Origin of the sequence: Methylobacterium sp. Leaf399 (assembly GCF_001424525.1) — a bacterium.
Classification (GTDB): Bacteria; Pseudomonadota; Alphaproteobacteria; order Rhizobiales; family Beijerinckiaceae; genus Methylobacterium.
Genome location: NZ_LMQK01000001.1, coordinates 557204 through 613779, shown reverse-complemented (window position 1 = coordinate 613779; position 56576 = coordinate 557204). Strand labels below are relative to the sequence as shown.

Here is a 56576-nt window from a genome sequence, read left to right as displayed (position 1 = left end):
GGGTTCGCCAAGCTCGGCGGCCTCGGATCGATCCAGGCCGGTGCCCTCGAGCAGTCGAGCGTCGACGTCAGCACCGAGCTCACCAGCATGATCGAATCGCAGACGATCTACACCGCCAACTCGAAGGTCTTCATGACCGGCGACGAGATGCTCGACACCCTGATGAACCTCAAGCGCTGACGGGATCGCCGCCCGCCAGGCGGCGCCCGCCTCGCACCGTCACGGGACGCGCCGGCCGGCGCGTCCCGCACCATCCGTGCCCCAGGATACCGACGATGGGCCTGTCCCTCGCCCTCAACAACGCCCGCGCCTCGCTCTCCGCGACCTCGAGCCAGATCGCGGCGGCCTCCCGCAACACCACGGGGGCCGACGACCCGAACTATTCGCGCAAGATCGCCACCCTCGTCACCGGCGGCGGCACCACCGCCGTGGTGATCCAGCGGGCCACCGACGACGCCCTGTTCGCGAGGAAGCTCCTGAGCACCTCCGATGCGGCCGCCGCCGGAGCGGTGAGCGCCGGGCTCGACAGCCTGAGCCGGACGGTGGGCGACACCGACGACCCGACCTCCCCGGCCGCGCGCCTGGGCAGCCTCAACGCCGCCCTCCAGGCCGCGGCCAACCGGCCCGACGACGGCCAGCTCGCCCGCGAGGCGGTGGAGAGCGCCCGCGACCTCGCCCTCAGCCTCAACGCCGCGGCGGATGCGGTCCATACGGTGCGCGCCGACGCCGACACGGCGCTCGGCGCCTCCGTGACGCGGATCAACGACCTGCTCTCCCAGTTCGCCGTGGCCAACGGCGCGGTGACCCGCGGCAGCGCCAACGGCGCCGACGTCACCGACGCCCTCGACGACCGCGACCGCATCCTCGGTGCCCTGTCCGAGGAGATCGGCATCACCACGGTGTCGCGCCCGGGCGACGACATGGCGATCTACACCGACAGCGGCGTGCCGCTGTTCGACCGCACCGCCCGGCGCGTCACCTTCGCCGAGACGGTGGGATTCACCGCCGGCACCGTGGGCAACAGCGTCATGGCGGACGGGGTGCCGGTGACGGGCGCCAACTCGCCGATGCCGGTGCAGTCCGGGCGCATCGCCGGCCTGGCGGCCCTGCGCGACACCGTGGCGGTGCGCTACGAGAGCCAGCTCGACGCCATGGCCGGCGCCCTGGTCGACGCCTTCGCGGAGACCGGCGACCTCGGCGCCGGCCCGGTCCGTCGCGCGGGCCTGTTCTCGGACGGAACCAGCGGCCTCGTCCCGGGCGGGGCTGCCTCGGCCACCCTGGGCCTCGCCGCCGCGATCCGCATCAACGCGGCGGTGGACCCCAGGACCGGCGGCAGCCTCGACACCCTGCGCGACGGCGGCATGAACGGGCCGGCCTTCCGCGCCAACCCGGGGACCGAGGCCGGCTTCGACGGGCGCCTGCGCGACCTCGCATCGGCGCTGGGCACCGCCCGCGCCTTCGATCCCGGCACCCAGATCACCGGCGTGCTCACCCTGCAGTCCTTCGCCGCGGCGTCGGCGGGCTGGCTGTCCAACGAGCGCAAGCTCGCCACCTCGGAAGCCGACTACCAGTCGACCCTGCTGTCGCGGGCGGGCGAGGCCTATTCGAACGCGGTGGGCGTCAACGTCGACGACGAGACCGCCCGCATCCTGCAGCTCGAACAATCCTACACCGCCTCGGCCCGCCTGATCTCGGTGGTGGACCAACTCCTGAAGACCCTGATGGACGTGGTGCGATAGACCCCATGAGAACCAACGCCATCTCCACCGCCAGCCTCTGGAACACCCCGCGCACGGGGGTCGCCCGCATGCAGTCCGAGATCGCGAGCGCCAACAAGGAGCTCGTCACCGGCCGGCACGCCGACATGGGCCTGACGCTCGGCAGCCGCACCGGCGTCGCCCTGAGCCTGCGCCAGACCTCGGCCGAGCTCACGGCGCTGCGCGACGGCAACGACATCACCGGCCTGCGCCTCAGCTCGACCCAGACCATCCTGCAGCAGATCCAGGCCGACACCGACACGGCGCTCGCCGCCATCACCGGCGCGCCGCCCGACCAGCGCGCCAGGGTGATCGCCGACACCGCCGCCTCGCGGCTGGCCTCCCTCACCGCCGCCCTCAACACCACCGCCGGCGGCCAGTCGATCTTCGGGGGCACCAACACCCTCGAGACGCCGATGAAGGCCTACGGCGGAACCGCCAAGGCCGCGGTCGATCTGGCCTTCACGAGCACGTTCGGTGCACGCGGCAGCGCCGGCCTCGCCACGGCCACGGGCGCGCAGATGGCCGCCTTCCTCGCCCCCGGGGGCGCCTTCGACGCCCTGTTCGACGATGCGTCCTGGGGGGCGAACTGGTCGGCGGCCTCCGACGGCACCATCCAGAGCCGGATCTCCCGCAACGAGACCGTGGAGACCTCGACGAGCGCCAACGCCGCCGCGTTCCGCGATCTGGCCAAGGCCCATGTCCTCGCCTCCGACCTCGACCTGTCGCACTTCTCCGCGGAGGTGCAGGACGTGATGGCCGGGCGGATCGCCGGGCTGCTCGGCTCGGCCAGCGCCAGCCTCGTGACGCTGCAGGCCAACCTCGGCCGCTCGCAGGCGGCGATCGCCGACGCCAACGGCCGGCTCGAGGCGCAGCAGACCCTCCTGGCCAAGCAGATCCGCGACATGGAGAGCGTGGACACCGCCGAGGCCAAGACGCGGATCGACCAGCTCACCACCCAGGTCCAGATCTCCTATTCCCTGACCTCCGAGCTACGGCAGCTCAGCCTGGTCAACTACCTCTGATCGTTCCCCGACCATCGCCCTACCGACATCGCGTCCCCCAGCCGCCGTCCGCGGCGGCCGGCCAAGGACAGGACACACGAGGCGTCCCCGACCATGTATCAATTCTCCTACGCCGAGATCCTGGACGACGCCCCCGAGATCGGGCGCCAGCGCGAACTCGCCGCCTTCGACCGGGCCCTCGACCTCCTGCACATCGCCGGGCGCCCCGACGCGGCCCAGAAGGACCGGCAGGCGGCGGCGAGCTTCCTGCAGAACCTCTGGGCCGTCCTGATCGACGACCTGTGCAGCCCCGACAACGCCCTGCCCGAGGCCCTGCGCGGCGACCTCGTCTCGGTGGGCCTGTGGAGCATGCGCGAGAGCGGCGCGGTGTTGAGCACCCCCGACCGCAGCCTCGCCGCCCTGATCGAGGTGAACACCTCGGTGCGGGACGGCCTGCGGTGAGCAAGGCGATGCATCTCTCGCTGCGCGCGGGCGAGCGCGTCTACATCAACGGCGCCGTGCTGCGGGTCGACCGCAAGGTCTCGATCGAGCTCCTCAACGACGCCACCTTCCTCCTGGAGAACCACGTCCTCCACGCGGACGAGGCGACCACGCCCCTGCGCCAGCTCTATTTCTCGGTTCAGACGATCCTGATCGAGCCGGCCGAGGCCGCCCGGGCGCGGGAGGTGTTCCACGGCCTCCACGCCGGCCTCCTCGGCGCGGTGACGCAGGCCGAGATCCGCGAGGGCATTGTCGCGGCGCACGCCCTCGTGGAAGCCGGTCGCCTGATCGAGGCGCTCAAGCTGATCCGCGGGCTCTACCGGACCGAGGCCGCGATCATCGCCGCGCCCAACACCGCCGCCGTGCCCAATACCGCCGCGGCCCCCGCCTCCGCCCGCCGGCCAAGCCGGGGGAGCGCCACTCTCCAGGACCAGCCGGCCTGACCGCCGGCACCCGAAACGAAGGCACCACGACCCATGGACGTCACCAGCGCCACCTCCGCCCAGCCGGCGACGAGCACCGCCACGGCCGCCAAGACCGGTGCGGCCGCCAAGACCGCCAGCGGCTTTGCCGCCTCGCTCAACGCGGACACGTTCCTGACGCTGCTGGTCACGCAGCTGAAGAACCAGGACCCGACCAAGCCGATGGATTCCACCGAATACATCGGCCAGATCGCGACGCTGTCGCAGGTCGAGCAGACCGCCGCCACCAACAAGAAGCTCGACGACCTACTCGCCTCGAGCTTCCTCTCCCAGGCCGACCAGATCATCGGCCGCACCGTGACCTCGGCCGACGGCACCGTCTCCGGTCAGGTCAACTCGGTGGTGGTCACCAGCGAGGGCGCGCTCGCCAAGTTCACCGACGGGCGCAGCCTGCTCCTGTCCGAGGGCATCACCGTCTCCTGAGGGGATGGGGAGGGGAGGCCCGCGGTTTCCTTCTCCCGCGCCCCGTGACAAGGACGGAGGGCGACATCGGCCGCCGGCCGCGAAAGGACGGGCCATCATGAACGAGGTCGACGCCCTCGAACTCGTGCGCGGCGCGATCTGGACCGTGATCATCGGCGCCGGCCCCGCCATCGGCGCGGCGATGCTGGTGGGCATCCTGGTGGCCCTGCTCCAGGCGCTGACCCAGATCCAGGAGGTGACGCTCACCTTCGTGCCCAAGATCGTGGTGATTCTGCTGATGCTCCTGATCACCAGCTCGTTCATCGGCGCCCAGATCTACGCCTTCGCCGAGACCACCTACGGCCGGATCGTCACGGGGTTCTGAGGGCGGGGGCCGGTGCTCGAACCGCGGCCCGCATGCGGCGGGCGCTCGCACCGTGACCGCCATGCAGCAAAGGCCGCGCGACCCGAAGAGTCGCGGCGGCCTAAGGCGTCGTGGAACGCGATGGACCGCCCGCCGTGTGGGGCGGGCGGCGGTCGGGATGGGAGGCCACCTTAGAAAGCCTGCGCGGCGGCGCTGACCTTCGCGATGGGGGTCTTCACGATGGCGGACTCGGCGATGGGAGCCTGGATCCACTGGACGGCGCCGGCGCTGGCGAAGCCGCCCTGGCGGGCGACCTGGGTGCCGTTGGTGGCCCGGCCCAGGGTCGCCAGCGTCATTGCACCGGTGGTCTTGGCGCCGGTGGTCTTCTCGCCGACGGTGGGCTCGGCGGCGACGGCGGCGCTGGCGAAGGTGGTCAGCGCGATGGCGGCGGCGGTGAAGAGAGAGACCTGACGGTTGGACATGTGCTTTATCCTCGAGCGGTGCGGCGGGCGTCCCGTCGCTTCGTGAGGCTGAATGTGCATCGCACCATTTCATGAATCAAATGGATCGATTTCATAATGCGCATCGACCATGTGCATCTTGCCAAACTCGATCTCAATCTCCTGGTCGCCCTCGACGCCCTGCTGGCGGAGCGGAGCGTCACGCGGGCCGCGGCGCGGATCGGAATCAGCCAGTCGGCGATGAGCCATGCTCTCGGGCGCCTGCGCACGACCTTCTCGGACGAACTCCTGACGCGGGCACCGGACGGCATGCGGCCGACGCCGCGCGCGCTGGCCCTCGTCGGCCCGATGCAGGCGGCGCTCGCCCAGATCCAGGCGATCACCGCGCCGCCGTCCGCCTTCGACCCGGCCACCGCCGACGTCACCTTCTCCCTCGGCATTCCCGACTCGACGGAGGTGCTGCTCATGCCCCACCTCGTCGCCCACCTGCGCGCCGTCGCGCCGGGCGTGAAGCTCCTGCTGCGCACGGTCGACCGCAACCGCATCCTCGATGACCTCGACAGCGGGCGGGTCGACCTGGGGATCGGCATCTTCGAGCAGGGGCAGACCCACCACAAGCGGCGCATCCTCAACAAGGAGACGTACCTGTGCGTCTTCAACGCCGAGCTGGTGGGGGTGACGCCGCCGATCTCCCTCGAGGACTACCTGCGGCTGCCCCACGTGCTGACGAGCCTCGTGGAGAGCGCCCACGGCGTCGTGGACGACGCGCTGGCCAAGATCGGCCGGACGCGGGTGATCGCGATGACCTCGCCGCGCTTCACGGTCATGCCCTTCGTCGTCCGGGAGGCGCCGGTCATCGCCACCATGCACTCGCGGCTGGCGCGCTTCTTCGGCGACGCCATGGGACTGGCCGTGAGCCCCGCGCCGATCGCCCTGCCGGACGTGGCGATCTCGATGATCTGGCACGCCTCGAACGACGAGGTGCCCGGGCAACGCTGGCTGCGCGAGACCATCGTCGCGCTGCGCCGCATCGACCGTCACGGCTGACCCCGCACCGGGGCCACGACCGTTAGGGACCGTTCAACCATCCTCGCACCGAGACGCCGCGGCGGGACGACAGACGTTTCCCGCCCCCCGGAATCGGTGTATGCCGACCGCATGCGCGTCGATCGGCACATCGTCTGCCTGATAGCCGCGATGATCCTCGCGATCGTCGCCAGCGCACTGCCGTCCGCGGCGCAGGCCCATGCAGGCCACGATCACGGGGTCACGGTCTCGGCGCGGATCGCCGAACCGGCGCCGGATGTTTTCCTTGCCGTGGCGACCCAGCCCGGCATGGCGGCGGCGATCGCCTCGCGGGGAACACAGGACGCCGACGGCCAAAAACGTCCGGGCTGCGACGGCTCCTGCTGTGGCCGTCTCGCCTGCTGCGTGCCCTGCATCCTGCCGGCCCAGGTGACGCTCCCCTATCGGGTCGCGCGCCCCGTCGCCGTATGGCCACCGGATTGCGCCGCCTTGCGGGGCGTTGGGCCGGAATCCCTGCGCAAACCACCCAGAACGCTCGCGTAACGCGCACGCAGACGCTGCGTGCTGTCTGACGGCCGGCCTTCGCCTCGGCGGATGCCCGGCCGGCGTTGCAACGCGAGGGATTTCCCATGTCCACCCGTTCGGCCGCCGCCCTTGGCGCGGCGATGCTGCTTGCCGTCCTCGTCCCCAGCCCCGCGCCGGCGCACGAGGGGCACGACCATGCGGCCCCGCCCCCGCCGGTCACCCGGACGATGGGCCCCCGCGCCGAGGCCGCCTCGGACACGGTGGAACTCGTGGCGATGCCCCGCGACGGCCGCCTCGTGATCTTCCTCGACGGGTTCCGCACGAACCGGCCGGTCTCCGGCGCCACCGTCGAGATCGAGACGCCGGACGGCCCCGGTGTCGCCGAACCGGCGGGACCGGGCGTCTACACCCTGTCTGCCCAATGGCTGGCCAAGCCCGGACGCCACGACCTGATCGCCACGGTCGCCACCGAGGCCGGGCTCGACGTGCTCACCCTGAGCCTCGACATTCCGGGTGCCGGGCCGGGGGAGGGGGCGGCGCCCGCCCCGACGCCCCCGCGGCGGTTCCTGGCCGCCGTCGAGGACCTGAGGGAGCGCCTCGCGCTCAAGGATCCGGCGGTGGTGACGGCCGCCGCCGCCGGTTTCCTCCTCGGCGTCCTGCTCCTGCTCGTGGCCGGCGGGCGGCGATCGGCCCCGGCGGTGGTGGCGGTGGCCGTGGCGGTCACGGTCCTCGTCGGCACGGCGGCCTTGGCGGCCGGGAGCGACGAGGGCGCGGGCCTCGCCCGGGGGGCGGCGCTGAGCCCACCCCGGCAGGCCGCTACCGACCTCGCCCAGCGCCTGCCCGACGGCAGCGTCTTCGTGCCCAAGCCGACGCAGCACCTCCTGGGGGTGGAGACCGCCATGACCGAATCGGCGCGCTTCCGGCGTACCGTCGAGCTGCCCGGGCGCGTCATCCCCGATCCCGACGCCAGCGGCGTCGTGCAATCGTCCATCGGCGGGCGCATCGCTCCGCCGCCCTCCGGCCTGTTCCCGCGGCTGGGGTCGCCGGTGAGGAAGGGCGACGTCCTCGCCCTCGTCGCGCCGCCGGTGCAGGCGATCGACGTCTCCGACATGCGCCAGCGCCAGGGCGAGCTCGACCAGCAGATCGCCATCGTGGCCCGTCGCGTGGACCGGTTCGGGCGGCTCGCCGCCACCGGTGCGGTGGCGCAGACGCAGCTCGACGACGCCCGCGCCGAGCTCGCCGGCCTGCGCGACCGCCGCGCGGCCCTCGACACGGCCCGGCGCGAGCCGGAGGCCCTGGTGGCGCCGGTGGACGGCGTCGTGGCCCAGGCCGCGGCGGTCGCCGGGCAGATGGCGACCCCCGGGGCGATGGTGTTCCAGATCGTCGATCCGACCCGCCTGTGGGTGGAGGCCCTCAGCTTCGACGCCTTGACCACCGCACAGGATGCCAGCGCCCGCCTGGCGGATGGCCGCAGCCTCGCACTGGCCTACCGTGGCTCGGGCCTCTCGGACCGCAACCAGGCCATCCCGGTGCAGTTCGCGGTCCGGGGCGACACCGCCGGCCTGCGGATCGGGCAGTTCGTGACGGTGCTGGCGGCCACCGACGCCGAGCAGGGCGGCGTGGCCCTGCCCCGCGCCAGCGTCGTTCGCGCGGGCAACGGCCAGGACATCGTCTACGAGCACACCACCGCCGAGCGGTTCACCGCCCGCCCCGTGCGCGTCGCGCCGCTGGACGCCGCCCGCGTGCTGGTGGCCGAGGGGATCGGGCCCGGCCGGCGCGTGGTGACGCTCGGCGCCGAACTCCTCGATCAGGTGCGTTAAGCGATGTTCGCGTTCCTCGTCGCGCAGTCCCTGCGCAACCGCCTCCTGGTGCTCGCCATCGCCGCGGTGCTCGTCGCCTACGGCGCGGTGACGGTGACGCGACTGCCGGTGGACGTCTTCCCCGACCTCAACAAGCCGACCGTCACGGTCATGACCGAGGCCGAGGGCCTGGCGCCGCCGGACGTGGAGCAGCGCGTCACCTACCCCATCGAGACCCGGATGAACGGCCTGCCGGGCGTGGGCCGGGTGCGCTCGGTCTCCGGCGTCGGGCTGTCGATCGTCACGATCGAGTTCGACTGGGGCACCGACATCTTCCGCAACCGCCAGCAGGTCGCCGAACGGCTGGCCCTGGTGCGCGACCAGCTTCCCCCCGGCACCACCCCGCAGATGGGGCCGGTCTCCTCGATCATGGGCCAGATCCTCCTCGTCGCGATGACGAGCGAGACCGCCTCGCCGATGGAGGTGCGCGAGGCCGCCGACTTCGTGCTGCGGCCCCGCCTCCTGTCCATTCCCGGCGTGGCGCAGGTGATCCCCATGGGCGGCGAGGTCCGCCAGTTCCGGGTCGGCCCGAACCCGGCCGCGATGCGCGCCCTCGGCGTGACCAACGCGCAACTCGAGGCGGCGCTGGCGCAGTTCGGCACCAATGCCGGCGGCGGCTTCACCGACCAGTCTTCCCGCGAGTACCTGATCCGCACCATCGCCAGGACCATGAGCCTGGACGACCTTCGCAGCCTCGTCGTGGCGACGGCGGGCGGCGTGCCGGTCCACCTGCGCCAGGTGGCGGAGGTGTCCTTCGCCGCCAAGGTCAAGCGCGGCGACAGCGGCTACCAGGGCCGGCCGGCGGTGGTCGTCTCGGTGGAAAAGCAGCCCGACGTCGACACGGTGGCGCTCACCCGCGCCATCGAGGCGGCGCTCACCGAGGTGACGGCCACCCTGCCCGGCGGAATCAGGGCCGACCGGATCGTGTTCCGCCAGGCCGATTTCATCGCCGCCTCCATCGCCAACGTCGAGGCGGTGCTCCTGGAGGCCGTGGCCGTGGTGGGACTCGTCCTGTTCGCCTTCCTCCTCAACCTGCGCACCACCGCGATCTCGCTCACCGCGATTCCCGTCTCGATCCTGACCACGGCGGTGGTGTTCCATCTCCTCGGGCTGTCGATCAACACGATGACGCTGGGCGGGCTCGCCATCGCCGTCGGCGAACTCGTCGACGATGCCGTCGTCGACGTGGAGAACATCTTTCGCCGGCTGCGCGAGAACCGTGCGGCCGGATCCCCGCACTCGGTCTTCGACGTGGTCGTCTCCGCCTCCAACGAGGTCCGCTCCGGCATCGTCTACGCCACCGCGATCATCGTCCTGGTGTTCGTGCCGCTGTTCGCCCTGTCGGGCATCGAAGGTCGCCTGTTCGCGCCCCTGGGGCAGGCCTACATCGTCTCGATCCTGGCGAGCCTGTGCGTATCGGTGACCCTGACGCCGGTGATGGCCTCCTACCTGCTGCCGTCCCTGAAGAGCCTCGGCCACCGCGAGAGCGGGCTCATCCGGGGGCTCAAGCGCGCCAACGCGGCCCTGCTCGGGCTCGCCTTCCGGCACCAGGGCGCGCTGGTCGGCGCCGTCCTGGCGGCGGTGGCGGCGGCCGGCCTGACCGCCTGGCACCTCCCGCGCACCTTCCTGCCGCCGTTCAACGAGGGCTCGTTCACCGTCACCATGACGTTCAGGCCGGGGATCTCGCTGGCCGAGAGCAACCGGGTCGGACTGATCGCGGAGAAGCTGCTCCTGGAGATGCCGGACGTCGCCACCGTGGGACGCCGCACCGGCCGGGCCGAACTCGACGAGCACGCCGAGGGCGTCCATTCCTCCGACATCGAGATCGCGCTCAAGGACGCGCGGCGTCCCAAGGAGGCGCTGGTCGCCGACATCCGCGCCCGTCTGGCCGCCCTGCCGGTGACCACCAACGTCGGCCAGCCGATCTCGCACCGGCTCGACCACATGCTGTCGGGGGTCCGCGCCGAGCTCGCCCTCAAGGTCTTCGGCGAGGACCTCGACGCCCTGCGCCGGATCGCCGAGGACCTGCGCGCGCGCATGGCCGCCATCCCGGGCCTCGTCGACCTCCAGGTCGAGCGCCAGGTGCTGATCCCGCAGCTCGAGATCCGCGTCGACTACACCCGTGCCGCCCTCTACGGCGTCCAGCCGGCGGCGGTGGTCGAGCAGCTGAGCCGGCTCTCGAACGGCCGCGTGGTCTCGACGGTGGCGGACGGCGTCCGCCGTTTCGACGTGGTCCTGCGCCTGCCCGAGCGCGTGCGCACGACGCAGGGGCTCGGCGACCTCCTGATCGAGACGCCCTCGGGCTGGGTTCCGGCCCACCAGGTGGCCGACGTCCGCGAGACCGACGGCCCCAACCAGATCCTTCGCGAGAACGGGCGCCGGCGGCTGGTGGTCCAGGCCAACACCGACGGCCGGAGCGACATGGCGAGCGTGGTCGCCGCCATCCGGAGGGCGGTGGCCGAGGCGGGCCTGCCCCCCGGCATCGAGGCCCGGCTGGAGGGGACCTTCCAGGCGCAGGAGGAGGCGAGCCGCACCATCGGCCTCCTGTCGCTCCTGTCCCTGGGGCTGGTCTTCGCCGTTCTCTACAGCCGTTACCGCTCGGGCGTCCTGGCGCTCATCATCATGGGCAACGTGCCGCTCGCGCTCATCGGCAGCGTCGCCGCCCTGTGGCTCGCCGGCCAGCCGCTCTCGGTGGCCTCGATGATCGGGTTCGTCACCCTGACGGGGATCGCCGCGCGCAACGGCATCCTCAAGATCAGCCACATCCTCAACCTCGCCCTCCTCGAAGGGATGCCGTTCGGGCGCGAGCTCGTGGTGCGCGCCAGCCTGGAGCGGATGACGCCGGTGCTGATGACGGCGCTCTCGGCCGGGGTCGCCCTGGTGCCGCTGCTGGTGGATGCGGGCGCGCCCGGCAAGGAGATCCTGCACCCGGTGGCGGTGACGATCGTGGGCGGCCTCCTCAGCGCCACCCTCCTCGACACCGTCCTGACCCCGGTGCTGTTCCTGCGCTACGGCGCCGGGCCCCTCGAACGCCTGCGTGCGAGCCGGGCCCCGGCGACGCCCGGCCCGCAGGACGCGACCGCGCGCGCCGCGGAAGCGTTCTGAAGGCTTGCTGCTTCCACCCTCATTTTTCCTGCGGAGACCGACCATGAAACCCCGGACGATCGCCCTCGCGGCAAACCTTCTCGCCGCAAGTCTCCTCGCCGCAAGCCTCCTCGCCGCCACCCCGGCGCTCGCGCACGAGGCGAAGGGCGTCCACGGCGGGCGCGTCGCCGATGCCGGGCGCTACCACGTCGAGCTCGTGACCGGGGAGGGGTTCGTCGACGTCTACGTCTCCGACGACGGCGCCAGGCCGGTCCCGGCCAAGGGCTTCAAGGCGACCGCGATCCTGGTGGTGGACGGCAAGGCGGCCCGCATCGCCCTCGAACCCGTCGCCGCCAACCGCCTGTCGGGATCGACCGCCGTGCCGCTGTCCAAGAGCCCGAAGGGCGCGGTGCAGCTCACCGCCCCGGACGGATCGACCGCGAGCGGCCGGTTCGACTGACGCTTCCTCTCGACCCCCACCAAGGACAGACCGCATGACCCCGACGACCCGATTCCTCGCCGCCCTCGCCCTCGCCGCCGGCCTTTCGGGCACCGCCCTGGCCGGCGGCACGGGCCACCACCACCACGGCGGCCACGCTCCGGCCGGCGGCGTGCCGGCCACGCACGATGCCGACCACGACGCCGACATGGCGAAGATGATCGACGCCATGAAGCCTTCGCCGGGGGATGCCGCCTCGACGCTGGCGTACAAGGCCGCCGATATGGCGATGATGCACGACATGCACGTGCCCTACACCGGCGACCCCGACGTCGACTTTCGCACCCACATGATCCCGCACCACCAGGGCGCCATCGCCATGGCGAAGGTCGCGCTCCAGCACGCCAAGGATCCGCAGACCAGGCGGCTGGCCGAGCAGATCATCGCCGATCAGGACAAGGAGATCGCGCAGATGCGGGACTGGCTGGCCAAGAACCGGAAATAGAACCGGAAATAGACCGGCCGCGCCGGCGACGGGCGGGCCCTTCGCGCGCAGGCGGGCGGCCGCCTCTATTCGGCCGCCGCCGGAAGGGGGCCGGCGGCCGTCCCGGGGCTTTCTGCGACCCGGGACGGTCTGGCGAAGCGGGCGTAGAGGGCCGGCAGGGCGACGAGGGTGAGGAGGGTCGCGCTGATCAGCCCGCCGATGACCACGGTGGCCAGCGGCCGCTGCACCTCCGCGCCGGTGCCCGTGGCCAGCGCCATCGGCACGAACCCGAGCGAGGCCACCAGCGCCGTCATCGCCACGGGGCGCAGCCGGGTCACGGCGCCCTCCAGGATCGCCTCGTGCAGGGACCGGCCCTCCTGCATCAGCTGCTTGATGAAGATCAGCATAACGAGGCCGTTGAGCACGGCGATGCCGGACAGGGCGATGAAGCCCACCGCGGCGGGCACCGAGAACGGCATGTCGCGCAGCCACAGGGCGCAGACGCCCCCCGTCAGCGCCAGCGGCACGGCGCTGAAGACCAGGAGCGCGTCCCGGGGCGATCCCAGCGCCGAGTACAGCAGCAGGAAGATCAGGAAGAAGCAGCCCGGCACCACCACCGTCAGGCGCTGGCGGGCGGCGGCCAGGTTCTCGAACTGGCCGCCCCAGGTGATCCAGGATCCGGCCGGCAGCGGGACGGCGGAGGCCACCTTGGCCTGCGCCTCGGCCACCACCGCGCCGATGTCGCGCCCGCGCACGTTGGCGGTGACCACGATGCGGCGCTTGCCGTTCTCCCGCGAGATCTGGTTGGGCCCCTCGGAGAACACGAAGGACGCCACCTGCTTGAGCGGCACCGAGGCGACGCGGCCGTCCCTGCCCGGCGGCAGCGGGACCGGCAGGGTCTTGAGCGCCTCGATGTCGTCGCGGATCGCATCGGGCAGCCTCACCACGATGGGGAAGCGCCGGTCGCCCTCGAAGACGAGGCCCGCCTCGCGCCCGCCGATGGCCGCCCCGACCACGTCCTGCACCGCCGCATGGGTCAGGCCGAGCCTCGCGATCTCGCCCTTGTCGGCCCTGATCTCCAGGGACGGCAGGCCGGTGACCTGCTCGACCCGGACGTCCTGCGCGCCCTCGACCCCGCGCAGCACCGTGGCGACGCGGTTGGCCGCCGGCAGCATCGTCTCGAAGCTCTCGCCGAACACCTTCACCGCGAGGTCGCCGCGGGTTCCGGCCAAGAGCTCGTTGAAGCGCATCTGGATCGGCTGGGTGAACTCGTAGGCGTTGCCGGTGACCTTGCCCACCGCCGCCTGGATGGCGGCGATGAGGGCGTCCTTGGCCATGTCCGGGTCGGGCCATTCGGCCTGGGCTTTTAGGATGATGAAGGTGTCCGATACGTTGGGCGGCATCGGGTCGGAGGCGACCTCGGCGGTGCCGGTCTTCGAGAACACGAAGGCCACCTGCGGGAAGCCGCGCACCGCCGTCTCGACGGCGGTCTGCATGGCCTGCGACTGCGTCAGCGAGGTCGAGGGGATGCGCATCGCGTGCATGGCGATGTTCTTCTCGTCGAGCTGGGGGATGAACTCCTGGCCGAGCCGCTGGAACAGCAGGCCGCTGGCCAGGAACAGCACCACCGCCCCGCCGATCACCGGCAGGGGGTGGCGCACGGCCCCCGCCAGCAGCGGGCGGTAGACCGCCTTGAGCCCGCGGATGAGGACGTTCTCCGTCTCCCGGACCCTGCCGGTGATCGCGATGGCGATGAGGGCGGGCACGAAGGTGAGCGAGAGCACGAAGGCGCAGGCGAGCGCGACGATCACGGTCAGCGCCATCGGCGCGAACATCTTGCCCTCGACGCCCGTGAAGGTGAGGAGCGGCACGTAGACGAGCATGATGATCGCCTGCCCGTAGACCGAGGGCTTGATCATCTCCTCGGCCGAGCGCCGCACCGTGGCGAGGCGCTCCTCGCGGTCGAGGGTGCGCCCGAGCGCGTGCTGCCTCTCGGCCAGGTGCCGCAGGGAGTTCTCGGCGATGATGACGGCGCCGTCGACGATCAGCCCGAAATCGAGCGCGCCCAGGCTCATCAGGTTGGCGCTGATCCGTCCCTGGACCATGCCGGTGACGGTCATCAGCATCGCCACCGGGATGACGAGCGCGGTGATGACGGCGGCGCGGACGTTGCCCAGCAGCAGGAACAGCACCGCGACGACCAGCAGCGCGCCCTCGGCGAGGTTCTTGGCCACCGTCCTCACCGTGGCGTCGACCAGCAGCGTCCGGTCGAGGACGGTACGGACCTCGATGCCGGGGGGGAGGTTGCGGGCGATCTCCTTCAGGCGCACGTCGACGGCGGCCGAGACCGTGCGGCTGTTGGCGCCGATCAGCATCAGGGCGGTGCCGACCACGGCCTCCTCGCCGTTCTCGCTGGCCGAGCCGGTGCGCAATTCGCGCCCGATCCGGACCTCGGCGACGTCGGAGACCCGCACCGGCACGCCGCCGCGGGTGGCGACCACCGTCCGGCCGATCTCCTCCATGCTCTCGATGCGGCCGCCCGAGCGGACGACGTAGCCCTCGCCGTTGCGCTCGAGGTAGCCGGCGCCGCGGTTCTGGTTGTTCTGCTCCACCGCCTCGGCGACGTCCTTGAACGACAGGTTCAGGCCGATCAGCTTCGCCGGGTCCGGCTGGATGTGGTACTGCTTCTTGTAGCCGCCGATGGCGTCGACGCCGGCCACGCCGGGCACCGTCTTGAGCTGCGGCCCGATCACCCAGTCCTGGATCGTGCGCAGGTAGGCGGCGCGCTCGAACGGCTTGTCGAGGCGCTGGCCTTCCTGCGTCAGGTAGCTGCCGTCCGCCTGCCAGCCGGGCTGGCCGGCCTGTGCCGTCTCGCGATCCTCGGGCCGGCCGTAGTGGACCGTCCACATGTAGATCTCGCCGAGCCCGGTGGAGATCGGGCCCATGTGGACCTCCGCTCCCGGCGGCAGCGCGGCCTTGGCCTCGCCCAGGCGCTCGTTGACCTGCTGGCGGGCGAAGTACAGGTCGGTCGCCTCGGCGAACACGGCGGTGACCTGGGCGAACCCGTTGCGCGAGAGCGAGCGGGTGTATTCGAGCCCCGGAATGCCGGCCAGCGCGGTCTCGATGGGGTAGGTGACCTGCTTCTCGACGTCGAAGGGCGAGAGCTGCGGCACCACCGCGTTCACCTGGACCTGGTTGTTGGTGATGTCGGGGACCGCGTCGATGGGAAGCCGGCTCAGCGAGACGACGCCGAAGGCGGCCGCGGCCAGGGACAGCAGCACCACGAGCCAGCGCTGCCGGACGGAGAAGCCCAGGATGGAGTTGATCACGCTCGGCGCCTTCAATGCACGTGTTTGGCTTCAGTGGACGTGTTCGGCTTCGGCCTTGCCGAGCTCGGCCTTGAGGATGAAGGAGTTGGCCACCGCCACCTCCTCCCCGGGGTCGAGGCCGAACACGACCTCGACGGCCTCGTCGTCGCCCTTGCCCAGCACCACCTCGCGCTTCTCGAATCCGGTCTGCGTGCGCACGAAGACGACCTGTTCGCCCGCGATGGTCTGGAGGGCGCCGCGCGGCAGCCGCAGCGCCACCGGCATCTCCTCCACCGCGACCTTGACGGTGGCGTAGGAGCCCGGCCGCCAGGCCAGACCCTCGTTGGCCACCGAGGCGATGACCTTGGCCGAGCGCGTCTCGGGGTTCAGCATCGGGCTCACGAACACGATCCGCCCCGCCGTCGCCGGCCCGCCGCCGGCACCGGTGAGGGCGACGGGCAGGTCCTGGCGGATCGCGCCGAGGTCGGCGGTGGGCACGGCGAGCTCGACCCAGACCCGGGACAGGTCGGCGATGGTGTAGATCTCCTTGATCTGGCCCTCGCCGTTGACCGGGGCGCCGACGTCCACCTGCCGCTCCACCACCTGCCCGGCGATGGGCGAGCGGATCTCGTAGCGCTGCAGGCCGAGCTTCGGCGCACGGTCGAGGCCTATCAGATGATCCTCGTGGCCGCCGGCGGTGGCCTTGGCCACGGGCGCCGAGGATTCGGAGAGCGCGGCGACCTCCCGGTCGGGCACGCCCAGGGCCGAGAGCTTCTGGCGGGCGAGGTCGACCTTCAAACGCGCCTCGATCAACGTGGTGCGCGCCCGCAGGAAGACCTGCTCGGCCGAGATGCCCTTGTCGCGCAGGGCATGGTCGCGCTCGAACAGGTTCTCCTGCAGCTCCCGGCCGACGAAGGCCGCGATGAACTCATTCTTGGCCTCCGCGACCTCGCGGCTGTCGAGGACGGCGACGACCTCGCCCTTGGCGACGGTGTCGCCAAGGCGCTTGTGCAGTTCGGCCACGGTGCCCACGACCCGGGCCGCCACCCGTGCGACCCGGTCCGCATCCGGCATGACGACGCCGGGCACGGTGAGACGCCGCGACAGGACGCCCCCGTCGACGGCCGCGACCTCGATCCTCGCCGTCGCGACCTGCTCGGGCGTCATCGGGACGATGCCCTCGGGGGCCTCCTCGCCCGCCCCGTGCCCGTGACCGGCATGGCCGGACGCGGCGGCCTTCTCCGGGGCGCGCTCGACGCCGGCCGCCGGAACCGCGATGCCGGCCGAGGCCGCCCACGACCGGAGGGTCCGGGGCACCTCCGGCACGAAGGTGGCGAGCGCGAGGCCGGCGCCGAGGGCGGCCGGAATCACCAGGAGACGGGACATCGAGCGGGTTTTCCCTGCGGTCGTCAGCGGCCTTGGCTCAAGCAGGATGAAGCGTTGGCGAGCCAGCGCTTCATCCTGCTTGAGCCTTTGATGTGTCGCAGGTTTTGACGCAAAACCGGCGGCCGCTTTTGCGAAGCCTGCTCAGCGCGCGGCGTCGAGGCTGAAGCGGCCCTTGCCGGCCTCGCCGGACGGCGCGGTTAGCGTCACCGTCGCGCGCAGCTTGCCCTCGACCGTAAAATCCATCCGGCCCGACAGGCGGTTGTCCCCCGCGGGCGCCAGGGCGACGGTCTTCTGCTCGTTGCCCTTGGCCAGCACCACGGCCTTGGCCGAGAAGCCGGCGGCATCGACCTTCTTCTCCTGCGCGTCCACGAGGTAGAGCACCAGGTCGGCGCCCTTCGCCACCAGTTCCACCTCGTAGGCGCCGATGTCCCTGATCTGGCCGCCGTTGGGGGCGGCATGGGAATGGCCCGTCCCGGCCACGGCCGCGCCCGTCGACACCAGCACGCCGGCCGCGCCGATCCATCCGATCACCCTGCGCCGTGACGAAAGACCCATCGCGTTCCGCTCCCCGTTGCATACGGCGTCCTGCCGGCTCGACCGTCGGGGCCAAGATGGACGTTCCGGATGCCCGGCGCGTGACGCGTCTGTATCAAAGTGTGTCCTGCGAAATCCGGTCGATGGCTCCGCCATGCGGATGCCGGCGTGGGCCCGGGCGCCGCGCCGCGCCGACCGACCGGATCGGGGGGCGGCCCCGACGCGCCCGAGACGGATCGCAGCGCCGGGGCCGGCGCTCGGCTCATGCCATTTCCGGTTGATCACTTCGTGATGCGGAAATGGGCTTCGCTCAAGCGCCGCGCGGGCTCGGTGATACGGATCCCGCTTGATCCAAGCGGAAACCGTATCAGGGCGAGGCGATGAGATCCTTGATGCGAGAGGCCAGCGTCTCGATCGGGAAGGGTTTGGTGAGCACCTCCATGCCGGGCGCCAGGTGCCCGTCGCCGAGGATCGCCTTCTCGGCGTAGCCGGTGATGAACAGGACCTTCAGGTCGCGCCGGCGCACGCGGGCGGCGTCCGCCATCTGGCGGCCGTTCATGCCGCCGGGCAGCCCGACATCGGTGACGAGGAGGTCGATCCGCACGTCCGATTCCAGCACGGTCAGTCCCGCGACGCCGTCGGCGGCTTCGATGGCCGTATACCCGAGGTCTTCCAGCACCTCCGTCACCAGCATGCGCACGGACGGCTCGTCGTCCACGATCAGCACCGTCTCCCCCTGCTCGGCGCGGGCGACGCCGGTCGGCCTCGGTGCCGGGTCGTCGCCATCGGCCTCGCCGTGGTGGCGCGGCATGTACAGGCAGACCGTCGTACCCCGGCCGACTTCGGACGAGATCCGCACCTGCCCGCCCGACTGCTGCGCGAACCCGTGGATCATCGACAGACCGAGCCCCGTCCCCTCGCCGATCGGCTTGGTCGTGAAGAAGGGCTCGAACACCCGGGCGATCACGTCCGGCGGCATGCCCGTGCCGGTGTCGGTCACGCACAGCGAGAGGTACTGGCCCTCCGGGATGTCGTGGTCGCTGGCCGCGGGCCGGTCCAGGCACCGGTTGGCGGTCTCGATGGTGATGCGGCCGCCGTCCGGCATGGCGTCGCGGGCGTTGATGCACAGGTTCAGGAGCGCGTTCTCGAGCTGGCCCGGATCGACCAGCGCCGGCCACAGGCCGGGCGCCCCGACGAGCTCCAGGGTGATCTGCGGCCCGATGGTCCGGCGCACCAGCTCCTCCATCCCGCCGATGAGCTGGTTCACGTTCGTCGGCTTGGGAGACAGGGTCTGCCGACGCGAGAACGCGAGCAGGCGGTGCGTCAGGGCGGCGGCGCGCCGGGCCGCGCCCTGGGCCACGGTCATGTAGCGGTCGAGGTCGCCGAACCGGCCCTGGCTCATCCGCGACTGCATCAGCTCCAGCGCGCCGGAGATGCCCGCCAGGAGGTTGTTGAAGTCGTGGGCCAACCCGCCGGTGAGCTGGCCCACCGCCTCCATCTTCTGGGCCTGCCGCAACTGCTCCTCGGCCCGCATCAGCTCGGCCGTGCGCTCGGCCACGTGCTGTTCGAGCGTCTCGTTGAGGGTGCGCAGCGCGGCCGCGGCCCGGTCGCGCTCCGCCTCGACGGCGCGCCGCTCCTCCACGTCGATGAGGACGCCGGGGAAGCTCGACGGCGTGCCGTCGTCCGCGTGATCGACGCGCCCGTTCGCCTCGATCCAGTAGTACCGCCCGTCCGAGCGTCGCACGCGGTACTGGTGCGCGTAGGCGCCGCCGCGCGCGATGACCTCGTCGATCGCCGCGGCCAGTCCCGCCTGGTCGTCGGGGTGGACGGTCGCGACGATCTGGGCGAGCGGGATGCCGTTCCGGCCGAGCGCCGGGTCGAGCCCGAAGCTGCGAGCGAAGGCCTCGTCGACGGTGAAGCGGTCGGTGGGCAGGTCCCAGTGCCAGGTGCCGATGATCGCGCCGGCCGCGAGGGCGAGCTGGATCCGCTGCGCGTTCTCCCGGGCGAGGGTCTCGCTGGCGCGCAGGCGCTCCTCCGCGACCCGCCTTTGCGTGATGTCGTGGAAGAAGATGGCGATCTGGCGCTCGGCCGGATCACCGACCCGGATGGCCCGCACCTCGAACCAGCGGCCGAACGCCTCCGCGTAGCTCTCGAAACTCGCCGGCTCCCCGGTCCATGCGACACGGCCGTAGGTCTCGAACCAGAAGCGCTCCAGGTCCGGTGCGAACTCCGTGACCCATTTCCCGCGGAGGTTGACCCCGGCCTGGCGCTCGAAGGCGGGGTTGGCCTCGATGAAGCGGTAGTCCACCGGGCGGTCGTCGGCGTCGAACTTCACTTCGACGATGGCGAAGGCGGTCTCGATCGTCTCGAGGAGCGTCCTGAACCGGTTCTCGGTCTCGCGCAGGCGCTCGCCGGTCTCGTGCCGGTCGGTGCGGTCGCGGACGATCTTGACGTAGCCGCGATGCGTGCCGTCCTCGTCGTGCAGGGGCATGATCTCGCCCGATGCCCAGAACCGGGTGTCGTCGCTGCGCAGATGCCATCGCTCGTCGCTCGCCCGGCCCTCGGCGAGGGCGGTGCGCATCTCGCGGCCGGGCTGCCCGGTCGCCCGGTCGGCGCGGGTGAAGATGCGGTCGGCCGTCGTGCCGACGACCTCCTCGCGCCGCCAGCCGAAGATGGCCTCCGCCCCGGAATTCCAGTCCGTGACGATGCCGTCGAGATCGGTCACGACGACCGCGAAATCGATCGCGCTCTCGATGATCTGCTGGAAGTGACGCGGTGCGAGCATGGCCTCGTGTAACCGTATCCGCGACAAAAGGTGTGTCGCCTTTGGGTCACGCCCGCGGGCCGACATCGGTCCGTCCGGGCGCGGAGCGTCGCGAACCGCGCTCACCCGTGGCCATCGCCGGCCCTTACGGGTTCGGGCCCCCGAGGCCCTCCGTCGCCCGCGGCAGGACGATGCGGGCCACCAGCCCTCCGTCCTCAGCGTTGGTCAGGTCGATGCTTCCGCCTTCGGCCTCGATCAGGGTCTTGGCGATGGTGAGCCCGAGGCCACTGCCGCCGCTGCGGCGGTTGCGCGAGGTCTCCAGGCGCTCGAAGGCCTGGAACACCCGCTCGACGTCGTCGGGCGGGATGCCCGGGCCGCGATCGTGGATGGCGATGGCCAGGGTGCCCTCGGTCTCCCGGAGGCGCACGGTGCCGCCCGCGCCGTATTTGACCGCGTTGTCGAGAAGGTTGGCGATGGCGCGCTTGATCGCCAGGGGGCGGGCGGTGATCAGGCTGCGGCGCGGGCCCTCGAAGGCGACGTCGTGGCCCTCGTCCACCGCGGCGTCGATCAGCGTGAGGACGATGGCGACGACGTCGACGAGGCGCGGGCGCTCGGGATCGGCCTCGTTGCGCAGGTAGGAGAGGGTGGAGGCGACCATGGCCTCCATGTCCGCCAGGTCCTGGGTCATCGCCGCGCGATCCTCGGCGTCGGGCAGCGCCTCGGCCCGCAGGCGCAGGCGGGTGATGGGCGTGCGCAGGTCGTGCGAGACGGCGCCCAGGGCCTGGGTGCGGTCGGCCAGCACCCGCTGCACCCGGTCCTGCATGGCGTTCAACGCCGCCCCGATCCGCCGCGTCTCGTCGGGGCCGGTCTCCTCGACCCGCACGGGAAGGCCGCGGCCGATGGCGTCCGTCGCCTGCGCCAGCCGGCGCAAGGGAGCGGCGATGCGGTGCACCACCAGGATCGCGGCCCCGCTCACCACCAGCGCCATGACGACGGAGAGCAGGGCCTCGTCGCCGATGCGCACCAGGGCGGGGGCGTGGGCCGACTGGAAGGTGAGGAACGACCCGTCCGGCAGGCGCATCTCGCCGTGCAGGTCGGTGGCGCCGGCCGCATCGTCGTGCTGGGACAGGCTGAGGCGCAGCTGGGCGTCGGCGAGGCTCGGATCGAACGCCACCAGACGCCCGACCCAGGTCCAGAGCAGCGGGCCCGCGCGTCCCTCCGGCCGGGCCGTGGCGGCCTCGGCCCAGCCGATCTCGAAATGGGGTTTGGACAGGGCGCGGGCCTCGGCGGTCCGCTCGGTCACGGGCCGGCGCATGAGGGCGTCGCGGGCCAGCACGAGCTGTGCCGCGGTGCGCCCGGCGAAGGCGTCGTCCTCGGCCGCGATGGCCGAGCCGCGGTAGAGGGCGAACGCCCCGGCCTGGACCACGAGGATGGTGACGAGCAGGATCAGCGAGGTCAGTCCCTCGATCGATCCGAACACGCGCTTCATGTCGGCGCCCTTCGGCCGCGACCGGGCAAGACGGCATCGGCCGCACCGGCGGCGGCGCGCGGGTGCATCGTCACGCCTCCCTTCTGCCGACGAAGATGTAGCCGGCGCCGCGCACGGTCTTGATCATCCCCTGTTCGTTGGCGGAATGGTCGATCTTGCGGCGCAGGCGGCTGACGAGGACGTCGACGCTGCGGTCGGCCGCCCCGGCGAGCCGGCCGCGCGACATCTCGAGGATCCGGTCGCGCGACAGGACGCGGCCGGGATGCTCGAGGAAGGTCAGGAGGAGTTCGTACTCCGCCCCCGAGAGGTCCACCGCCGCCCCCGACGGGTCGACGAGCTCGCGGCTCGCGGTGCGCAGTTCCCAGCCGGAGAACCGCAGCACGTCCGCCTGCCGCTCCCGGCGGCCGACGGGATGCGCGCCGCGCCGCAGCACCGCCCGGATGCGCGCCAGCAGCTCCGCCCGGCCGAAGGGCTTGGTGACGTAGTCGTCGGCCCCGATCTCGAGCCCGACGACCCGGTCGACCTCGTCGGCGCGGGCGGTGACCATGATGATCGGGACGCCGCTGATCTCGCGCAGCATCCGGCACAGGTCGAGGCCGGAGCCGCCGGGCAGCATCACGTCGAGGATGACGAGGTCGTAGGTCACCTCGCGGGTGAGGTGGCGCATCTCGTGGCCGTTCCGGCAGCCGGTCACCCGGAAGCCGTTCTCGCGCAACAGCGTCGAGATCAGGGTGCGGATGCCGTCGTCGTCCTCGACGATCAGGACGTGCTGGCCCGGCGTGGTCAGGGTTGCATCCACCTCACGATCCCCTTGCCGCCTCGACAACCCCGAGGGGTGGTCCCTCGCCCTAACCCGTGTGGCGGCCGCGATCCAGGCCGGAGCCAAGCCGGTGCCAAGCCGGAGCCAAGCCGGTGGTGGGGATACGCGAAGGGCCCTGGAATTCGCCGCCCCGCTCTGCCACACCTTGGCCGGGTGATCGGAGATCCACGGGCATGGCGCATCGCGATCGGGTTCGGTGGCTCGCCGGCGGCCTCGTGGCCCTCTCCGGTGCTTCGGCCGAGGCGCAGGTGCCCCCAGCTCCGCAGAAACCCGCCGCCGTGCAGAAACCCGCCGCGCCGGACCCGGTCTACGATGCCGCCAGGGCCGCCTACGAGGCGTTGCCCGAGGCCGAGCGCAAGGGCCTGCAGGACGCCCTGGTCTGGACAGGCGACTACAACAGCGTCGTCACCGGCACCTACGGCCGGCGCACCCACGACGCGCTCCTGGCCTATGCCGCCCGCACCGGCGCCCGCGAGGCGGCGTTCCCCGGCCCGGCGACCCGGGCCACCCTGCTCGCGGCGGGGGCGGCGGCGCGCAAGGCCGGGCAGTTCGCGGTCCGGCGCGACGGGCCGAGCGGGGTCACCCTGGGCGTGCCCGAGCGCCTGCTGCCCAAGCGCTCGGGCACGCCCGGCGGCACCCGCTGGCAGAGCGCGGACGGGGCGATCACCCTTGAGACCAAGTCCTTCCCGCCCGGCGAGACCGACCTCGACGCGATCTTCGCGCGCATCACCGCGCCCACGCCGGACCGCAAGGTCACCTACAAGCTCAAGCGGCCGGATTTCCTGGTGGTCACCGCCGAGACCGCGCAGGGCAAGTCCTACATCCGCTACGCGGCCGGCGCGCCGGGCATCCGCGGCTTCACCATCGGCTACGGCAAGGGTGCCGCGGCGGAGGTCGATCGCCTCGTCATCGCCATCGCCAACAGTTTCGTGCCGTTCGAGGAGGCCGCCCCCGCATCCGAGCGCGGCCCGGCGGTGGCCGTCGCGCCAGCGCCCGCGCCGCCGGTCCGGCGCCCGCCGGCGGCGACCGGGCTGGTGATCGGGCCCGGCCGCGTCCTTACCAGCGCGCAGGCCCTCGCCGCCTGCACCGAGCCGACCATCGCCGGCAGGCCGGCGCGGGTCGTGGCCACCGACCGCATCCTGACGCTGCTGGACTGGACGCCCCCGGCGCCCGGCGGGCCGCCGCCCGTGCCGCGGGACACGCCCGTCAAGCAGGCCGAGGCGGTGGTGGTGTTGGGAGCGGAGGAAGGGGGCACGGTCGCGGTCGCCCCCGGTGAGACCGTGGGCGAGGGCATCGCGGCGCCGCTGCAGCCGGGGTCCGGTGGCGCGCCGGTCCTCGACCGGTCGGGCAACCTGGTGGGGCTGGTCTCGTCGTATCCGACCGCCCCGCGCCTCGTCGCCGGAGTGGTGCCGACGACGCGCTACGCCCTGGTTCCGGGCGCCCGCATCGCGGCTTTCCTGGCCGAGAACCGCATTCCTGCGGGGTCACGGCCGGCCGATCCGGCGCCGGCATCGCTCGGGGCCGTCACGGGCCGGCTCGCCGGGCTCGTCGTGGGCATCGCCTGCGGGCGCTGACGCAGTTGGGCGGACCAGCGACGTCCGATCGCCCGACGACGTCATGCGGTCAGGCAAGAAGATCGAGCGAGCCGCCGGCGTCCGTGACGCGGCGGCTCGCTCGCATCGGCCGTTCAGATCCGACCGGTCACCAGCAACACGATCAGGATGATGATCAGGATGCCGCCGAGGCCGAAGCTCTGGCCACGGTAGGCGCCGCCGCCGAGGAAGTTGCCGCCGCCGAGCACCGCCAGGATGAGGATGATGAGGAGAATCGTGGTCAAGGTCATGGGGGTACTCCGAAACGGCCGAGCTTGAGCGCCCGAGCTTGACCATGCAACGCCCCCTGGATCGATTTCGTTCAACGCCTTTTCAAGGACTTGTGACGAATCGCGCGACCGGGGCGACGCTCAGGCCCGCCAGTCCGGCAGAGGGGCTCCGGCGGCGGTCAGCCACTCCGGCACCGGCAGGCCGCGCTCGGTGAGGAAAGCGGGGTTGAACAGCTTCGAGGCGTAGCGCGCCGCCCCGTCGCACAGGATGGTCACGACGGTGTGGCCGGGCCCCAGTTCCCGCGCGAGCCGGATCGCTCCGGCGACGTTGATGCCGGACGATCCGCCCAGGCTCAGGCCCTCCTCGCGCATCAGCGCGAACACGATGTCGAGCGCCTCCCGGTCGGGAACGCGGAAGGACAGGTCTGGCCGGAAGCCCTCCAGGTTCTTCGTCACCCGGCCCTGGCCGATGCCCTCCGTGATCGAGGAGCCCTCGGCCTTGAGCGTCCCGGTCTCGTAATAGGCGTGGAGCGCCGAGCCCTCCGGGTCGCTGAGCGCGATCCGGACGCCGGGTTTCAGGGCGCGCAGGGCCTGGGCGGTGCCGGCGAGCGTGCCGCCGGTGCCCGCCGCGCAGACGAAGCCGTCGACGGCGCCCGCGGTGGCGGAAAAGATCTCCGGGCCGGTGGTGTCGACATGGGCCTGGCGGTTGGCGACGTTGTCGAACTGGTCGGCGAAGAAGGCGCCGGCCGGCTCGGTGGCGGCGAGTTTGTCGGCCATCCGCCGGGCGACGTGGACGTAGTTGTCGGGGTTCGAGAACGGCACCGCCGGCACCTCGACGAGGCGCGCCCCGGCCAGCCGCAGGGTCTCCTTCTTCTCGGCCGACTGGGTTTCGGGAATGACGATGACGGTGCGGTAGCCGCGCACCGAGGCCACCAGCGCCAAGCCGATGCCGGTGTTGCCCGCCGTGCCCTCGACGATGGTGCCGCCCGGCCGGATCAGCCCGCGCGCCTCCGCGTCGCACACTATGGAGAGGGCGGCGCGGTCCTTCACCGAGAGGCCGGGGTTCAGGAACTCGGCCTTGCCCAGGATGGTGCAGCCGGTCTCCCGCGAGGCCCGGGCCAGGCGGATCAGCGGCGTCCCGCCGATGCAGGACAGGACGTCGGGGCTCGCGGAATGGGTCGCGGTCATGGTGGTCCGTCTCAGGTCGGGTGCCGAGGATAGATGATGATCGAGAGGTAGGTGATCGGCCAGGACACCAGGGTCTCGGGGCCGTGGACGCCGCCCGAGTCGAACAGCAGCGCGTCGCCGGCCTTGAGCGTGTAGGAGCGGTCGGCGTGCCGGTACACGACCTCGCCGCTCAGCATGTACAGGAACTCGATGCCGGCATGGCGAAAGCCGGTGTAGGGCTCGGCGTCGGGCTCGAGGGTGATGAGGTAGGGCTCCACCACCACGTCGCCGCCGAGTGCGGCCCCGAGCAATTCGTAGAGGTGGCCGACCTTGGTGCCGCGCCGCTCGATCATCACGCCCTGGCCGGCGCGCACGTGCGAGCAGTCGCGCTTCTCCTCGAAGGCGGCGAACAGGGCGGTGAGCGGCACGTTCAGCGCCCCGGCGATGGCGTTGATGGTGGAGAGCGAGGGCGAGATCTGGCCGTTCTCGATCTTCGAGACCATGCCGAGCGAGACCCCGGCGGCGGCCGCGAGATCCGAGACCGAGAGGTCGCGCTCGCGCCGCAGGCTGCGGATCTGGTGGCCGAGCGCCCGCTCCAGGGTGCGCGGCGTCTCCGGGGGGGCACTGGAGCCGGTCGCCAGGTCGGCGACGGGGGGATCGGGAACGGCCATCGGCGGCGACCTTAGAGCATCGGACCGAAAAGGGGACCCGCTTTTTGAGAAAAATCCGATGCAAAACCAAGGCGCTAGAGCGCCGGACCGGACATCTTGGCCGATCCGGCGCTCTAGCTCGCGCGGCCCGCGGCGGCCATGGCGGTCAGGTGTTGTCCGGGGCGTCCTGCGCCGCGTCCATCAGCGGGTGCAGGTCGCGGACCATGCCCTTCAGCCGCGCGTCGAGGACGTGGGTGTAGATCTGCGTGGTGGCGATGTCGGCGTGGCCGAGCAGCTCCTGCACGATGCGCAGATCGGCGCCGTTCTGGAGGAGATGGCTGGCGAAGGCGTGGCGCAGCACGTGCGGGCTCACCCTGTCCTCGCGCAGGTCGGCGGCGGCGGCGGCGAGCTTGAGGTCGCGGCCGAAGGCCTGCCGGGTGAGGTGGCCGCTGGCGCTGTCGGCGGGAAACAGCCAGGGGCCCTCGCCCCGCAACCGGGCGAGATGCAGGCGCATCGCCGCCCGCGCCATCTCGGTGAGGGGCACCAGCCGGTCGCGCCCGCCCTTGCCGCGCACCATCAGGAAGCGGTCCCGCGTGGTCGCGGCCCGGCGGGGCAGGGCGATCAGCTCGGAGACGCGCAGGCCCGTGGCGTAGAGGAGTTCGAGAAGGCAGTGCATGCGGATCGCCCGCGCCTGCACCCCGCCCTCGCCGGCGGCGGCGGCCTCGCGGGCGACCCCGAGCAGCCGGTCGACCTCGGCCACCGAGAGCACCTTGGGCAGGCCCCGGCCCCGGCGCGGGCCGGTGAGCGCCACGGTGGGATCGCCCGTGGCCAGCCCCTCGGCGTAGAGGAAGCGGTGGAAGCCGCGGATGCAGGAGAGGCGCCGGGCCGCGGAGGCCGCCGAGAGGCCCCGGGGCTCGAGATCGGCGAGATAGGCCCGCACCTGGGCCGGCTCGGCGGCGGCGGGCGCGATCCCTCTCGCGTCGAGGGCGCCGAGGTAGTCGGTGAGGTCGCGGCGGTAGGCCTCCAGGGTGTTGGCGGCGGCGCCGCGCTCGGCCGCCAGCATCTCGAGGTAGCCCTCGCCGGGCCAGGGCTGCGGGGCCGCCTCCGCGCTCGTCACCTCGACACCCGTCACTTGGACACCCGTCACCTCGACACCGGTCACCTGGGCGGCGGCTGCAGCTTCGAGGCGGGGATCGTGACGCTCATCTCGCGCGGCGTCGGCACCACCAGGGTCGCGAGGGCGACCATTCCGGCAAAGGCCAGCCCCCCGAGGATGGCGATGGTGGCGAGGAAGCGGAACAGGGTCGGCACGTCGGGCGAACCTCGATCGGGCGGGGGGCGGGGGCGATATCGCGCTGCGGTGGAAGGGGTTTCTCCCAGGGGTCGGCGGAAGGCAAGGACTTCCGGGCCACAGCGAGCCGGCGAAACGGTGCGGCGGGCCCGCCCCCCTCCCGCTTCGCCCTCATCCCGAAACACGGTAAGGGTTTGCGAAAGAGCCCCGCCGAGACCGGACCCGCAAGCCGCCACGAAGCCTGAGCCCGAGCAGCCTGAGCCCACGCAGTCTTAGCCCATGAAGCCTGAGCCCCCGAAGCCTTGAGCCGATGAACGACCTTCCCCCCGAGCCCGAGAGCGATCCGATCGAGCTGCGCCTGCGCCGGGCGCTGGGCAGCCGCTCGATCGTCCTCGTCGGCCTGATGGGGGCGGGCAAGAGCACCGTCGGGCGCCGCCTGGCCGGGCGCCTCGGCCTGATGTTCAAGGACGCCGACACCGAGATCGAGCACGCGGCGCACCTCAGCATCCCCGACATCTTCGCCATCTACGGCGAGCCGAGCTTTCGCGAGGGCGAGGAGCGGGTGATCGCCCGCCTCCTGCGCGAGGGGCCGCTGGTGCTCGCCACCGGCGGGGGCGCCTTCATGCGCGACACCACCCGGCTGCGCATCGCCGAGCACGGGGTCTCCGTCTGGCTCAAGGCGGAGCTCGACGTGCTGATGCGCCGGGTGCGCAAGCGCGGCGGCCGGCCGCTGCTGCAGACCGAGGATCCCGAGGGCACGATGCGCGCGTTGATGGCGGTGCGCCATCCCGTCTATGAGGTCGCCGACGTGGTGGTGCCCTCCCGCGACGTCTCCCACGACCGCGTGGTGCAGGACGTGATGGAGGCCCTCGACGCCCGCCTCAACGGCCCCTCGAACCAAGGCGTCGCCGCGCAGTGACCGCTCCCCTCACCGTCCAAGTTCCTCTCACCGTCCAAGTTCCTCTCACTGTTCACGTTCCCCTCGACGCGGGCCGCGACTACGACATCCGCATCGGCCGCGGCCTCCTCGATACGATCGGCGAGGCGGTGGCCGGCCTCGGCGCCAGGGCGGCCGCGATCGTCACCGACGAGACCGTGGCCGGGCTGTACGGGGAGCGCGTCCGCGCGAGCCTGGAGGCCGCCGGCCTGCGCACGGGAACCGTCGTCGTGGCGCCGGGCGAGGGCTCGAAGAGCTATGCCACCTACGCGCAGGTCTGCGACGGCCTGCTCGCCCACAGGATCGAGCGCAACGACGTCGTGGTGGCCCTGGGCGGCGGCGTGGTGGGCGATCTGGCGGGCTTTGCCGCCGCCACCCTGCGCCGGGGCGTGCGTTTCGTGCAGGCGCCCACCACCCTGCTCGCCCAGGTCGATTCCTCGGTGGGCGGCAAGACCGGCATCAACTCGCCCCACGGCAAGAACCTGATCGGCGCCTTCCACCAGCCGCGCCTCGTCGTCGCCGACACCGCCACCCTCGACACCCTGTCGAGCCGCGAGATGCGGGCCGGCTACGCCGAGGTCGCCAAATACGGCCTCATCGCCGATGCCGGGTTCTTCGACTGGTGCGAGGCCAACTGGGCCGGCATCTTCGCCGGCGGCCCCGAGCGCGACGAGGCGGTGGCGATCTGCTGCCGGGCCAAGGCCGGGGTGGTGGTGCGCGACGAGCGCGAGGACGGCGAACGGGCGCTGCTCAACCTCGGCCACACCTTCGCCCATGCCCTGGAGCGGCTGACGGGCTACGATTCGGCCCGCCTCGTCCACGGCGAGGCGGTGGGCATCGGTCTCGCCCTGGCGTTCCGGTTCTCGGCCAGCCTCGGCCTCTGCCCCGGCCAGGAGGCGGGCCGCGTCGCCAACCACCTGGCGCTCGCCGGCCTGCCGACCCGCCTGCAGGCGGTGCCCGGCGGCTGCGGCGACGCTGGGGCCATCCTGGCGGCGATGGCCCAGGACAAGAAGGTCCGCGACGGCGCCCTGACCTTCATCCTCGCCCGCGGCATCGGCAGGAGTTTCATCGCCCCGGGCATCGACCGGGCCGAAGTGGAGGCGTTCCTGGCAAGCGAGTTCGCCGCCGCGTGATACGGTTCCGCTCGGGTCGTGCGGAAACCGAATCACGTGGGGATGGGACTGGTCGATGCAGCTCGATGCGCCGACGTTGCTGGTGGCGACGGCCCTGCTGACGGGGATGGTCGGCAGCCTGTTCCTTTTGTCGTGGAGCCAGGCCCGCACCGTCCGCGCCCTGGCGATCTGGGGCATCGCCCATGTCGTCGGCGCCTTCGCCTCCTGCCTGCTCGCCCTGCGCGGCACGATCCCGGACTGGACCTCGATCGGAATCGGCAATGCCGTGATGATCGGCGCCTACGGCCTCATCCGTAGCGGCACCCTCGCCTTCGAGGGGCGCCCGCTCCGGTTCTGGCAGGCCGGCACCGGGGTCGGCGTCTGGCTGGCGGCCTGCCTCGTCCCGCCGTTCTACGAGAGCGCCCCGGCACGGGTGATGCTGGCCTCGCTGCTGGCCGGCGGCTTCTGCTGGCTTTCGGCCGTGGACGTCTGGCGTGGCCGGGCCGAACCGCTGGTCTCGCGCTACCCGGCCGTCGTCATCCTCGGGGCCTATGCCGCCCTGTACTGGCTGCGCATCCCCCTCGCGATGATCCAGCCCGCGCCTCCGCCGGGGTTCAACCCGCTGCAGTCGCCCTGGCTCGCCTGGGTGTGCCTGGCCGCCATGCTGTTCAGCCTGGCCCTGGCCTTCGTCTTCATGGCCCTGACCAAGGAGCGGGCCGAACTGCTGCAGCGGCGGGCGGCCGACACCGATCCGCTGACGGGGATCGCCAGCCGCCGGGCCTTCGTCACCCGCGCCGAGGCGGTCCTGGCGGGAACGGACCGGCCGGCTGCCCTGCTCCTGTTCGACCTCGACCACTTCAAGCGGATCAACGACGCCGACGGCCACGCGGTCGGCGACGGCGTCCTCGTCGGGTTCTGCCACACGGTGCAGGCGTTGCTGCCGGGCGAGGCGGTGTTCGGGCGGATGGGCGGCGAGGAGTTCGCCTGCCTGCTGCGCGACCGGGAGGCCGCGGCCGCGCTGGACACGGCCGACCTGATCCGGAGGGCGGTGGAACGGCTCAGCCCCGAGTCCCTGCCCCACCTCTCCGTCACCGTGAGCATCGGCGTGGCGACGACCCGCACGCAGGGCCGGGCCCTCGAGCGCGACCTCGACGCGCTGCTGCGCCGGGCCGACCAGGCGCTCTACGAGGCCAAGCGCCGGGGCCGCAACCGGGTCGAACCGGCGCTGCCCGACCGCACGCCCCAGCCGCGGGCCGCCGCATTCCCCGAGCGCGGGACGGTGCGGCCCGACGTGCCCGGGCTGAGGCTGAACGGGCAGGGCCACCGCACCTGAACGCCGGCCGTGGGCGGGTCGGTGCGCGGGGGCCTTCCGGTCGTCTGCGACGGCGGCGTCACGCCTTGGCGGCGTGGTCCCGCGTCACGAAGGCGATGCGCACGAGGTTGGTGGCGCCCGGTGTCCCGAACGGCACGCCGGCCACCACGATGATGCGGTCGCCGATCTCGGCGAAGCGCTCGCGCACCGCGAACTTGGCCGCCCGGAAGGCCATGTCGTCGACGTCGCTGGCGTCGTTGGTGACGATGGGGTGCGTGCCCCAGCACATGGCCAGGCGCCGGGCGGTCTCGCGCTTCGGCGTCAGGGCGATGATGGTGGCGTTGGGGCGCGAGCGTGCCAGGCGCATGGCGGTGGAGCCCGAATGGGTCCAGGCCATGATCGCGGTCAGGCCGAGGGCGTCCACCATCTGGTGGGCCGCCGCGGCGATGGCGTCGGAGGCGGTGGCGTCGGGCTCGGAGCGCTGGGCGGTGAGGATCGTCCAGTAGAGGGCGTCGCGCTCCACCTGCTCGGCGATGCGGCTCATCATGCTGATGGCCTCGATCGGGAAGCCGCCGGATGCGCTCTCGGCCGAGAGCATCACGGCGTCCGCGCCCTCGTAGACGGCGGTGGCGACATCCGAGACCTCGGCGCGGGTGGGCACCGGCGCCGTGATCATCGATTCGAGCATCTGGGTGGCCACCACCACGGGCTTGCCCAGGCGCCGCGAGGAGCGGGTAATGCGCTTCTGCACGCCCGGCACCTGCTCCAGGGGCATCTCCACCCCGAGGTCGCCGCGGGCGACCATGATGCCGTCGGAGATCTCGATGATCTCGTCGAGGCGGGTGAGCGCCTGCGGCTTCTCGATCTTGGCCATCACCAGGGCGCGCCCGGCGCAGACCTTCTTGACCTCGGCGACGTCCTCGGGGCGCTGCACGAAGGAGACGGCGATCCAGTCGGCGCCGGCGTTGAGGCCGGCCTCGAGGTCGCCGCGGTCCTTCTCGGTCATCGCGGCCACGGGGATCACCGTGTCGGGCAGGGAGACGCCCTTGCGGTTGGAGATCTTGCCGCCGACCTCGACCCGCGTGACGGCGCGCCCCTCGGAGACCTCGGTGACGGTCAGGCGCAGCTTGCCGTCGTCGATGATGACGACGTGGCCGGGCTCCAGCGCCGAGAGGATCTCGGGGTGGGGGAGGAAGACGCGGGTGACGTTGCCCGGGGTCGGGTCGCTGTCGAGGACGAAGCTGTCGCCGTTCCGGAGCATCGCGCTGCCCTCGGCGAAGGCCGCGACCCGGAGCTTGGGGCCCTGCAGGTCGACGAGGATCGCGATGGGACGCCGCAATTCGCGCTCGATGGTGCGGATGACCTCGATCTTCTCGGGAAGCTTCTCCCGCGGCAGGTGGCTCATGTTGAGCCGGAACACGTCCGCGCCGGCGCGAAACAGCCTCTCGATCATCTCCGGGGTGTCGGAGGCGGGACCGAGGGTGGCGATGATCTTCGTACGACGGGCGCGTTTCACGGCGGCCTCCAACCTGTGCGAGCGGGGCCGTCGTGTCAGACCGGCCGAACGGAGCGAGCGGCCACAAGCACCGACACCGCCATCCCGTCAAGCGCGGCGGCCCCATCGCCTCGCGTCCCGGGTCGCCCGCGGCGGGACCGTCCGCGGCGGATCGACGACGGGCCGCCGGTCTTTCGGCAGACGAGCGGCGGAGGAATACTTCTGTTTCACTGTCGTCGAGAGGGTGGGTGGTCGGTTAAAGCTTGTCTGCCTCAACCCGAAGAGGCGAATAGGGTCACGGCCGGCATCCGGATCGACACATCGTCGGTGCTGCCACGAAAATCGTGTTGTCGGGGCGACCGCCCTGCCGGCACGTAAAACGATCCCAGTAAAATGAGATTGTAGAATTCAAGAGCGGGCGTGCACGACGCGAGCAGTGGTGATCCGCTATTCGGTGCGCGTGCTCGCACGCTTCGTCCTGCGAAAACGTGCTGTCGCCAAAGCAAAGACTTTTCGGCCGGCGGGAGCCATCGGGTGTGACATGGGTTATGAAATTCATAACGTGAGTGAGTGTGCGGGCGTGACATCCGCCTCATGGCATCAACCGCGTCGGCCACGCGAAAACGGGTTTCGATACCCGGACGCAGCGTGAGCATCCGTCTGTCATGCAGGGGCGAAGCGACAAGAATGGTCTCGAACGTTGAGCATCCCCTCTCGCCGCTCATCCGCCAGTTGGAAAGCATCGATGCGCTGTCGGACGAGGAGCGCAGGGCGATCAAGGGCCTGCCCGTCACGCTCAAGACCTTGCGGCCGAACCAGGACATCGTGCGCGACGGCGACACGGCCTCCCAGTGCTGCCTCATCCTCGAAGGCTGGGCCTGCCGCTACAAGATCATCAGCGAAGGCAAGCGCCAGATCTTCTCGTTCCACATCGCCGGCGACATCCCCGACCTGCAGAGCCTCCACATCCCGTCGATGGATCACAGCCTCGCCACTCTCACGACCGCCACCGTCGCCTTCGTCCCGCACGAGGCCCTGCACGACCTCACGGCGCGCTGTCCCGGCATCGCCGCCACGCTCTGGCGCGACACCCTCGTGGACGCGGCCATCTTCCGCGAGTGGATGCTCTGCATGGGGCGGCGCTCGGCCTTCGACCACATGGCCCACCTGTTCTGCGAGTTGTACCTCAAGCAGGAGGCGGTGGGGCTGGCCGGCGACCATCGCTGTCCGCTCCCGGTCACGCAGGTCGATCTCGCCGATGCGACCGGCCTGTCGAGCGTCCACGTCAACCGCGTGCTTCAGGAGATGCGCGGCAGGGGCATGATCACCCTGCGCGGCAGCGTCCTGGTCATCCGGGCCTGGGACGAGCTCCTGCGGACGGCGGAGTTCGACGCGACCTATCTCCACCAGCGCAAGCGCGCCGCGAGATAAGTTCCTGTCTGAGACGGTTCCCGCTTGAATCAAGCGGGAACCGTCTCACCGAGCCCGGGCGGCGCCTGAGCGAAGCCCATGTCCGCATCACGACGTGATCAACCGGGAATGGTAGCAAGACCGATATTCCAGAACCGATCGCCCATCGCCACGGGGCGCCCCCGACGATCCGCTCAGCCGGAGAGCAACGATGCCCCTGTTCTACTTCGACGTCCGCGAAGGTCCGCTCTTCATCCAGGACGAGGACGGACTGGCGTTCCCGGATCTCGAACGGGCCGAGCAGGAGGCGATCCACGCCGTGGTCTCGATCGGCAAGGATCGCATTCCGCGCAGCGATACCCGCGACGTGACGGTCGAGGTGCGGGACGCGGACGGGAAGCGGGTGCTGACGGTCACGGTCGCCCTGATCGTCCAGCGGGTCGACCTCTCCCAGGACGCGGAGGGGTAGGCCCCCGGCCGGCAGCGCGGGACCGGAGCGTCCCGGGGAGGGGGAGCGTGTGGTGTCCTCGGCGCCCGCCGTTCGCGGCGCCGAGGATGGCGGTCGTCAGGCGGCCTTCACGTTGGCGAGGAAGCTGCCGACCTCCCGCGTCAGGCTCTCGGAGTGGCGCGAGAGCTCCTGGGCCGCGCTGAGCACCTGGGACGCCGCCGCGCCGGTCTGGCCGGCCCCCTGGCGCACGTCGGAGATGTTGATCGTCACCTGCTCGGTGCCCTTGGCGGCCTCCTGCACGTTGCGGGTGATCTCCTGGGTGGCGGCACCCTGCTCCTCCATCGCGGCCGCGATGGACGCGGCGTAGCTCGACATCTCGCCGATGATCCGGCCGATCGCCTCGATGTCGGCGACCGCTTCCTGGGTCGCCGCCTGGATCTCGGTGATCCGCTCGCCGATCTCGCCGGTCGCCTTGGCGGTCTGGCCGGCGAGCTCCTTCACCTCGGAGGCGACGACGGCGAATCCCCGCCCGGCCTCGCCGGCCCGCGCCGCCTCGATGGTCGCGTTCAGCGCCAGCAGGTTCGTCTGCGAGGCGATGTTGGCGATCACCGACACGAAGGCGCTGATGCGCTCGGCCGTGGTGGCCAGGCGCCGCACGGTGGCGTCGGTGCGCTGGGCGTTCTCCACCGCGCGGCCGGCGATCTGCGAGGACTGGCTCACCTGGTGCACGATCTCCTGCACCGAGGCCGACATCTCCTCGCTGGCCGCGGCCACCGTCTGGACGTTGGCGGAGGTCTCCTCGGCGGCGCCGGCCACAATCATGGTCTGCTGCGTGGTCTGCTCGGCGATGCCGGCCATGGACTTGGCCGTCGCCTCCATCTCGGTGGAGGCTCCGGCCAGGCCGTGCGTGAGGGCGGCGACGTTGTGTTCGAAGCTCTTGGTGATCTGGTCGAGGCGATCGGCCCGGCGCATCTTGGCCTCGTCCTCGATGGCCTGTTCGGCGGCGAGGCGGCGGACGGTGACCGCGTTGTCCTTGAACACCTGCAGCGCGCGCGCCAGCGTGCCGATCTCGTCCTTGCGCCCGGCGCCCTGGACCTCGACGGCCAGATCTCCCGCGGCGAGGCCTCCCATGGCGGCGGTCATCGCTGCGAGCGGACGGGTGACGCCGAGGACGACGATGGCGGCGAGAAGGCCGACGGCGACCGAAAGGCCGACCGCCGCGGCCACCACGAGCGTCTGCACGGCCGAACCGGCGACCTCGGAAGCTTTGGCTTTTGCGAGGTTGAGGTCGTTCATGTTGGTGTCGACCCGCTTCTTCACGGCCTCGACGAGCTTGGCGCGGGCCTCGCGGACCGGGCCGTTCGAAACCTTCGTCGCGGCCTCGGTCTCGCTCTTCAATCCATGCGCGATCGACCGGTCGGCCGCGGCGAAGAACTCCGTCAGCAGGGCCTTGATGCCCTCGTTGCCGGTGCGGCGCTCGGGCGTGTCGGCCAGGGCGATCAGGCGGTCGACGGCGGCCAGGGCGTTCGTCCGCGCCTCGGCGTAATGCCGCTGCTGCTCCTGCATCGCGGCACCGTCGGTCTCGATGATGACGTTCTTCTCGCGGATCGTCGCCTCGTCCATGGCGAAGGCCATCTGGAGGGCCGTCACCGCGCGCGTGGCCGTGACATCGACGATCCTCTGCGTGCTTCGGTCGAGGCTGTTCAGGCTCGACCACGACAGCATCATCAAGCCGAGCGCGACCGTAACCAACAGAACCGTGGGGATGGCGAGTTTGCTCAAAAGTTTAAGATTATTCAGGATCTTCACGTCATCCACCTTGGCGTATCTGTTTTCGAAACCGTTGCAACCTCTAATGAGGCCGGGCTACATTCTCGTGCAGAAGGGTTAAATTTCGTTAAATTGGCGATGAAAACATTCCGGCTACGTGAGCGAGGAAAGCAATCCCTTCGAATACTCGCGGATTTGTCCGGACGATCGGATCGATGGTGTTGGGCGTGTCTCGCCATCGTCGCTCGAACCCGGGCCGCTTCGTCGTCGGTGCCCCCGATGCGCCGGCTTGGAAACCCGTCCCCCACAGCCCGTGAAACTGCTAAGCCGTCGCCCTGGACCGCCCCCGGTCCGGTCCCCCGGAGTCAGTCGTGTCCTCCTCTCCCGAACCGAGCCTCCCCGCCGCGAGGATCGAAGCCGTCATCGCGATTCCCGTGCGCAACGAGGCCGAGCGGATCGGCGCCTGCCTGCGGGCGATCGACGCCCAGGCCGGGTTGGCGCCGGGCAGCCTCGGCCTCGTCCTGTTCCTCAACAATTGCACCGACGCCACCCCCGCCATCGTGGCCGGCATGCTGGCGGGGATGTCGCTGCCGGTGCGGGTGGTCGAGGTGACGTTCTCCGGCGCCAACGCCGGCTGGGCGCGGCGCGAGGCGATGAATGCCGCCGCCGACTGGCTCGAGGCGGAAGGGGAGGGCGGCACGATCCTGTCGACGGATGCCGACAGCCGGGTCCCGCCGGACTGGGTGGAGCGCAACCTCGCGGCCATGGCCGCCGGGGCCGATGCCGTCGCCGGCCGGGTCGAGCTCGACGCCGACGAGGCCGCGCTGCTGCCGCCCTCCCTGCCCGCCAGGGGGCGGCTGGAGGACGCCTACAGCGACCTCCTCACCGAGGCCGAGGCGCTGATCGATCCCGATCCCAACGATCCCTGGCCGTGCCACCGCACCACCATCGGGGCGACGCTGGCCGTGAGCGTGTCGGCCTACCGGCAGGTGGGCGGCATGCCGCCGATGGCGCTGGGCGAGGACGGCGCCTTCGTGGCCGCCCTGCTCCAGCACGGCCTGCGCGTGCGCCACGCGGTCGATGTGGTCGTCACCATCTCGGCCCGCCTCACCGGCCGCGCCCCCGGGGGCGTGGCCGACACGATCCGGTCGCGCTGCGAACTGCCCGACGCCCTGTGCGACGCCCGCCTCGAACCGCTGCCGAGCGCCCTGTTCCGCTATGGCTGGCGCCGGCGCCTGCGCCGGCTGCACGCGGGCGGGCGCCTGGCGCGCAACACCGCCTGGGCGAGGCTTCTGGGCATCCCGCCCGAGGAGGCCCGCCGCATCGCCGAGATTCCGCTGGCCGGCCTCGCTCTGGCGCAGGCCGAGCGCGCCAGCCCGCGCCTCGCCTACCACCCCCTCGGGCCGAAGGAACTGCCGGGCCAGATCGCGGTGGCCGAGGCGGCCCTGGTGACGGTCCGAGACGCCGCGGCCCGCCGACGCGGGAAGACGGCCTGGGGATGAGCTGGCGATGAGAATGCGCGCGGGCCAGCCCGCGGAGGCGCCCGGCCGTCCCTTGACCCCCGTCGGGGCGGATTGCTAGGCCACTCTCTGGAACTCATCCAGACAGGATGGTCGGAGAAGCACCATGGGCCAGCCGGTCTCGCTCGACGTCAACGGGCGCGCGGTGAGCGTGCGCAGCGACGATCCCGAGGTTCCGCTCCTCTACGTCCTGCGCAACGACCTCGACCTGCACGGCCCCCGCTTCGGCTGTGGCCTGGGCCAATGCGGCGCCTGCACCGTCCATGTCGACGGGGTCGCGGTGCGCTCCTGCACGACGCCGCTGTCGAGCCTGCGGCCGGACCAGAAGATCGTGACGCTGGAAGGACTCGGCTCGGCCGACCGGCCGCATCCGGTCCAGGCCGCCTTCATCGCCGAGCAGGCCGCGCAATGCGGCTACTGCATCAACGGCATGATCATGCAGTCGGCAGCGCTGCTCGCCCGCAGCCCCAACCCCGACGACGCGGCGATCAAGCGGGAGCTGGCGGGCAACCTGTGCCGCTGCGGCACCCATTCGCGGATCCTGCGCGCCGTGAAGCGCGCGGCCGCGTCCCTTTGAGATCCGGCAGGCCCACCATGTCCGACCCGATCCTGTCCCGCCGCGCCATCCTCCAGGGCGGCGGCGCCCTGGTGGTGAGTTTTTCCCTGCTGCCGCGCGCCGCCGCCGCGCCGCCGCTGCCCCCCGCCCTGCCGACGCGGGGCCTGCCGAAATCGGTGGCGGGCGACGAGGTCGACGGCTTCCTCGCCATCGGCGCGGACGGCCGCGTCACCGTGTTCTCCGGCAAGGTCGATCTGGGCACCGGCGTGAAGACCGCCCTCAAGCAGATGGCGGCCGAGGAACTCGACCTGCCGATGGGCGCCGTCTCGATCGTCCAGGGCGACACCGGCCTGACCCCCGACCAGGGGCCGACCTACGGCAGCCTGTCGATCCAGAACGGCGGCGCCCAGATCCGGCAGGCGGCGGCCACCGCCCGCGCCGCGCTGCTCGGGCTCGCCGCCGACCGCCTCGGCGTCCCCGCCGCCGGCCTCGCCCTCAAGGACGGCGCCATCGGCGGCATCCCCTTCGCCGACCTCCTCAAGGACAAGCGCTTCGCCCTCAAGGTCGACGCGGACGCGCCGCTCAAGGACCCGTCCCGCTACGCGCTCGTCGGCAAGTCGGTGGCGCGCATCGACATTCCGGGCAAGGTCACCGGGCGCTTCACCTACATCCACGACCTCAAGGTGCCCGGCATGGTCCACGGGCGGGTGGTGCGCCCGCCGACCATCGGCGCGAGGCTGGAAGCGGTGGACGATGCCGCCGCCCTGGCGATGCCCGGCGTCGTCAAGGTGGTGCGCGAGGGCAACTTCCTGGCGATCGTCGCCCAGACCGAATGGGGGGCGATCAAGGCGGCCGAGGCGCTGCGCCCGCGCTGGTCGGCCTGGGCCGGGCTGCCCGAGCAGGACAAGCTGTGGCAGCACGTCCGCGCCACCCGCGTCGCCAAGGACGACGTGACCAGCGCGGTGGGCGACGTCGCGGCGGCGCTGCCGCAGGCGGCCAAGGTGCTTGTCGCCACCTACGATTTCGCCATCCACACCCATGGCTCCATCGGCCCCTCCTGCGCGGTCGCCGAGTTCAAGGACGGGCGGCTCACCTGCTGGTCGGCCTCGCAGATGACCCATGCCCTGCGCCGGCAACTCGCGGCGATGACCGGGCTGCCCACCGAGGACGTACGCTGCATCTACCTCGAAGGCTCGGGCTGCTACGGACGCAACGGCCACGAGGACGCCGCCGCCGACGCCACCCTGCTGGCGCGCGCGGTGGGCCGGCCGGTGCGGGTGCAATGGTCGCGGGCCGACGAGCACGGCTGGGATCCCAAGGGCCCGCCGACGCTGATCGACCTGAAGGGCGGCCTCGACGCCGCCGGGGCGATCGTCGCCTGGACCTCGGAATTCTTCATCCCCGAGGGCGGGGCCGGCAACGTGCCGCTGGTGGCGGCCGAACTCGCCGGCCTGCCGCACGAGACCGCCCTGGCGCCGGGCAACATCGTCCACAACTCGGCGCTGCCCTACGCCCTGCCCAACGTGCGCACGGTCTGCCATCGCCTCGCCGAGACGCCGCTGCGCCCGTCCTGGATCCGCACGCCGGGGCGGATGCAGAACACCTTCGCCAACGAGGCCTTCCTCGACGAGCTGGCGGCGGCCGCCGGCGTCGACCCCGCCGCATACCGGATGCGGCTCCTGAACGACCCGCGCGGGGCCGAGGTGCTGACCCGCGCCCTCGCCCTGGCCAAGTGGGAGAGCCGGCCCTCGCCGCGGGCCGAGACCGGCGGCGACGTGCTGCGCGGCCGCGGCGTCTCCTACGTCCGCTACGAACTCTACCGCACCTACGTCGCGGGCGTCGCCGAGGTGGAGGTCGACCGCGCCACCGGCGCGATCCGGGTGCCGCGCTTCGTCGTCGTCCAGGATTGCGGCCAGGTCATCAACCCCGACGGGGTGCGCAACCAGCTCGAAGGCAACGTGATCCAGACCGTGAGCCGCGTGCTCAAGGAGGAGGTGACCTTCGACCGGGGCGCCGTCACCAGCCTCGACTGGGCGAGCTACCCGATCCTCGCCTTCCCGGAGGTGCCCGAGGTGGTGATGGAACTGATCGACCGGCCCACCGAAAAACCCTGGGGGGCGGGCGAGCCGGCCGCCGCGATCGTGCCGTCCGCGATCTCGAACGCGGTGTTCGACGCCACCGGCGTGCGCCTGCGCTCGGTGCCCTTCACGAAGGCCAAGATGCTCGAGGGCCTGCGCGGCGTCTGACGAGCGACCGCTCGCCAGAACCGGCGGCGCCAGGACCGGAGTCGCTCAGGCCGACCACCGCTCCCGGTAGTCGGGGGCCAGCGTCAGCCCGTTGGGCTGGCTGACGGACGGCGGCGGCGCGCTGATGGCCTGCTGCAGGTAGTCGATCATCGCCATCACGCCGATCGAGGTGTAGGGCTTGGCGATCACGCCGACCGCGCCGGCGAAATCCTCGGGCAGCAGCTTGGGGTTCGCCGTCATGAACACCACCGGTGCCCCGGTATGGCGGCGGAACAGGTCGGCGACCTCGATGCCGGTGATCCCGTCCGAGAGGTGGATGTCGACGAGGGCGAGGTCGGCGCTCACCTCCCGCAGCAGCTCCTCGGCCTCGCTGAGGCAGGTGGCCCAGCCGACGGTGACGTGGCCGGCATCCTCCAGCATGTTCTCGAGTTCCATGGCCAGGATGGCCTCGTCCTCGACGATGACGACGTTGAGCGGCCGGGACTCCGTCATGATCCGCGCCTCCGCTGCTCGATCGGCATGGCGATCTCGACGCGGGTGCCCGGGTTGGCGTCGGCCCAGGTGGTCCTCGCCTGCAGCTGCCTGCCGAGCCGCTCCACCAGCTTGCGGCCGTAGGACGGGCGGGTCTTGCCGTCCTCCGACATGCCGTGGCCGTCGTCGACGATGGTGATCCGGCAGGTGGTCCCGTCCCGGCGCACCACCGTCCGGATGGTGCCGCCCCGCTCCTGCGGGAAGCCGTGCTTGATCGCGTTGGTCAGCACCTCGTTGACCATGAGCGCCAGCGGGGCGGCCTTGTCGGCCGGCACGTCGATGGCCTCGAGGTCGAGGTCGGTCCTGATGTCCTGGCGGCCGGTGGCGATCACGAGGTCGGAGACGAGGTCGCGCACGAATTCCGACACGTCGAACCGCGAGACGTCACCCGACTGGTAGAAGCGGCGATGGACGGTGCTCATGGCCTCGACCCGGCTCAGGGTCGTGGTGAGCGAGGCCCTGATCCCCTCGTCGGGGATCGTGCGCAGCTGCATGCTGATCAGCGAGGCGATGATCTGCATGTTGTTCTTGACGCGGTGATCGACCTCGTGGAGCAGCGTCGTGCGCAGTTCGAGGGCGGCGGCGAGGTCGCGGTTGCTCAGTTCCAGCTCCCGCGTCCGCTCGGCGACGGCCCGCTCGAAGCGGTCCTTGTCGGCGCTGACCTGGAACTCGTTCATCTTGCGGTCGGTGACGTCGAGCTGCGAGGCGAAGTAGAACTGCAGCTCCCCGTCCTCGTTGATCACCGGGCTGATGTAGAGGGCGTTCCAGAACGTGCTGCCGTCCTGGCGGTAGTTGAGGATGTCGACGCTCACGTCCTCCCGCCTCTCGATGGCCTCCCTGATCCGGGCGACCTCGGCCCGGTCGGTGTCCGGTCCCTGCAGGAAGCGGCAGTTCCGGCCCATGACCTCCTCGCGGGAATAGCCCGTCATCTGTAGGAAGGCGTCGTTGGCGAAGGTGATCGGGTTATCGGGCAGGCGCGGGTCGGTGATGATCATCGCCATGCGGGTGGCCCGGACGGCGGCGGCGAACGGATCGCCCTTGCCGTGCTCAGCATTCAGCCGGTCTGTGATCCGCCATGCATCACGTTGCTCCACGTCTCTCGCCTTCCTGGGTTCGCTTCGATCGCCCGACGAGCCCCTTCAGGGCGGCTCGGGTCAAAGACCGGGTCGAGTCGGTTCGTTCCTCACGCGCGAGTCGGTTCGTTCCTCACGCGAAGGTGCCCGGACGGACGGGGACATGCCCTTGTCCCGAGCGTTTCCATCGTCCCGCGCGTTTCGGACGCCGGATGAAGACCCGCGATGGTTGTCGTCCCACCGCCGTCGATCCGGTGTCCTCCAGTGGACATAGGCCCTTATCCCGCCGCCAAGCAAGCGCGATGGCCCTCGCTTCGCCGGCGTTGCGACGATCGGGCCCGAGCCTCACGGCGGGGCGCCGCCGGCCGGCTGGTTCGGGTCGCTGAGCTGGATCGTCCAGCTCTTCTGCTCGCCGGTGTCGACCTCGTAGAAGCCGTTGCGGTCGAAACCGCGGGCGAGGCAGTCCTCGACCCCGCGGATGGTGAACTCCGAGTCCTTGGTGCACATCAGCGAGCGGCCGCTCCACTCGCCGCCGCGGGTGTAGTCCACCGCGAACACGTAGTAGAACCGGGCCGAGAGGGAGCCCCGCAGCAGGGTCTCGCAGGCCTTGGGCGTCAGGTCCCACCAGCCCTCGGTCACCCAGCCCTGCGCGTCGCGGTAGCCCAGCGAGATCCCGACCTTGCTCGTGGTCTGGTTGCACAGGCGCAGGTCGGCCCGGGCGGGGGTGGCGAGGACGAGGATCGCGATCGCCCCGCCCCAGGGCGCCAACAGCCGTCCGAGGCCACGCTGTCCGAGTCGGCGCCGACGCGGTCGCTTATCCGACAAGGATGATCCGGCAATCGTTGACATTGGTGCGCGTCGGGCCCGGCTGGACGAGATCGCCGATGGTGGCGAAGAACTTGGTCGAATCGTTGTCCGCCAGCATCGCCTCCGGATCGAGGCCGGCGGTGCGGGCGCGCTCCAGGGTGGTGGGATCGACGAGGCCGCCGGCCGGGTCGGTGGCCTCGCCGCGCCCGCCGTCGGTGCCGTCGGTGTCGGCGGCGATGCCGAGGATGCCCGGATGGCCCTCGAGGGCGATGGCCAGCGCCAGGGCGTATTCCTGGTTGGGGCCGCCGTGGCCCTCGCCGCGGATGGTGACGGTGAGTTCGCCGCCCGAGATGATCGCGACCTTCCGGCCGGCCTGCGCCATCTCCCTGGCGAGCCTGGCGTGTTCGGCCGCGACCTCGCGGGCCTCGCCCTCCACGTCGGGGCCGAGCATCACCGGCTCGTAGCCGGCCTTGCGCGCCGCCGCCGCCGCCGCCTCCAGCGCGTCGATGGGCCGGGCGATGATGATGTATTCCGAGCGCGCGAAGGCGGGATCGCCGGCCTTGGGCGTCTCGTTGGCCGGATCGTTGAGGAGCGCCCGTGCCGTGTCGGGCAGCGGGATGCCGCGGCGCTCGCAGATGGCCAGCGCGTCGGCCAGCGTCGTGGGATCGGGCACCGTCGGCCCCGAGGCGATCACCGCCGGATCGTCGTGGGGCACGTCCGAGATCGCCAGCGTCAGGATCGAGCGGGCGTTGCGCGCCTTCACCGCGAGGCGCCCGCCCTTGATGCGCGAGAGGTGCTTGCGCACGGCGTTGATCTCGCCGATGGGCGCGCCCGAGCGCAGCAGCGCCTTGGTCACCGCCTGCTTCTCGGAGAGCGTGAGGTCGCCGGCCGGGGCGATCCAGTTGGCCGAGCCGCCGCCCGAGAGCAGCACCAGCACGTCGTCCTCGGGGCCGGCGTCGCCGGCCAGCCGCAGGGTCTCGATGGTGGCGTCGATGCCGGCCTGGTCGGGCACCGGGTGGCCGGCCTCGACCATGCGGATCATCGGCGCCTCCTCGCCGTAGCCGTGGCGCGCCACCGCGAAGCCGGCGATGCGCTCGGCGTCGACCCCGTGCGTCTCCCGGTAGAACCGGCTCGCCACCGCCGCCATGCTGCCGCCGGCCTTGCCGGCACCGAGGATGATGAGGCGCCCCGGCCCGGGGGCCGGCAGGTGCGGCGCGAGGCAGCGCGCCGGATGGGCCGCGGCGATCGCCTCGTCGAGGAAGCCGAGGAGGAGGGCGCGGGCGGCCGAAGGGGCGGGGGAGGGCGCTGTCATGGCGGGCGTATCCGTCTCTCGTGTCGCTTTGGCGGTCGCTCTTTCGACGAACGCACGGCCCGCCGGCGTCGAAGTCCCGCTGCCGGGATGTTGCCGTGACGTCGCGACCCGCGATACGTGCTGTGCCCGACGCCCGCCGCGCGGGCAAGCGCGAGATGACGCGGCCCGCGGCTTGGTCCGCGGCTTGCCGGACTTCCTTGAGCCAGCCCCCGCCCGCAACCCCGGAGCGTTCGAGCCTCATGCCCAGCCCTCATTCGCACGGCCCCCATCCCGTCGAGACCGTTCCGGGCGACCCCGCCTGCGGCCTGCTGCTTCTGTGCGACCACGCCTCCAACCACGTGCCCGACGATCTCGGCCGGCTCGGGGTTCCGGACGCCGAGTTCTCCCGCCACATCGCCTACGACATCGGCGCGGCCGGGGTGACCCGCCGCCTCGCCGCCCTCCTCGGTGCGCCCGCCGTCCTCACCACCTTCTCGCGGCTCGTCATCGACCCGAACCGCGGACGCGACGACCCGACCCTGGTGATGCGGCTCTCCGACGGGGCCGTGGTGCCGGGCAACGCCCGCATCGACGAGGCCGGCAAGGCGGAGCGGATCGCCCGCTTCTACGAACCCTACGACCGGGCTATCGACGCCCATGTCGCCGCGGCGATGGCGGCGGGCGCGCCGCCGGCCATCGTCACCATCCACAGCTTCACCCCGTGCTGGCGCGGCGACCCGCGCCCCTGGCACGTCGGCATCCTGTGGGACCACGACGACCGCCTGAGCGCCCCCCTCGTGGCGGGCCTGCGCGCCGACCCGGCCGGGCTCACGGTGGGCGACAACGAACCCTACGGCGGCGGCCTGCCCGGAGACACCGTCGACCGCCACGCCATCGCCCGCGGCCTGCCCAACGCCCTCGTCGAGATCCGCCAGGACCTGATCGCGGACGAGGCCGGCGAGGCGGAATGGGCGGCGCGATTCGCCGGGCTCCTGCGGCCCCACCTCGCCCCGACGGCTTGACGCCCGGGGCATGGACGCCGACCTCTCTCGGCACGCACGACGAGGAGTCCGCGCCATGACGATCGACACCGCCACCACCACCGAACTCGAAGCCGCCGTCTTCCGCCGTCTCGTGGCGCATCTGCGGGCCCGCGAGGACGTGCAGAACATCGACCTGATGACCATGGCCGGCTTCTGCCGGAACTGCCTCTCGAACTGGCTCAAGGACGAGGCCGACGCCCGCGGCCTGGAACTGAGCAAGGACGAGAGCCGCGAGCACGTCTACGGGATGCCCTACGAGGACTGGAAGCGCCGCCAGCCGGAGGCGACGCCCGAGCAGCAGGCGGCCTTCGCCAAGGCCCAGGCCGAACCGCACTGAGGGTTATCGAAGGGACAACGGCGTCGCGGCGCGATGCGAATCGCCCTGGTGGGCCGGGGGGATCGGCACCGCCGATTTCCGCCGGGGCCCTAATCTCCCGGTAAGCTCGACCGCCTAATCCGGATCGACGGGCGCGGCGCCGACCTGTCGCCGCGCCGCCGATTCGAAGGACATCGCACGATCATGGCCGCCTCTCCCGCACCCGCCGTCGACGCCTCCTCCGTCGCCGCCGACCAGCTCAAGAGCTTCATCGAGCGCATCGAGCGCCTCGAGGAGGAGAAGGCCGGCCTCGCCGGCGACATCAAGGACGTCTACGCGGAGGCCAAGGGAACCGGCTTCGACGTGAAGGCCCTGCGCAAGATCGTCTCCCTGCGCAAGAAGGACCACGCCGAGCGCCAGGAGGAAGAGGCGATCCTCGAACTCTACATGCAGGCGCTCGGCATGGTTTAGCGCTCCGCGAGGGAGAGGGAACGTAACCCGACGGGGTGTCCTTTTCATCTATGTTAAAATCTACTATCCGCGCCCTCTGGCACCACGGCCGAGCTTGATCGCCGTGGCCGGCTCGCACGAGGTCAAGACTCCATGGCAGGCCAGAAGACCGACGCACGCGACGTCCATGTCGGACAGCGCATCGCCCTCCAGCGCAAGAAGGCGGCCCTGACGCAGAAGCGGGTGGCCCAGAGCTTCGGCATGTCGGCGGCCCAGCTCCAGAAGTACGAGAAGGGCACCAACCGCATCAGCGCCATCCACCTCGACACCTTCAGCCGGCTGACCGGCGTGCCGGTGGCGTACTTCTTCGAGGGCATGCAGCGCCTCGACGACGTGCCGCCGGAAGGGTTCGCGGAAAGGCCCCAGCAGGCCTTCTCGGCGGATTCGGCGGCGGATGCCGCGCCGGGCTCCTGGCAGGGCCTCGCCGAGGTGGTGGCCGAGCACGTCAAGCGGCACTTCACGGAAGACGGTCGCAAGGACTTCGCGGCCGCCATCCAGGTTCTCGGCACCCGCCTGGGGACCTGAAGGCGCGATGGCCCGACGCGGCCGTCCCGGTGAAGGCCCGCGTCTGCTCTAACGACCGTTTCGTTCGTCGCCACGAACGTGTCCGGTCTTTCGGCTTGACCCTGCCACAGGCCGATGCCAGAACCTCGGCCTTCCGAAGACCGGGTCCAACGCCATCGAATCTGGGCGTACCCACAGCCGGGGATCGTCCTCAATGCCGCGTTCCAACTACCTCTTCACGAGCGAGTCGGTTTCCGAAGGTCACCCGGACAAGGTCTGCGACCGGATCTCCGACACCGTGGTCGACGCCTATCTCGCGGCGATGCCCGAGGCGCGTCTGGGCGTCGAGACCCTGGCCACCACCAACCGCATCGTCATCGCCGGCGAGGTCCGCGGTCCCGATTCGGTGACCTTCGACCATCTCACCGAGCTGACCCGCGAAGCGGTGAAGGACATCGGCTACGAGCAGTCGGGCTTCCACTGGAAGCACAACGACATCGCCATCCACCTGCACGCCCAGTCGGCCGACATCGCCCAGGGCGTGGACGCCGCCGGCAACAAGGACGAAGGTGCCGGCGACCAGGGCATCATGTTCGGCTACGCCTCGGACGAGACCCCCGAGCTGATGCCGGCCCCGATCTACTACGCCCACAAGATCCTCAAGGACCTCGCCGACGCCCGCAAGGGCAAGGTCGGCGACGCGGCCAAGCTCGGCCCCGACGCCAAGAGCCAGGTCACCGTGCGCTACGTCGACGGCCGCCCGGTCGGCGTCACCCAGATCGTGCTCTCGACCCAGCACGTCGACGAGAGCCTCGATTCGGCCGACGTGCGCGCCATCGTCGAGCCTTACATCCAGGCGGCCCTCCCCAAGGGCTGGATCGACGGCTCCACCGTCTGGCACGTCAACCCCACCGGCAAGTTCGTGATCGGCGGCCCCGACGGCGATGCCGGCCTCACCGGCCGCAAGATCATCGTCGACACCTACGGCGGGGCCGCCCCCCACGGCGGCGGCGCCTTCTCGGGCAAGGACCCGACCAAGGTCGACCGCTCGGCGGCCTATGCCGCGCGCTACCTCGCCAAGAACGTGGTCGCCGCGGGCCTCGCCACCCGCGCCACCATCCAGCTCGCCTACGCCATCGGCGTCGCCAAGCCCCTGTCGATCTACGTCGACCTGCACGGCACCGGCACCGTGGACGAGGCCAAGCTCGAAGGCGTGCTGATGGACGCCCTCGACCTGTCGCCCCGCGGCATCCGCCTGAAGCTCGGCCTCAACAAGCCGATCTACGCCCGCACCTCGGCCTACGGCCACTTCGGCCGGGCACCCGACGCGGACGGCGGCTTCTCGTGGGAGCGCACCGACCTCGCCGACAGCCTCAAGTCGGCGTTCTGAGGCCTGTTCCGCATGGTGGGGCGGGGGGATGACCCGCCCCAGGCGGGCGGTATTGCGAGCGAGGAGGCGCCCGAGCGCGCCTTCTTCGGCCGGCGCAAGGGCAAGCGCCTGCGTGCGCTCCAGGAGCAGCGGCTGGCCTCCCTCCTGCCGGAGCTGAGGATCGCCCTGCCGGGAGAGGGCGCGTTCCTCGATCCCGCGGCCCTGTTTCCGGACCCGGTCCGCGAGGTCTGGCTCGAGATCGGCTTCGGCGGCGGCGAGCACCTGGCCGCCAATGCGGCCCGCGAGCCCGGCGTCGGCATCATCGGCGCCGAGCCCTTCGTCAACGGCGTCGTCAAGCTCCTGCGCGAGATCGACGAGCGCGACCTGCGCAACGTCAGGATCTGGGACGAGGACGCGACCGCGTTGCTCGCCGCCCTGCCCGACGCCAGCGTGACGCGCGTCTACCTGCTCTATCCCGACCCGTGGCCCAAGCGCCGCCAGCGCAAGCGCCGCTTCGTCTCCGACGAGAGCCTGGCGGAGATCGCGCGCGTGCTCGTGCCCGGCGGCAGCTTTCGCTTCGCCAGCGACATCGACGATTACGCCGGCTGGACGCTGGTGCGCATCGCCCGCAACCCGGACCTCGCGTGGACCGCGAGGGCGGCCACCGACTGGACGCGGCCCTGGCCGGATTGGCCCGGCACCCGCTACGAGGCCAAGGCCATCGCCGCCGGCCGCCGGCCGACGTATCTCACCGTCCTTCGTCAAGATGGGGAACAGCCGTCCGTCCGTCGATGATTGGACGAATGGCACCTTGTGGCCGGAATCATCTGCGATCATGGTCTGAATTCAGTCGGGTGTGCCGCGACGGCAGGCTTGACGCCGGCGGGTCCGAGTGAGGTTCGCGTGTTGGGCGGCAGGGCGGATCACGATCCGACGGCGCAGGCGGCCTCGGCCTTTGGGGGGGACGCGCATCGCGTGGCCTTCGACCTGGCCGCCACCGGCCTCGCGATCCTATCGCCCGACGGCCGCACCATCCTCAGCGCCAATCCCCGCCTCTGCGCCATCGTCGGCCGGCCTCCCGGCAGCCTCGACGACCGGCCGCTGGGGACCGTTGGAGAGACCATGAACCCGGTGCCCGAGGGCATCCGCCTGTGGCGCCAGGCCGACGGCGCGGCGATTCCCGTGCGGGTGCGTCCCTCCGGATCGACGGCCGGAGCCGTGCGGGTCCTCGTGGTCGAGCCCGTGGACCCCGACGAGATGGTCCGGGCCGAGCAGAACCGCGACGCGCTCACCGCGGCCGGGCTCGGCGAGTGGCGCTGGGAGCGTGCCACCGGCCTCGTCACCCTGTCGCGCCGCGCCGCCCACATCCTCGGCCATCCCCCCGGCCATGCCCTGTCCTGGGCGGCCCTGCGCGCGCGGTTCGATCCGGCCGACGCCGAGCGCATCGGGCTGACGGTGCGCGAGTCCGGGCACGCGGGCGTGCCCTATGCCATCGAAGCCCGTGTGCGCCATGGGCACGAGGACCGGACCGTCTGGGTGATGGCCCGGGGCCAGGGCACCCTGGCACCGGACGGGTCGCTCACCGGCATGGTCGGCGTGCTGCAGGACGTCACCGCCCGGGTCGCCGACCGCGACGCATTGCGCGACCGCGAGCAGCGCCTGCGCATCGCCGCATCCCTGGCCGATCTCGGCATCTTCGAGTGGCACATGCTCGACGACCGCGCGATCTGGGAGAACGAGCGCATGTTCGCGATCTTCGGCCGCCGTCCCGAGGACGGGGCCGTCGGTAAGCGCGAGTTCCTCGATCACATCCTCCACCCCGAGGACCGCATGGCGTTCCGGCACGCGATCTCCGCGGCCCTGCGCGACGACGCGATCCTGCATGTGAGCGGCCGCATCCGGCGGGCCGACGACGGAACCTGGCGGGTCATCGACATGGCCGGCCGCTTCGAGCGCGACACCCCCGACCGCCTGCCGCGGCGCCTGATCGGGGTCGTGGCCGACGTCACCGACCGGCGCCTCGCCGAGGACCGCCAGAACCTCCTGATCCGCGAGTTGCACCACCGGGTGAAGAACACCCTGGCCACGGTGCAGGCCATCGTCGGCTCGACCGCGCGCAACGCCACCAGCATCGAAAGTTTCTACGACGCCTTCGTCGGGCGCATCGTGTCGCTGGCCCACACCCATGCGGTGCTCACCGGCGCCACCTGGCAGATGGCGGGCCTGCGCGACCTGCTCTCCAACGAACTCAAGCCCTATGCCGACGGTGCCCTCGACGGGGAGCCCGACGCCCGCGTCACCCTGATCGGCCCGGCGGTCGACCTCGCCTCCGAGGTCGCGGTGCCGATCGGCATGGCCATCCACGAACTCACCACCAACGCCGCCAAATACGGGGCGCTCTCGACCCGCGCCGGACGGGTCGCCGTGACCTGGGCCGTGGAGCCGGACGACGCCTGCGGCACCCTGCTCTTCGCCTGGGTCGAGAGCGGCGGACCCACGGTGGCGCCCCCCACTCGCCAGGGCTTCGGCTCGCGGCTGCTGCAACGGGTGCTGACCACGCAGGTGCGCGCCGAGGTGACGACCGATTACGCCCCCGAGGGCTTTCGCCTCACGATGCGCGCGCCCCTGCCTGCCCGGAACGACACCCTCAATCCGTTGTGACGGGGCAACGCCGCGACCTCGAGCGATGCCAAGCGCGTTTACGGGCGTCACGACGCGGTGGCGCCCGCCCACCGGGAGGGGGCCTCGACCGTGCACGACCGGGACGACCCGCTTGAATGCCGGCCTCGCCGCTGGTAGCACGTCTCGTCGGATGCCGGTGTAGCACAGCGGTAGTGCAGCGGTTTTGTAAACCGAAGGTCGGGAGTTCAATCCTCTCCGCCGGCACCGTCAGAGACCCCGCCCATCGGCCGGATCCGATGTCACGGGTCCTGTGCCGGCTTTCGACGACCTGCGGCTTGCGGCGTTCGTCCGCCGGGACGGGATCAATCGTCCCTCGGCCGTGCTGGCATCTCAGGATCGCGGTGTGGCGCTGTCGACGCCCGATCACCGAAGGCGCCGGATTCGCTCGAGTCCGCCATCGTCGAAGACGGCGATCACCGTTCGGACGGGGTTCCGGCCGGCGTCATCGGAACGGGGGTGGGCCTTTCGATGCTCCTCCGGCCCGGCCCGAACAGGGTGACGAGCCGCGATGTCGCCGGATCGGCAAGAGGTAGAGCCGTCAAACCGGTTTACTCGATATAGAGATGCGACCCCGCGGTTGCGACTAAGTCGGTATGGTCATCGTGCCGGATCAGCGTGTTTTCGCCGTGGGAAGACGGTTGCTGTTCGATGAGATTGGATCTCGACCTCATGTCGAAGCACAATTGCAGGGCCACGTGCTTCTCGAAGAGGGCGACTTCGAGCGATCTCTTGAGCATGGCGATCTGGTTTTCGTGATCGGCGAGGGTCTTGAACAGAACGGATCGCTCCGCCTCCCATTTCGCCTGCTCCGTCTTGATCTGGTCGATGAGCCGAATGGCCTGCGGCTCGACGGCCTCCTTCCAGGTTTGCAGCCTGTCGATGGAAGTGACGGCGGCTTCGATCAGTCCCAGCGCGCAGAACAGATCAACCTCGACACCGAGGGGGGCGCGATCGCTCGGCGACTCGACCGCAACCTCGGCGCCGTATGGAGAAGGAGTCCGCATCACGGGGTAAGATCTGTGATCAAGGGTCGACGGAATCGGCGCCGTTCTGCTGGTTGCCCGCGAGCTTGCTGCGGCTCTTGGGCCCGAAGGCCGTGAACACCGCGTCATGGAGGCGGATGAGCCAGGCCTCGGCCTCCTTGGCGCGCGCCTCGCCGCGTCGTGCGCGCTCCTCGGATTGGTTCAGGAGGGTCTGCTGCGACGCGAGCTTCTGCTGCAGGCTTTTGATCTCGTCTTCCGCTTGGGTGATGACGTGCTTGAGCTGGTTTTCGAGATCGACCGCTCGCTCCTCGGTGATCCGGATCGCTTCGCTCGCCTCTTGGACGAGCTCGATGGCCGACATCCATTCCCGCTGCGGAGAGGCCGACGCGCCGACGCTCTCGGAGGAGGGGAGGGTGCCTTCCTGGGTGGAGGCCGAGAGGCTGATGACCTTGTCCCCCGTGCGGCCGACATTCGCCTGCCACGGTCGCATCAGGACGGACGCCGTGGGAGAGCCACCACTTTTCAGCGCTTGATCAGACATTGTCGCTTCCCGTGATCATGAATTGCGTCGGCATCACTTGCTGGGCGTATTGAAGGGGCGCACGTTGCTGGCCTCTTCGCCCGAATAGTCCGGTGACTCGGCGTTCGCGTCGTCCTTGCCGATGTCCCGCCAGGGCCGCCCCGAGCGTTTGAAGGCATCGTGCTGTTTTTGCAGCGAAACGCGGCTCTCGCGGGCGATATCGAGGGCGCCCTGGAGCAGCGACCGTTCCGAACGCTCGTTCTGGAGATCTTCCAGCAGGCGCCGGTTCGACGTCTCCAGATCGGCCCGGACGGATTCGTGCCGATGGGTCAGATGCTCGATCCGGTCGTTCAGGGACGCATTGCGGTTGTTGGCCTGTTCGAGGGCCGCATCCTTCGCGGCCAGGGCCTTATTGAGCATGTCGCAGCGGCTTTCGAGGTCGCCCTTCACCCGCTGGATGTCGATGAAACGCTCGTTCTGCCGGGAGAGGTCGGCCTGGATCGCCTCGAGCCGCCGCTCGGACGTCGTGCGTGCGATGACGGCTTCCTTCAGGCTCCTGTCGGCGGACCGGAACTCCTCGTCCTTCTCGCGAAGCTGGTTCCTGGCCTGAACGAGCAGCTGTTCGGTGGAGGCGGCCCGGTTGGACGACGTCTCCAGCTTCATGGCGAGGCTCGCCCGCTCGGTCCGAAGCGCGGACATCTCCGTTTCGTGCTGCGCGTCGTTGCGCTCCCGGAGGGATAGCTCGGCCGCCAACTGACCTTCGATCGCACGCAGGCGCTGATGGTCGGCGTCGGTCGTCGTCTCCAATTCCCGATACTTGAAGTCGAGGTCCGCAAGCCGGGCCGCCTGCTCTTCGCTGAGAAGCTGCAGCCGACGGCCTTCAGCCTCGAGAAGACCGAGCTTCTCGCGCGCATCGGCCAGTTCGTGCTCGGAACGCGCCAGGGCCGTGTCGGCCGCCTGCGCCTCCTGACGCAGCGCGCGGTTCTCGCTCGCGAAAGCCTTGTTCTGTTCCGTCTCCGTGAAAAGTTGGCGCTCCAGGCTTTCGACCAGGCTCGATTTGTCCCGCAGCTCGATCTTCTGCGCGACGACGGCGGCTTCGCCCTCCTTCAGCCGGTCGGAGATCTGCTCGGCGTGGACTTGCGACTCGGCGAACTCACGGCTGACGCGGGAGATGTCGGTCGTCAAATTGGCGACCAGTTCCCTCAGGGTCCCCGAGTTCTTCACCTCTTGCGAAAGCTTCTGCTTCAAGTCCTCGACCTGAACGCTCGCCTTCAAGAGTTCGGCGCTGATGTTGGACAGGGGGTCCAATATTAGGGCGAAGTCGTCCTGCAGTGTCCGCAGGTCTTCGAGCCGGTTCGTCATGGAGTCGATACGCTGGCGAACGACCTCGTCGCGCTGACCGATCGCATCCAATGTTCGGGTCCGACCGGCGGCGTCCGGCTTATTCTCGGGCAGAGGATGATGGATGAACTCGGGGACCACGGCCCTCGGGAGACCCGGCGATGCCATCGGAGGCTGCTCCGCATCCCGACGCGCGTCGTCCTGGTCGTGCCGCAGCGATGATGTCGACGTCACGCGGCGGAATGGCGTCCAGCCCATTGTCGCTACAACCCCTACCCTGTGCTCCAGCGCGAAACGCCAGCGAGTAAAGTTTTTACCATACATTCCGGTCGAGGCGAGTCTGCATTCATAGGTTATGAGTCGCAGATTTTTTTGCGAGGACAATGGGATCGCCGCCGACAAAAAATCATGGCCGCAAATTTACAAGATAAAAATTATCATTTTATATTTAAAATGACAGGTATCATAATGGTTTATAGCCATGCCGAATGTCAATATTTCACATCATGCTGTAGAGATCATCAAATGATGATTCTTAATAAACTAAATTATATCGATGCGGCATCGTCGGCAATAACGTTCATCGTCAGAAATTGAGCTCGATCACCATCGACAAAGACTATCCGGTCGAAAGCGTGTCGTCATCGGCCTGGTTTCGAAAGGAAAATATTCAGAATTATGACTCTCCCAAACAACGCATTTTTCCGGCAACCGAAGCGTGTTTTCGGGAAAGACGTTTGCAGGCCGATCTCTATTGAAATCGGGTTTCCTGCCAGGCGTCACGGCAGGCCGGTGACATGCGCATGCCTTCGCGGCGTCGCGACGAGAAAGACGGCACGCGGTCTATCCGGCCACCCCGGGATGGTCGGCCGGCGCGCGCGGTCCGTTCGCGAGAGGTGCTGACCGCTAGGGTTCACGCTCGGCCGGCCCCCCCCTGCGTGGTCCCTGTCCTGATCGGGCTGCGCCGCGCGGTCGTGGCTAGGGCGTGCCACGGACGTCGGTTTCGCCGCCCGCTTCCACGAAGGCCTTGAGTTCGTCGAGGGATTCGAAGGTGAAGCGGCCGCGCGGGGTCTCCGCCTCGATCGAGCCATCCGAGAACATCACGTAGGTGTTCCCCCCCGAGACATAGGTCCCCACTACCTCGAGGGTGGGGGCGGCAGCCTGCGCGACGGGTTCGGCTGGCGCCGGGTCGATGATGGCGGGCCTGAGGTCCGGGGCTACGGCGGGCGCGAACGGCTCGGCGTCGGCGGGGGTCGGCGGCGCCGACTCGTGCGCGGCGGGCTCGGGAGCCGGAGCGGGCGCGAGGTCGTGCGGCTCGGTCCGCTCGCCTTGGACGGCCTCGTCGGGATGGAGGTCCGATGCGGGCGTGGGAGCAGGGGGGGGGACGGGCGCGTCCGGCGGAGTCGCGCCGAGCGACTCCTCGAAGGTCGGCTCGGGACGTGCCGCAGGAGATGCGCTCGGCATCGCCGCCGCGGCGGCTCCGGCCGCGAGGACGGACGTGCCGGCGACGAGGGGGCGGCGGCTCGTGGAAGCCTTACCGTCGAAAGACTTATCTCTGGACGTCTCGCCTTCGGAAGCCTTGCCTTCGAAAGCCTTGCCTTCGGAGGCCTCATCGAGGCCGGTCGGATCGAGCCGGCCCCGGTCGCGGTGGGGTGCATCGATCGCCGGGTCGGGCGGCAGGGAGACCGTCTCGGCCAAGTCCACCTCCCGATGGGACGGCGCGGCCTGCAAGGATGGGGGGGCTTGCCAGGATGGGGAGGCTTGCCAGGATGGCGAGGCGAGGGAGCGGGCCATGGCCCGGACCTGACGGGCGAGGACGGCGAGGCCCAGGAGCACGCCGCCGGCCGAGGCCGTGGTCGCCCCGGCGATGGTCATCGCCAGTCCGCTCTCCAGCCTGACGAAGGGGAATCCCTGAACCACCGAGGCGATGCCGCCGACGATCATGGCGATGGACAGCGCGAACAGCGCAATGATCATGGAGGTCTCGGGGGTCGGGGTACGCGTGACAGGTGGCGCATCGTAAAGGCATGGTGTCCTTTTGCAAAACCGGTTGCGAAACGGGGCCCGTGCGGGACCGGTTTTGCCGTTGCGGCGTTGCCCTCGGCGAGGCGGGGACCTACCTACCGCCGGGCCGGTGGCCCATCGCGGCGCAGCCTTTGCGCCGGGGTCCGAGCCCCGAGCCCCGAGATCCGGAGAGAGCCGATGACCTTCACCCTTCCCGACCTGCCCTACGCCTACGACGCGCTCGGCCCCTACATGTCGAAGGAAACCCTCGAGTTTCACCACGACAAGCACCACAAGGCCTATGTCGACACCGGCAACAAGCTGCTCGAAGGCACCGATCTCGCCGGGAAGACCGTCGAGGAGATCGTGGTCGCCGCCTACGGCACCAACCAGCCGCTGTTCAACAACGCCGGCCAGCACTTCAACCATCTGCATTTCTGGAACTGGATGAAGCCCAACGGCGGCGGTGCCCCTCCCGGCACCATCGCGCAGAAGATCGACGAGGACCTCGGCGGCTTCGAGAAGTTCAAGGTCGACTTCATCCAGGCCGGCGTCTCGCAGTTCGGCTCCGGCTGGGCCTGGCTCGCGGTCAAGGACGGCAAGCTCGCCATCCTCAAGACCCCCAACGGCGAGAACCCGCTGGTGCACGGCGCCAAGCCGATCCTCGGCGTCGACGTGTGGGAGCACTCCTACTACATCGACTACCGCAACCGCCGCCCCGACTACCTCAAGGCGTTCCTCGAGAACCTCGTGAACTGGGAATACGTCGAGAAGCTCCACGGCGAAGCCACCGCCTGAGCGGACCGCGGCGCCGGCCCCGAGGGCACCGGCCCCGCATCCGGGCCGGTGCATCGGCCCTGCTGACGAGCCGCGGACCCCGGGTCCGCGGCGACCCTCGGTGAATGTTCCGCCAGACCCGCGGGCGAGCCGACCCCGGCGTGCGCAACGGCACGCCCCGCGTCCGGCGCCCGGCGGGTCCGATCCGCTTCTGTTGCGCTGCAGCGAAGCCCTCCTGTAGTTTATAGCGATACCGAAGAGCGGCGGGCGCGGACCCAACGAGCCCGAACCCGCGAGACCCCGAAGTCCCGACCGCCGGCAATGGATCGTGTCCGTCGGCCGGATGGCCCCCTCCGCGCGGCCCGCTCCTCGACCTTTGCGCGACGCGCCCCTGACAGGA

Annotated in this window: 52 protein-coding genes and 1 tRNA gene (1 of these 53 cut by a window edge); 31 read left to right on the top strand and 22 right to left on the bottom strand. The window is 71.0% G+C overall.

Translation table 11 applies throughout. The features are described from left to right. The 7 genes from ASG40_RS02875 to ASG40_RS02845 form a co-directional block, all read left to right on the top strand. A protein-coding gene (locus ASG40_RS02875) for a flagellar hook protein FlgE (protein ID WP_055880133.1) crosses the window boundary here: on the top strand, positions 1-180 show its end. It extends 1053 nt beyond the left edge of the window; only the last 180 of its 1233 coding nucleotides appear in the window; the start codon falls outside the window, past its left edge; the stop codon is at positions 178-180. 95 nt (positions 181-275) lie between these two features. Next, on the top strand, positions 276-1739 hold the full coding sequence (gene flgK, locus ASG40_RS02870) for a flagellar hook-associated protein FlgK (protein ID WP_055880130.1): 1464 nt from the start codon (positions 276-278) through the stop codon (positions 1737-1739). Between the two features lie 5 nt (positions 1740-1744). Continuing rightward, entirely contained in the window at positions 1745-2782 is a 1038-nt protein-coding gene (locus ASG40_RS02865) for a flagellar hook-associated family protein (RefSeq protein WP_055880126.1), read from the top strand. A gap of 93 nt (positions 2783-2875) precedes the next feature. Then, entirely contained in the window at positions 2876-3223 is a 348-nt protein-coding gene (flaF, locus tag ASG40_RS02860) for a flagellar biosynthesis regulator FlaF (protein ID WP_055880123.1), read from the top strand. Between the two features lie 8 nt (positions 3224-3231). After that, on the top strand, positions 3232-3705 hold the full coding sequence (flbT, locus tag ASG40_RS02855; RefSeq protein WP_055881196.1) for a flagellar biosynthesis repressor FlbT: 474 nt from the start codon (positions 3232-3234) through the stop codon (positions 3703-3705). 33 nt (positions 3706-3738) lie between these two features. Beyond that, entirely contained in the window at positions 3739-4167 is a 429-nt protein-coding gene (flgD, locus tag ASG40_RS02850) for a flagellar hook assembly protein FlgD (protein ID WP_055880121.1), read from the top strand. 97 nt (positions 4168-4264) lie between these two features. Beyond that, positions 4265-4531 carry a flagellar biosynthetic protein FliQ gene (locus tag ASG40_RS02845; RefSeq protein WP_055880118.1) on the top strand — a complete coding sequence of 89 codons (267 nt, stop codon included), beginning with the start codon at positions 4265-4267 and terminating at the stop codon, positions 4529-4531. Positions 4532-4701: 170 nt separating this feature from the next. Here the strand turns inward: ASG40_RS02845 and ASG40_RS20970 are convergent, their stop codons facing one another. Further along, complete coding sequence (locus ASG40_RS20970) at positions 4702-4992, bottom strand: hypothetical protein (RefSeq protein ID WP_055880116.1); 291 nt, start codon at positions 4990-4992, stop codon at positions 4702-4704. A 96-nt stretch (positions 4993-5088) separates the two neighbouring features. On the opposite strand from ASG40_RS20970, the gene ASG40_RS02835 reads away from it, so the two are divergent. From ASG40_RS02835 to copM, 6 genes are all read left to right on the top strand, one after another. Next, a complete protein-coding gene (locus ASG40_RS02835; RefSeq protein ID WP_055880113.1) occupies positions 5089-6018 on the top strand; it encodes a LysR family transcriptional regulator in 930 nt (309 codons plus the stop codon). 96 nt (positions 6019-6114) lie between these two features. Next, complete coding sequence (locus tag ASG40_RS02830) at positions 6115-6540, top strand: hypothetical protein (protein ID WP_055880110.1); 426 nt, start codon at positions 6115-6117, stop codon at positions 6538-6540. Positions 6541-6626: 86 nt separating this feature from the next. Continuing rightward, on the top strand, positions 6627-8342 hold the full coding sequence (locus ASG40_RS02825; RefSeq protein ID WP_055880108.1) for an efflux RND transporter periplasmic adaptor subunit: 1716 nt from the start codon (positions 6627-6629) through the stop codon (positions 8340-8342). A gap of 3 nt (positions 8343-8345) precedes the next feature. Further along, positions 8346-11486 (top strand): efflux RND transporter permease subunit, encoded by a 3141-nt coding sequence (locus ASG40_RS02820; RefSeq protein WP_055880105.1) that lies wholly within the window; start codon positions 8346-8348, stop codon positions 11484-11486. A 43-nt stretch (positions 11487-11529) separates the two neighbouring features. After that, positions 11530-11925, top strand: a complete 396-nt coding sequence (locus ASG40_RS02815; protein WP_055880102.1) for a hypothetical protein — start codon at positions 11530-11532, stop codon at positions 11923-11925. Between the two features lie 34 nt (positions 11926-11959). Continuing rightward, positions 11960-12409, top strand: a complete 450-nt coding sequence (copM, locus tag ASG40_RS02810; protein ID WP_055880100.1) for a CopM family metallochaperone — start codon at positions 11960-11962, stop codon at positions 12407-12409. 65 nt (positions 12410-12474) lie between these two features. On the opposite strand, the gene ASG40_RS02805 is transcribed toward copM, so the two are convergent. The 6 genes from ASG40_RS02805 to ASG40_RS02780 form a co-directional block, all read right to left on the bottom strand. Then, complete coding sequence (locus tag ASG40_RS02805) at positions 12475-15717, bottom strand: efflux RND transporter permease subunit (protein ID WP_055881193.1); 3243 nt, start codon at positions 15715-15717, stop codon at positions 12475-12477. A gap of 30 nt (positions 15718-15747) precedes the next feature. Then, positions 15748-17082, bottom strand: a complete 1335-nt coding sequence (locus ASG40_RS02800; RefSeq protein WP_055880096.1) for an efflux RND transporter periplasmic adaptor subunit — start codon at positions 17080-17082, stop codon at positions 15748-15750. A gap of 141 nt (positions 17083-17223) precedes the next feature. Beyond that, positions 17224-17637 carry a hypothetical protein gene (locus tag ASG40_RS02795; RefSeq protein WP_156387521.1) on the bottom strand — a complete coding sequence of 138 codons (414 nt, stop codon included), beginning with the start codon at positions 17635-17637 and terminating at the stop codon, positions 17224-17226. Between the two features lie 346 nt (positions 17638-17983). Then, complete coding sequence (locus ASG40_RS02790) at positions 17984-20401, bottom strand: PAS domain S-box protein (RefSeq protein WP_200944183.1); 2418 nt, start codon at positions 20399-20401, stop codon at positions 17984-17986. A gap of 124 nt (positions 20402-20525) precedes the next feature. Further along, positions 20526-21869 (bottom strand): ATP-binding protein, encoded by a 1344-nt coding sequence (locus ASG40_RS02785; protein ID WP_055880090.1) that lies wholly within the window; start codon positions 21867-21869, stop codon positions 20526-20528. Between the two features lie 70 nt (positions 21870-21939). Next, positions 21940-22668, bottom strand: a complete 729-nt coding sequence (locus tag ASG40_RS02780) for a response regulator (protein WP_055880088.1) — start codon at positions 22666-22668, stop codon at positions 21940-21942. Positions 22669-22862: 194 nt separating this feature from the next. Between ASG40_RS02780 and ASG40_RS02775 the strand changes: the two genes are divergently transcribed. After that, positions 22863-24263, top strand: coding sequence for a trypsin-like peptidase domain-containing protein (locus ASG40_RS02775; RefSeq protein ID WP_055880085.1), 1401 nt, complete (start codon positions 22863-22865; stop codon positions 24261-24263). Between the two features lie 113 nt (positions 24264-24376). On the opposite strand, the gene ASG40_RS20965 is transcribed toward ASG40_RS02775, so the two are convergent. The 5 genes from ASG40_RS20965 to ASG40_RS02755 all read right to left on the bottom strand — a co-directional run bounded on the left by ASG40_RS20965 (position 24377) and on the right by ASG40_RS02755 (position 27639). Then, a complete protein-coding gene (locus ASG40_RS20965) occupies positions 24377-24532 on the bottom strand; it encodes a DUF3309 domain-containing protein (RefSeq protein ID WP_156387520.1) in 156 nt (51 codons plus the stop codon). 120 nt (positions 24533-24652) lie between these two features. Further along, positions 24653-25699, bottom strand: coding sequence for a cysteine synthase A (locus ASG40_RS02770; protein WP_055880082.1), 1047 nt, complete (start codon positions 25697-25699; stop codon positions 24653-24655). A gap of 11 nt (positions 25700-25710) precedes the next feature. Further along, positions 25711-26349: a helix-turn-helix domain-containing protein gene (locus tag ASG40_RS02765; RefSeq protein ID WP_055880079.1), complete on the bottom strand. Its 639-nt coding sequence runs from the start codon at positions 26347-26349 to the stop codon at positions 25711-25713. A gap of 145 nt (positions 26350-26494) precedes the next feature. Beyond that, positions 26495-27460 (bottom strand): site-specific tyrosine recombinase XerD, encoded by a 966-nt coding sequence (locus tag ASG40_RS02760; RefSeq protein WP_274533818.1) that lies wholly within the window; start codon positions 27458-27460, stop codon positions 26495-26497. A gap of 26 nt (positions 27461-27486) precedes the next feature. Continuing rightward, positions 27487-27639 carry a hypothetical protein gene (locus ASG40_RS02755; RefSeq protein WP_055880076.1) on the bottom strand — a complete coding sequence of 51 codons (153 nt, stop codon included), beginning with the start codon at positions 27637-27639 and terminating at the stop codon, positions 27487-27489. 290 nt (positions 27640-27929) lie between these two features. Here ASG40_RS02755 and ASG40_RS02750 point away from each other — a divergent pair, with 290 nt between their 5' ends. The 3 genes from ASG40_RS02750 to ASG40_RS02740 are packed head-to-tail and all read left to right on the top strand — an operon-like array spanning position 27930 to position 31001. Continuing rightward, on the top strand, positions 27930-28538 hold the full coding sequence (locus tag ASG40_RS02750; protein ID WP_055880074.1) for a shikimate kinase: 609 nt from the start codon (positions 27930-27932) through the stop codon (positions 28536-28538). Continuing rightward, on the top strand, positions 28535-29689 hold the full coding sequence (gene aroB, locus ASG40_RS02745) for a 3-dehydroquinate synthase (protein WP_055880072.1): 1155 nt from the start codon (positions 28535-28537) through the stop codon (positions 29687-29689). The genes ASG40_RS02750 and aroB overlap by 4 nt, the downstream gene beginning before the upstream one ends. A 55-nt stretch (positions 29690-29744) precedes the next feature. After that, positions 29745-31001 carry a GGDEF domain-containing protein gene (locus ASG40_RS02740; protein WP_055880069.1) on the top strand — a complete coding sequence of 419 codons (1257 nt, stop codon included), beginning with the start codon at positions 29745-29747 and terminating at the stop codon, positions 30999-31001. 58 nt (positions 31002-31059) lie between these two features. Here the strand turns inward: ASG40_RS02740 and pyk are convergent, their stop codons facing one another. Further along, entirely contained in the window at positions 31060-32496 is a 1437-nt protein-coding gene (pyk, locus tag ASG40_RS02735; protein ID WP_055881184.1) for a pyruvate kinase, read from the bottom strand. Positions 32497-33162: 666 nt separating this feature from the next. Here pyk and ASG40_RS02730 point away from each other — a divergent pair. Both ASG40_RS02730 and ASG40_RS02725 read left to right on the top strand, forming a co-directional pair. Further along, on the top strand, positions 33163-33906 hold the full coding sequence (locus ASG40_RS02730; RefSeq protein WP_055880065.1) for a Crp/Fnr family transcriptional regulator: 744 nt from the start codon (positions 33163-33165) through the stop codon (positions 33904-33906). Between the two features lie 190 nt (positions 33907-34096). Then, positions 34097-34354: a DUF6894 family protein gene (locus tag ASG40_RS02725; protein WP_055880062.1), complete on the top strand. Its 258-nt coding sequence runs from the start codon at positions 34097-34099 to the stop codon at positions 34352-34354. Positions 34355-34450: 96 nt separating this feature from the next. On the opposite strand, the gene ASG40_RS02720 is transcribed toward ASG40_RS02725, so the two are convergent. Continuing rightward, positions 34451-36142, bottom strand: a complete 1692-nt coding sequence (locus ASG40_RS02720) for a methyl-accepting chemotaxis protein (protein ID WP_055880059.1) — start codon at positions 36140-36142, stop codon at positions 34451-34453. 332 nt (positions 36143-36474) lie between these two features. On the opposite strand from ASG40_RS02720, the gene ASG40_RS02715 reads away from it, so the two are divergent. The 3 genes from ASG40_RS02715 (at position 36475) to ASG40_RS02705 (ending at position 40425) form a co-directional block, all read left to right on the top strand. Further along, positions 36475-37605 carry a glycosyltransferase gene (locus tag ASG40_RS02715; protein ID WP_055880057.1) on the top strand — a complete coding sequence of 377 codons (1131 nt, stop codon included), beginning with the start codon at positions 36475-36477 and terminating at the stop codon, positions 37603-37605. A gap of 124 nt (positions 37606-37729) precedes the next feature. Next, entirely contained in the window at positions 37730-38200 is a 471-nt protein-coding gene (locus ASG40_RS02710; protein WP_055880056.1) for a (2Fe-2S)-binding protein, read from the top strand. A 17-nt stretch (positions 38201-38217) separates the two neighbouring features. Further along, a complete protein-coding gene (locus ASG40_RS02705; RefSeq protein ID WP_055880052.1) occupies positions 38218-40425 on the top strand; it encodes a xanthine dehydrogenase family protein molybdopterin-binding subunit in 2208 nt (735 codons plus the stop codon). Positions 40426-40470: 45 nt separating this feature from the next. Here the strand turns inward: ASG40_RS02705 and ASG40_RS02700 are convergent, their stop codons facing one another. The 4 genes from ASG40_RS02700 to ASG40_RS02685 form a co-directional block, all read right to left on the bottom strand. After that, positions 40471-40917, bottom strand: coding sequence for a response regulator (locus ASG40_RS02700; RefSeq protein ID WP_055880050.1), 447 nt, complete (start codon positions 40915-40917; stop codon positions 40471-40473). Then, a complete protein-coding gene (locus ASG40_RS02695) occupies positions 40914-42050 on the bottom strand; it encodes a PAS domain-containing protein (protein ID WP_055880048.1) in 1137 nt (378 codons plus the stop codon). The genes ASG40_RS02700 and ASG40_RS02695 overlap by 4 nt, the downstream gene beginning before the upstream one ends. 324 nt (positions 42051-42374) lie before the next feature. Further along, complete coding sequence (locus tag ASG40_RS02690; RefSeq protein ID WP_244472238.1) at positions 42375-42797, bottom strand: DUF1036 domain-containing protein; 423 nt, start codon at positions 42795-42797, stop codon at positions 42375-42377. Between the two features lie 46 nt (positions 42798-42843). Beyond that, the gene (locus ASG40_RS02685) at positions 42844-44148 is read right to left on the bottom strand and encodes a glycerate kinase type-2 family protein (RefSeq protein WP_055880043.1); all 1305 of its coding nucleotides are present in this window, start codon (positions 44146-44148) and stop codon (positions 42844-42846) included. Positions 44149-44387: 239 nt separating this feature from the next. Here ASG40_RS02685 and ASG40_RS02680 point away from each other — a divergent pair, with 239 nt between their 5' ends. The 8 genes from ASG40_RS02680 to ASG40_RS02645 all read left to right on the top strand — a co-directional run bounded on the left by ASG40_RS02680 (position 44388) and on the right by ASG40_RS02645 (position 50755). Then, a complete protein-coding gene (locus ASG40_RS02680; protein WP_055880040.1) occupies positions 44388-45149 on the top strand; it encodes an N-formylglutamate amidohydrolase in 762 nt (253 codons plus the stop codon). A gap of 55 nt (positions 45150-45204) precedes the next feature. Then, positions 45205-45507 carry a DUF1244 domain-containing protein gene (locus ASG40_RS02675; protein ID WP_055880037.1) on the top strand — a complete coding sequence of 101 codons (303 nt, stop codon included), beginning with the start codon at positions 45205-45207 and terminating at the stop codon, positions 45505-45507. A gap of 183 nt (positions 45508-45690) precedes the next feature. Further along, positions 45691-45957, top strand: a complete 267-nt coding sequence (locus tag ASG40_RS02670) for a DUF2312 domain-containing protein (protein WP_055880034.1) — start codon at positions 45691-45693, stop codon at positions 45955-45957. A gap of 132 nt (positions 45958-46089) precedes the next feature. Continuing rightward, on the top strand, positions 46090-46521 hold the full coding sequence (locus ASG40_RS02665; RefSeq protein ID WP_055880031.1) for a helix-turn-helix domain-containing protein: 432 nt from the start codon (positions 46090-46092) through the stop codon (positions 46519-46521). A 193-nt stretch (positions 46522-46714) separates the two neighbouring features. After that, a complete protein-coding gene (gene metK / locus ASG40_RS02660; RefSeq protein WP_055880028.1) occupies positions 46715-47890 on the top strand; it encodes a methionine adenosyltransferase in 1176 nt (391 codons plus the stop codon). Between the two features lie 12 nt (positions 47891-47902). Further along, positions 47903-48664 (top strand): tRNA (guanine(46)-N(7))-methyltransferase TrmB, encoded by a 762-nt coding sequence (gene trmB, locus ASG40_RS02655; RefSeq protein WP_055880025.1) that lies wholly within the window; start codon positions 47903-47905, stop codon positions 48662-48664. A 180-nt stretch (positions 48665-48844) separates the two neighbouring features. Continuing rightward, positions 48845-50530, top strand: a complete 1686-nt coding sequence (locus ASG40_RS02650; RefSeq protein ID WP_055881181.1) for a sensor histidine kinase — start codon at positions 48845-48847, stop codon at positions 50528-50530. A gap of 153 nt (positions 50531-50683) precedes the next feature. Beyond that, positions 50684-50755, top strand: a tRNA-Thr gene (locus ASG40_RS02645). 344 nt (positions 50756-51099) lie between these two features. On the opposite strand, the gene ASG40_RS02640 is transcribed toward ASG40_RS02645, so the two are convergent. The 4 genes from ASG40_RS02640 to ASG40_RS02625 all read right to left on the bottom strand — a co-directional run bounded on the left by ASG40_RS02640 (position 51100) and on the right by ASG40_RS02625 (position 55372). After that, positions 51100-51558, bottom strand: a complete 459-nt coding sequence (locus ASG40_RS02640; protein ID WP_156387519.1) for a hypothetical protein — start codon at positions 51556-51558, stop codon at positions 51100-51102. 16 nt (positions 51559-51574) lie between these two features. Next, the gene (locus ASG40_RS02635) at positions 51575-52024 is read right to left on the bottom strand and encodes a TolC family protein (RefSeq protein WP_244472237.1); all 450 of its coding nucleotides are present in this window, start codon (positions 52022-52024) and stop codon (positions 51575-51577) included. 84 nt (positions 52025-52108) lie between these two features. Further along, positions 52109-53536, bottom strand: coding sequence for a chromosome partitioning protein ParA (locus tag ASG40_RS02630; RefSeq protein ID WP_244480503.1), 1428 nt, complete (start codon positions 53534-53536; stop codon positions 52109-52111). A gap of 837 nt (positions 53537-54373) precedes the next feature. After that, positions 54374-55372, bottom strand: coding sequence for a hypothetical protein (locus ASG40_RS02625; protein WP_055880012.1), 999 nt, complete (start codon positions 55370-55372; stop codon positions 54374-54376). A 225-nt stretch (positions 55373-55597) separates the two neighbouring features. On the opposite strand from ASG40_RS02625, the gene ASG40_RS02620 reads away from it, so the two are divergent. After that, positions 55598-56197 (top strand): superoxide dismutase, encoded by a 600-nt coding sequence (locus ASG40_RS02620; RefSeq protein ID WP_055880007.1) that lies wholly within the window; start codon positions 55598-55600, stop codon positions 56195-56197. Positions 56198-56576: the final 379 nt, after the last annotated feature.

Excerpts from the sequence above, each read along its gene's own strand:
- flgK (WP_055880130.1), top strand. The coding sequence starts at position 276 with ATGGGCCTGTCCCTCGCCCTCAACAACGCCCGCGCCTCGCTCTCCGCG.
- ASG40_RS02865 (WP_055880126.1), top strand. The coding sequence starts at position 1,745 with ATGAGAACCAACGCCATCTCCACCGCCAGCCTCTGGAACACCCCGCGC.
- flaF (WP_055880123.1), top strand. The coding sequence starts at position 2,876 with ATGTATCAATTCTCCTACGCCGAGATCCTGGACGACGCCCCCGAGATC.
- flbT (WP_055881196.1), top strand. The coding sequence starts at position 3,232 with ATGCATCTCTCGCTGCGCGCGGGCGAGCGCGTCTACATCAACGGCGCC.
- flgD (WP_055880121.1), top strand. The coding sequence starts at position 3,739 with ATGGACGTCACCAGCGCCACCTCCGCCCAGCCGGCGACGAGCACCGCC.
- ASG40_RS02845 (WP_055880118.1), top strand. The coding sequence starts at position 4,265 with ATGAACGAGGTCGACGCCCTCGAACTCGTGCGCGGCGCGATCTGGACC.
- ASG40_RS20970 (WP_055880116.1), bottom strand. The coding sequence starts at position 4,992 with ATGTCCAACCGTCAGGTCTCTCTCTTCACCGCCGCCGCCATCGCGCTG.
- ASG40_RS02835 (WP_055880113.1), top strand. The coding sequence starts at position 5,089 with ATGCGCATCGACCATGTGCATCTTGCCAAACTCGATCTCAATCTCCTG.
- ASG40_RS02825 (WP_055880108.1), top strand. The coding sequence starts at position 6,627 with ATGTCCACCCGTTCGGCCGCCGCCCTTGGCGCGGCGATGCTGCTTGCC.
- ASG40_RS02820 (WP_055880105.1), top strand. The coding sequence starts at position 8,346 with ATGTTCGCGTTCCTCGTCGCGCAGTCCCTGCGCAACCGCCTCCTGGTG.
- ASG40_RS02815 (WP_055880102.1), top strand. The coding sequence starts at position 11,530 with ATGAAACCCCGGACGATCGCCCTCGCGGCAAACCTTCTCGCCGCAAGT.
- copM (WP_055880100.1), top strand. The coding sequence starts at position 11,960 with ATGACCCCGACGACCCGATTCCTCGCCGCCCTCGCCCTCGCCGCCGGC.
- ASG40_RS02800 (WP_055880096.1), bottom strand. The coding sequence starts at position 17,082 with ATGTCCCGTCTCCTGGTGATTCCGGCCGCCCTCGGCGCCGGCCTCGCG.
- ASG40_RS02795 (WP_156387521.1), bottom strand. The coding sequence starts at position 17,637 with ATGGGTCTTTCGTCACGGCGCAGGGTGATCGGATGGATCGGCGCGGCC.
- ASG40_RS02790 (WP_200944183.1), bottom strand. The coding sequence starts at position 20,401 with ATGCTCGCACCGCGTCACTTCCAGCAGATCATCGAGAGCGCGATCGAT.
- ASG40_RS02785 (WP_055880090.1), bottom strand. The coding sequence starts at position 21,869 with ATGAAGCGCGTGTTCGGATCGATCGAGGGACTGACCTCGCTGATCCTG.
- ASG40_RS02775 (WP_055880085.1), top strand. The coding sequence starts at position 22,863 with ATGGCGCATCGCGATCGGGTTCGGTGGCTCGCCGGCGGCCTCGTGGCC.
- ASG40_RS20965 (WP_156387520.1), bottom strand. The coding sequence starts at position 24,532 with ATGACCTTGACCACGATTCTCCTCATCATCCTCATCCTGGCGGTGCTC.
- ASG40_RS02770 (WP_055880082.1), bottom strand. The coding sequence starts at position 25,699 with ATGACCGCGACCCATTCCGCGAGCCCCGACGTCCTGTCCTGCATCGGC.
- ASG40_RS02765 (WP_055880079.1), bottom strand. The coding sequence starts at position 26,349 with ATGGCCGTTCCCGATCCCCCCGTCGCCGACCTGGCGACCGGCTCCAGT.
- ASG40_RS02750 (WP_055880074.1), top strand. The coding sequence starts at position 27,930 with ATGAACGACCTTCCCCCCGAGCCCGAGAGCGATCCGATCGAGCTGCGC.
- ASG40_RS02740 (WP_055880069.1), top strand. The coding sequence starts at position 29,745 with ATGCAGCTCGATGCGCCGACGTTGCTGGTGGCGACGGCCCTGCTGACG.
- ASG40_RS02730 (WP_055880065.1), top strand. The coding sequence starts at position 33,163 with ATGGTCTCGAACGTTGAGCATCCCCTCTCGCCGCTCATCCGCCAGTTG.
- ASG40_RS02725 (WP_055880062.1), top strand. The coding sequence starts at position 34,097 with ATGCCCCTGTTCTACTTCGACGTCCGCGAAGGTCCGCTCTTCATCCAG.
- ASG40_RS02710 (WP_055880056.1), top strand. The coding sequence starts at position 37,730 with ATGGGCCAGCCGGTCTCGCTCGACGTCAACGGGCGCGCGGTGAGCGTG.
- ASG40_RS02705 (WP_055880052.1), top strand. The coding sequence starts at position 38,218 with ATGTCCGACCCGATCCTGTCCCGCCGCGCCATCCTCCAGGGCGGCGGC.
- ASG40_RS02700 (WP_055880050.1), bottom strand. The coding sequence starts at position 40,917 with ATGACGGAGTCCCGGCCGCTCAACGTCGTCATCGTCGAGGACGAGGCC.
- ASG40_RS02685 (WP_055880043.1), bottom strand. The coding sequence starts at position 44,148 with ATGACAGCGCCCTCCCCCGCCCCTTCGGCCGCCCGCGCCCTCCTCCTC.
- ASG40_RS02680 (WP_055880040.1), top strand. The coding sequence starts at position 44,388 with ATGCCCAGCCCTCATTCGCACGGCCCCCATCCCGTCGAGACCGTTCCG.
- ASG40_RS02675 (WP_055880037.1), top strand. The coding sequence starts at position 45,205 with ATGACGATCGACACCGCCACCACCACCGAACTCGAAGCCGCCGTCTTC.
- ASG40_RS02670 (WP_055880034.1), top strand. The coding sequence starts at position 45,691 with ATGGCCGCCTCTCCCGCACCCGCCGTCGACGCCTCCTCCGTCGCCGCC.
- ASG40_RS02665 (WP_055880031.1), top strand. The coding sequence starts at position 46,090 with ATGGCAGGCCAGAAGACCGACGCACGCGACGTCCATGTCGGACAGCGC.
- metK (WP_055880028.1), top strand. The coding sequence starts at position 46,715 with ATGCCGCGTTCCAACTACCTCTTCACGAGCGAGTCGGTTTCCGAAGGT.
- trmB (WP_055880025.1), top strand. The coding sequence starts at position 47,903 with ATGGTGGGGCGGGGGGATGACCCGCCCCAGGCGGGCGGTATTGCGAGC.
- ASG40_RS02635 (WP_244472237.1), bottom strand. The coding sequence starts at position 52,024 with ATGCGACCGTGGCAGGCGAATGTCGGCCGCACGGGGGACAAGGTCATC.
- ASG40_RS02625 (WP_055880012.1), bottom strand. The coding sequence starts at position 55,372 with ATGATCATTGCGCTGTTCGCGCTGTCCATCGCCATGATCGTCGGCGGC.
- ASG40_RS02620 (WP_055880007.1), top strand. The coding sequence starts at position 55,598 with ATGACCTTCACCCTTCCCGACCTGCCCTACGCCTACGACGCGCTCGGC.